We start from the raw sequence: 56,038 nt of genomic DNA, 5'->3' as shown, positions 1-56,038 counted from the left end.
TCAATGGCGTGCGCGTGCTCAATAAGACCAAGGTCATGGGCCAAACGGCGTACCGCGCGGTGGCCAAGTACGCGTATCACGCGCCAAAGCTCCCGTTGATGCTGCAAGACCATGGCAGTCCGGTCGAGTTTCGCAACATCTGGGTTGTGCCCAAGTAAGGTCGCCGCATCACGCGGGCGGAAAATGGAGTAGAACCCTCTGACATGATGCCCCCGTTTGATTGGCACGAGACGATCAGCACACGATCGAGCTTTATCGAAGAACGCCTGAGCGGTGGCACCCCTGTGATCGCGGTCGCCACCAAAGAAGGCACGCTCCTCTTCGCGGTTCGACGGCAGGCACCCAAGATTTACGAAATCTACGATCGCCTTGCGCTGGGACTGATCGGTCAACAAAGCGACGTCGAAAATCTGCGCATGGCCGCGCTCGACTTCGCCCATCAGGAAGGCTTTAACCGGAGCGAGCAAGACGTAACCATCAAGCGCGTCGTGAGCGCGATGAGCCAACCCCTCAAGCGCGCGTTTGCCGATCTCAACACGGCTCCCTTTGTCGCCCGAGGGTTGTTCGCCGACGTGGCCGAGCGTCCCGAGGACACTCGCTTTTACGTGATGGACTATGACGGCGACTACTCCGTGCGGAGCAAAGCCGCGTTCATTACCGGCAATCAAGATGGCGCGACGACTCTCCGCGAAGAGCTGGACGACACCGATTGGACCAAGCTGAAACCGGAGGCCGCGATGAAGAAACTGCAAGACCTCTGGGCGCTCGCCGTGGACCCGAGTGGCGAAAAGCAATTCGCCGCCCTCACGGAGAATCTCAGCGTGGAGGCGGCGATCTTGCGCTCCGATCAACCGGAGCAGGCGTTTGTTCGGCTCACGTCGATCGACTAAAAGCGAAGGAACTGCCAGGTGACACCGGCGCGTAAACCGCCGAGGTCAAACCCGTCTTTCTCCGAGAACTTGTCGTAGCGAACGCTCACACGGATCTTGTCGGTGAGGAACAAGCCGGCTTCGACGTTGCCATTCCAACCGAACCCGCGGTCCTTAAAGCGCGTGTTGTTGCGCAAAATCGAATAATCCGCGTAGTACGGTCCGACGCGCGCCGCGAAGTACGGGCGGAAGGTGGACTGGCTGTCTTCGTTTTGCGGCGAGTAGATCACGCCGAAAGTCGGCGCCACAGTGAAGTACCGCGAGCCCGCGCGGCTGTCGCCGTTGAGACCGATGTCCCAGATAAAGTGCGTGCCGGGGCGGAAATTGATGTTCGTGGGCGAGAGGCCGATTCCGTAGTTCGCCGCCGCGAACGCGCGGACGATGTCGCGATCCGAAGGGAAGAACGCGCTGACGTCGAGACCGATCCCAAAGCCCTTTTTCTTCTTTTTGGCTTGCGGTTCCAACGTCAACTCGGGGTTGGCCACCGCCATCAGCGGCAACAATGCGCATGCGAATACGAGTCCTCGTAGCATGTGGCTACCTTACCCGAAAGCCTGCGCTCGGCAAACCTCAAGTAGATTGCGAACTCCGCGCCCTAAGGCCCGCTCTTAGCGAACCAATAACCTAAGCAGGATGAATAGAGGTGTTTATGGCGCAGCAGCCGGAATGATGGCCGCGCAGAGCAAACTCGACACGATTACGCACAACTTGGCGAACGTGAATACGACCGGCTTTAAGTCGGAGCGAGTCGAGTTCAGCGAGGCCCTTGAGCGGCTCTTGCGAGGCGAAGGCGGGATGGGCGATGTGCTCGGCACGCTCGGCACCGGCCCCGTCGAAAGCCAACGCTATCTCGTCCGGTCCGCGGGCTCCGCGATCAACACGTCCAACCCGCTCGATGTCGCCATTCTCGGCGAAGACGGCGCGTTTGGCGTGATGGCCAACGGCCAGATGCACTACACCCGCAACGGCAGCTTTACAATCAACAGCAAGCGCGAGTTGGTGACCCAAATGGGCCATCCCGTGCTCGACAAAAACGGCACGCCCATCACCATGAAAGGTGAAGGCACCATCAAGGTGGACGACAACGGCCAGATTAGCCAGGGCGGACAAGTGATCGCCTCGCTGGGAATCTGGAATGCCGACACCTGGCAACGAGTGGGCGATGGCCTGCTCACCGCCCCCAACGCCCAACCCTTTGAGACTCGGGTCGCCAGCGGCATGCTGGAGGCCTCCAACGTGAACGCCGTCGAAGCCATGGTCGACATGATCAAGGCCAGCCGCGTGTTCGAGATGGCTCAAAAAGTGATTTCAACGGAGGACGAAGCGAGCCAAAAGCTCATTCAAGCCCTGCAACAAGGCTAGATCTAGCTGGACCTGAGCCGCTTGCGGCCAGGAGGCGGACCTAGCATCAAAGGACAACAACTAAAACTATGATGCGCGCACTGAACACGGCCGGCACGGGGATGCTCTCGCAGCAGCTCAACCTGGACGTTATCTCTAACAACCTCGCCAACGTTAACACGACCGCTTTTAAGCAGCAGCGAGCCGAGTTTCAAGACCTGATGGTGCAGACCTTCCGGGCCTCGGGTGCCTCCACCGGCGGCGCCGTGAACCTGCCTTCGCCGGTGCAAATCGGTCTTGGTAGCAAGTTCTCCGCGACGGCAACCAACTTTGCCGGTGGACCCATGCAAGCCACGGGCAACCCCTTGGACCTCGCGATTAACGGCGACGGATTCTTCAGCGTACAAAAAGCCGATGGCGGCTTGGCCTACACTCGCGACGGCAGCTTTAAGCTCGATGCCACCGGCCTCGTCGTGACCAACGACGGCTACCCGCTGGTGCCCAACATCACGGTTCCCGCCGGAGCCAAGGCCATCACGGTCTCGGGCAACGGTACGGTTTCGGCGATTTTGCCCGGCACCAACGAGCCGACGTCGCTGGGACAAATCTCGACCACGGTGTTTGCGAACCCGAGCGGCCTTACCCGCGCCGGACAGAACCTGTATCTTGCCGGCGGCGCGAGCGGCGACGCTCAGACCGCGACGCCCGGCCAAAACGGTGCCGGTGAACTCACCTCCTCGTTCGTTGAGGGCTCCAACGTACAGGTCGTCGAAGAAATGGTCCGCATGATCCTGGCTCAGCGTGCCTACGAAATCAATTCTAAGGCGATTCAAACCGCCGACGATATGCTCAGCATCCTCAACAACCTCAAGCGCTAATGAAAACCCTGCTCCTTTCTCTCTTGGTGGTGCCCGCCCTCGCGGTGAGCCAACAAAGTAAGCCGACGTCGTTCGCCACCGTCAAAGTTGATGGTCCGGGCTACTTCCGGCTTGGCTTCGATGGCGATACCGTATACACGCGCACCATGGACCTCGTGATCGACGCGAAGGGTCGCCTGGCCGATAAGAACGGCGGCTACCTGATCCCCGCGATTCAGATGCCCAAGATTGAAGGGACCTTTGACATGACCCGCGATGGCTGGATCAAGGTGGGCGACCAGCAAGTCGGCCGCGTGGTGCTGGCCGTATTCGATTCGGAGGGGCTGCTCGAAAAGTCGGGCAACTACTGGATCAGCCCGCGCCGCCCCAAGCTGATCAACCCCGCGCCCAACGCGGACGGCACGGTCATGGTGATCGTCAACCGCATGAACGACAAATTTGCGCTCCAAGAAAAGGAGCGACCGCGCGAGGTGCTTGGCGAGACCGAAGACCGCAAGGGCGAAACCTCCCGTCCGGTCAAGCCGACCACCTTCCCCAAGGAAGTCGAATCGTATTCCGCCGCCCGGACAACCAGCAAGGGATATCCGACCACGCCGCTGCTGACGATCCGCCCGCTCAACGAAGTCGAAGGCGATTCGTTCCTGCTCCGCGACATCGCCGACATCGCGGCCGATCCGACCGTCGCCAAGAAACTGGCCGAGGTGCGCATCGGCAACACGCCGTACTTCGGGGTCGAGCGCAAGCTGGACCTGCCCTACCTGCGCACGATGCTCAAGGCCGCCGGATTCGATCCGACGAAGGTTGATATCGAGCTCGCCGCCGAGGCCAAGGTCGTCCGCGCCGGGCAAACCATCCGCACCCAGCAAGTGGTCGAGGCCGCGATTCTCGAAGCCGAAGCCAAGTTCGGCAGCAACGGCAAGTTGCTCGCCACGAGCAAACCCGCCGATCTGCGGGTGCCCAAAGGCAGCTTGAGCCTGCGCTGCACGCAGTGCCTCGAAGGCGCTGATGGCATTCGCGTGACGTTTGACATCTTCGTCAACGACCGCCGATTTAACTCGACCAGCGTTCAGCTACGCCGCGATGGCGGCGTCCCCAAACTCACGGTTGGAACCACTGTGCGCATCATCGCCAATGCGGGTGCTCTAAGTGTTGAGACCACCGGTCGAGTGACCAAAGTTTTGCGAAACGGCCTGGAGGTCGAAGTTCGCACCAGCGAAGGCACGCTCCTTGTCGGGCGCGTCCTCAGCGACGGATCCGTGGAGGTCCAGTAAATCCTATGCAATGCCGATTCCTTTGCCTCGCCATCAGCGCCATTCAGTTGGCCAACGCCCAAGTCATCGAAAAGAATACGAACCCCGGTTCGTTGTGGACCAACGGTCGCAACTACCTGATCGATCGCGTCGCCCGCCTCAAGGGTGATGTCCTCACCGTTGTCATCAGCGAGTCGTCGGTGGCGCAGTTCAGCGCGAGCACCAACACGAGCAAAAAGGACAACAGCGAGGTTGGCGCGAAGTTTCCCGTCAAGTTTCTCGACCAGTTGCTCAAGCCGTTTTCGACCAACAGCAACAGCTCGACCGATGGCAAGGGTAGCACCAGCCAAAACGGCCGCTTGCAGGCCAAGATCACCGGCGTCATTACCGAAGTCCGTCCGAACGGCACGATGGTGGTGGAAGCCACACGCACGCTGATGATCAACAAGGAGCTGCAGAGCTTTAAGCTGCGCGGCGTGCTGCGCCCCGACGATATCGCCCCCGACAACTCGGTGATGAGCGAGAGCCTCGCCGAAGCCGACATCCGGTTTGAGGGCAAGGGCGCGATTCAAGACCGGCAGCGCCGCGGCCTGCTGACCAAGGTTCTCGACTGGCTGTTCTAATGTCAACCTCCCGCCGCCACCTTTTGAAACTTATCCGTCCGCGTCCGGTGATCGTCGTTGTTCCCGGCAAAGACCAACCCGCCCCGAAGCCCAATGAAATTAACCGTCAAACTTCTGACCGCTAGCCTGCTCACCGCGAGCGCCGCCGTGGCGGTGCCGCAAGGCGCGCCCGCGACCAAAACCGGCCAAGCCCAAAAGGCTGGCGCCAAAAATGGTGCCAAGCCGCAGGTGCAAATGATTGGCCCCGAGGATCGTGTCAATGCCGAGATCAAACGCGTGAACGAGGAAGGTCTCGACGTGCGCATCAAGGACATTGCCCGATTCCGCGGCGTCCGAAGCAACCAGCTCATGGGCTACGGGCTCGTGGTGGGTCTCAACGGCTCGGGCGACACCCAAAAAACGCCGTTCACGGCGACGCTGATGGCCAACGCCATGCGCAAGTTCGGCACCCTGGTGGATCCGCAGGCCATGAACCTGAAGAACGTGGCCACGGTGAGCATCATCGCCGAGCTTCCGCCGTTTGCTTCGCCCGGCAACTCCATTGATGTGACCGTGCAAAGCATCGGCGACGCCAAGAGTTTGGAAGGCGGCATCCTGCTGCAAGCGGGACTCTTCGGCGCGAATGACGAAGCCAACGCGATTGCCGTCGCGCAGGGCCCCATCACGGTTGGCGGATTCAACGCCTCGGGTGGTGGCAGCAGCGTGCAAAAGAACCACGTCACGGTGGGCCGCGTGAGTTCGGGCGCGATCGTCGAGCGCTCGGTTCCCTACCAAATGCTCTTTGAAGGCAACACGATGTACCTGGAGCTCGATCAGGGCGACATCACCACCGCCGAGCGCATTGCTCAAAAGCTTCAGCAACGGTTCGCCACCTACCGCATCAAGGCGGTGGATGGAGGTACTGTCGCGATCCAACTTCCGATCAAGGAAAACCCGTTGCGGGCCATGGCCAGCATCGAAACCACGGTCGTGAAGGCCGACATCCCTGCCGTTGTGACCATCAACGAGCGCACCGGCACCATCACGATTAGCGGCAACGTCAAGCTCGGGCCGGCCATCGTGGCTCGCGGCAGCCTCAAAGTCATCATCCGCGAAACCACCGCGGTGGGCGAGCAAGCGCCGTTCACCAACAATCCGCCGAACCCGGTGACGAACACCGAAGTCTCGGCGAAGGAATCCGAGGTGCAGATTGGCGTGCTCAGCCCGAACACGACCCTGACCGACCTCGCCAAGTTGTTCCAAAAGCTCAAGGTGAGTGCTGCCGACATGATCGCGATTCTCGACCAGCTCAAGGCGCAAGGGGCGCTGAAGGCCAAGGTGAAGGTGCTCTAATGGACGTTCTGAAAATCGCCCCGCGCGAGCAACGAGCGGTGGACGCCCTGCTCAAGCAGTACGCCAACAAGACCGGCAGCACCGACTTTAAGGATCCGGAGGCCACCGTCTTTCAGGTGAAGTTTGGTGAAAAGGTCATGGCGTTGCGGCAAAAGGACCTCGACGGCCCGGCCAAGCTCGCCCTCGGCAAGCTCAAGGAATCCACCGAGCAGCTCGAAGGCGTGCTCGTCAAGCAGATGCTCGCGGTGATGGCGAAGTCCAAACCCAAGGGCGAACTCGAAGGCCCCATGAGCGACATGGCGCAGGACATGATGCACCAATCCATGGCCGACCAAGTCGGTCGCACGGGGCAGTTCGGCATGGGCCAGGTCATGTACCAACAACTCGCGAAGCCGATTCTCAACCAGCGGCTCGCTCAGGTTTATCTCAACAACAATCAGGTGAAACAATGATCACACGTGAACTCCAAATCCTCTGGTGGGATTGGCTAAGCTCGGCCGAACGCCTTGTGCGCTCGCTGGGTGAGCAAACCACCGCCCTTGCCCGCCGCGAACCGGATCGCCTTGATCAGGTTCAACCGGAAATTGAACGACTGCTCGCCCACTTGCGAAAGCTGGACGAAGAAGCTGTGGTCTCGGCAACAAAGCTGGCCGGAGAACTGGGAGTTGATCCGAGTTTCCGAAGCATTGTCGGGGCGCTTAAAGAAGCCGAAGCACAGCAAGTCGGTCAGCTCGCCACGCGAGTCCGGTCGGCCTCGGCGAACATCAAAACGATTCTCGCCAAAAATCGCAAGCTCATCGAAAGTGAACTCGCCTACGTCAATGGCACGCTCGCCATTGTCGCGCAAGCGATTCAGGATGACAGCGCGAGCTATGTGACCAAGGCCAAGCGCACGCCGGCGCTGGTCAACCAGGTGGCCTAACCGGAGGATCTCGTGCCGAGTTTTTTCCACGGAATTGACCTGGCGACGCGGGCCCTTCGCGGGTTTCAGCGCGCCATGGACGTCACTGGTCACAACATTTCGAACGTCAACACGCGGGGCTACTCGCGCCAGACCGTCGAATTCAGCACCACGGACCCGCTCAACTACTACCAAATGGGCTGGCGAAGCCTGGGTAACGGCGCGCAAATGGACGCCGTCACTCGCGTTCGCGACGGCTTTTTGGATCAGCGCATGTGGGACGCACAGGGCGGAGACGGCAAAAACCGAACCATGGCCGATGGTCTGGGCTCGATTTTGGGCACCTTCAACGAGCCGAACGACGGCAGCATCAGCAAGGAGATGGGCAACTTCTTCAACTCGTGGTCGGCGCTGGCCTCCAACCCGAACGAGTCGGCCTATCGCACGCAAACGCGCCTCGCCGGGCAGCGGCTGGCGACCTCCATTCGCACCGCTCACCGCGACCTTTCCTCGCAGCAGGAGAACGTCACCGCCGAAATTAACAGCACCGTGCAGCGCATCAACGAGTTAGGGCAAAACCTGGCCTCGCTCAACCGCAGCATCCGCGAGGCTTCGGTGGCGGGCACGGAACCCAGTGACCTGCTCGATCAGCGCGACAACATGATCGAGGAGCTCTCGAACCTCACCAACGTGACGGTGTCGCGGCAACAGGACGGCACAACGAGTGTGTTTATCAGCAACTTCACGCTGGTGGATGGCATCGGCTCGCACAACATGGCGAACAACGTGGACCTGACCGCCGGAACGGTCGGCGGAACCCAGATTCGCACTGGCAAACTGGCCGGACTGCTGGGCAACGGCAGCGCGCTGGATAAGCAACTGACGAACCTCGATACGCTCGCCAACACCTTGCGCACCGAGATCAACAATCTGCACAAGAGCGGGATTAACCAAAACGCGACGACGAACATCAACTTCTTCGGTGATGTAACGACCGGGCCGCAGACCGGCGCGATCGACTTTGACATCTCCGCCGAAGTGCAAGCCGACGTGCGCAACATTGCGATTGGCGTAACAGGTAAGGACGGCGACACCGGCCTGGCCCTGCAGATGAGCCAATTGCGTAGCCTTAAGCTGGCCGGATTAGGCAACCGCAGCGTGCTGGATTATCACAAGGACAACATTTCGAACATCGGCAGCGAGCACGCTTACTTCCTGAATGCGGCGGAAACCAATGCCGCGATTATGGATCAAGTCACTCAACAACGCGAGAGCGTGAGCGGCGTGAGTCTGGACGACGAAATGGCGAACATGCTTAAGTATCAGCGGAGCTACCAAGCCGCCGCGCGACTGATTAGCGTTTACGACGAAGTGGCGCAAGATCTGATCAATTTGATCCGATAATCAAAGTAGCGGAGGTGAACTCGAATGAGAGTCAGCACGAACCAACAATACAACACCTATTCGTCGCGCATTCATAAGGCGCAGGCGGATTACTTCCGTGCGCAACAGGAAGTGATGACGGGCAAGCGGGCCGACCTCTTTACGACCGACCCCGCGGGCGCGGCGTTTGTGGTGCGTTCCAAAGACCTCCACAGCGCGCTGACCCAATATCGCACGAACTTGCGTTCGGCGAAGGACTACTCCGGCGCCACGGAAACCGCGCTGGGCAACCTCCACGACATCATCAAGCAGGCCAAGGTCATTGGCCTGCAAGGTGCCAATAGCAGCACCGACCAAGCCGCCCGCGATTCGCTAGCCAAGCAAATCACCGAGTTGCAAACGCGATTTTTGCAGGAAGTGAACACGACCGGCGGCGCCGGGCAGTACATTTTCGCCGGGCAAGACACCGGCAACAAGCCGTTTGCGCTCAACACGACGCTAAACGGGCTGGACTACAGCGGCGACGCGAACCCGATTTTGGTGGAAGTGGGGCCGGGCGAAACAATCCAGGTCAACCAAAACCTTTCGGCGCAGTTTCAGCAGGCGTACACCCACCTGGAGAACCTCCGCCAGAACCTGGCGACAGGGAACGTGACCGGGATTTCCGACATCAACCTGGCCGAGCTCGACCGTAGCATGGAGATTGTTCGGCAGCAGCGCGGCGAGGCGGGCGCGAAGATGACTCTGGTGACGGACATGGAGAACCATGGCCAGCGCAGGATTGACGAGCTCACGCAGCGGATTTCGGATGTGGAAGAAGTGGATTTGAGCGAAGCGATCACGCGCATGCAGCTCGCCGAAACGGCGTACCAAGCGTCGTTGCAGGTCACCAGCCAGGCTCAGCGCTTGAGCCTGATGGATTACCTGCGGTAATTGGTTGCCAAGTTTTGGGTCTTGGCTGGATTACGCGCGGCCCAAGCTCTCTCACTGACGAGAGTCTTAGCCGTGGGGGCGGGAGGGCGACGCGAGCCTTGCGAGCGAGTCCGGCTTGTGATCTCTCGCTTTACCCTCTGCCTCCTTCTTCAGGGGCGAGTTCAGCCGCGTCGGGGCGGGAGGACGACGCGAGCCTTGCGAGCGAGTCCGGCTTGCGCTCTCTCACCAGCCACCAGGCTCCCTTTCTCAAGGTCTGCTCAGCCGCGTCGGGGCGGGAGGACGATGCGAGCCCCGCGAGCAAGTCCGGTACATCCCTGACTTTCGCAAATGACCTCACTCCTCTATAGCGCCAGTCTCAGCCGCGTCGGGGCGGGAGGACGATGCGAGCCCCGCGAGCGAGTCCGGGGGAGTGGCCGTGGGCCGACGCGGCGAAAGGTGGGTTCAGAACGCTTTGCGCGGGGTTGAGTCGCAGGCGACTTACCGGCGACGGCGAATCAATATGCCGAGTCCAGCGAGCAAGCCCACCATCCCCCCCGGCTCTGGCACAGGCGCAGCCCCGATGAGGGTGTACTTTGCGCCGATATGTTGCCAAAGCTCTGGATGCATGTTCGAGTTCCGGTAGTAACCAAGATTGTTGGGATACCCGGTCTGTTCGCCGTTCGAAGTGTGAAGTTGCAACCCTGTTTCTCCCGACGCAAAGCCGTAGGACTCTCCAACTGCTAAAGCGTTTGCATAACTCAAATTGCAAATCCTTAATCTTTCATCCGGTAACATCTTAAACCAACCCGAAGCAATCATCCCGTTCGCCAAAGGGTACAACGGATCAAGAGAATGAGATACTCCAACCGGTCGCACTTGATATGCATCGTCATTCCCAGCGACATAGGCTCCAAATCCGAGTGCATTGGGTCCCCCATATTCAGCCAAGTCGGGAACACCGTCAAGGTTCTCGTCAACCGTGTTCCTCTGTCGGTTGTAAACGACTCTCTTACCGAAATCACTAGCATTTAGCTGCAGCTCGTCAACTCCAGTGAAAACGGGCGCAACCTTCCGAAATGAAAAGGTATCTAGTGGCGGTGCAGATAAGAATGCCACGTTTCGATGAAATGCTCGATCATAGGCGACGTAACCAGAAATATTTTTCACGAAAACTTCACCGAATCCTTGGGCAATATGCTGAACACACAGATTCACCTTAAATGATCCCATTGATGGCACTCGCAAAGCAATGCCAGTAGGAATCTCGCTACCTAAGGCCGCATTCAAGTCCGCGCCCGACGACCGCGCCAAATCTACCAATTGCTGATCGCCATACGACAGGTAGTACCGAAACTGACGCGCCTGCGCCAGTGCAAACCCCGGCAGTAGCGCTGCCGCGACAAACCCCAAACCAGCAATCTTCCTCATGTGAAACACAACTCCAGGCGAATTCCGCCTGAGCACACAGTATAAGCCACATTCGGTGAAAATCGATGGCGAAGTTTCCGCCGCGTCGGGGCGCTCGGGGCGGGAGGACGACGCGAACCCGCGAGCGAAACCGGTACATCCCTGACCTCCGCAAACGTCCTCACTCCTCGATAGCGCCAGCCTTAGCCGCGTCGGGGCGGGAGGACGACGCGAGCCCCGCGAGCGAGTCCGGGGGAGTGGCCTTGGGCCGACGCGGCGGATGGCGGGTTTAGAACGCTTTGCGCGGGGTTGAGTCGCAGGCGACTTACCGGCGACGACGAATCAACATCCCCAGTCCAGCAAGCAAGCCCACCATCACCCCTGGCTCAGGCACAGGCGCAGCCCCGATGAGGGTGTACTTGGCACCAATATTCTGCCAGGGTTCGGGATGCAGGCTTGAAGTTCGATAAAATCCCAAGTTATTCCCCGAGCCTGTTTGCTCGGCATCTGTCGTGTGCAGAAGTAGCCCAGTTTCGCCGGTCGCATTCCCATAGGACTCGCCAACTTGTAGTCCATTCTCGTAGGACAAGGTACAAATGAGGTGTCTAGTCCCGGGGGCGAGCCTAAACCATCCGAATCCAAAGTTTCCGTTCGCAAGCCGGTATCGAGGGTTTAGAAGATGAGATGTGCCCATAGGACGAACCTGCACGCTCGAGTCAGAACCAGAGACGAAGGCTCCGACTCCACGGTCCACAAGGTCCGCATATACAGCTCGATCAGGGAGACCATCATTATCCTCATCAATCGTGTTTCTGTGCAGGTCGTAGACAATTCCTGATCCAAAATCGTTGACATTCTGGGCAAGCATATCTGCAGCAGTGTGCGTTGGCGAAATCTTCCTGAAAGAAAAATTGTCTGTTGGGGGTGCAGAAAAAAAAGCAGCATTTGATAAGCGTGCACGATCATAGGCTACAAAGCTTCGCAAATGCTTTACAAATGCTTCACCATTACCATTATCCAGATGCTCAACTCCTAAAAAGACCTTGAATGACTGCATTGCAGGAACTCTTACAGGATTACCATTGGGGATTTCGGCCCCGAGCGTGGCATGGATGTCAGCACCAGAAGTCCTTGCCAGGTCAACTAGTTGCTGATCGCCATACGACAGGTAGTAGCGAAACTGACGCACCTGCGCGAGCGCAAGCCCCGGCAGCAGCGCCGCCGCGACAAATCCCAAACCAGCAATCTTCCTCATGTGAACACAACTCCACGCGAAATCCGCCTGAGCACACAGTATAAGCCACATTCGCCCAAAACCACACGAAATAGGTTCAAGCGGCTAAACTAAACCCGTGGCTAGCCGACTGGACGACGTTCGTGATTTACGCAACGCCACCACCGACGGCGCGCTCTTCAACGCCTTCGCCACGCTCACCGGCGGGGCGATTGTCACCTCCCTGATCAAGCACATCGCGACTACCGACCGCGACGCTGACTACTGGATCGCGCTCGTCACCTCGGTCCCCAGCATGCTCGGGCTGCTCGGCATCGCCGGAGCCATCTATGGGCGGCAGTTCCCGGTGTTCCGCCGCGTCATCGTGCCCTTCGGCTGGATTATCCGGCTGGCGCTGTTCCCTCTTCTCGGGCTCGCCATTTGGCAGGGACCACCCGAGGTAAGGTTGCCGCTCCTCTTTCTCTGCGTCGTCGTGTCCGGCGCGGCGGGGCAGTTTGTCGGGCCCATTTACAACGACTGGATGGCCGAGCTTGTGCCAACCAACAGCCGCGGGTGGTATTTCAGTCGCCGCAACTCCATTTCCAGCCTCGTCGGCGCGAGCACCGGCTTGCTCGGCGGCTTCCTTATCGACCGGTTCCGCGCGCAAAACCAAATGGAGCTCGGCTACGGATTGGTGCTGGGGCTGGGCATTGTGTTCGCCCTGCTCAGCCAGTACTTTTTCCTGCAAATGAAGGAGCACGTACGGCCCAACCCGGTGAAATCCAGCTTCCGCGAGGGCGTGCGCTCCATCCGCGCGCCGTTCCGCGACAAGCACTTCCGCAAGGTGCTGGGCTTCCTCGCGTTTTTCGTTTTCGCGCAGGCATTCCCCGGCTCGATCCTGTCGCCCTACGCGCTCGAAAGCCTCAAACTTCCACTCGCGACGATTCAGTTTTTCGGTTTGGTGCAGGCGGCGACCATTGTTCTGTTCGCCAAAACGTGGGGATTTTTGGCCGACAAATACGGGAACAAACCGATCCTCTCCGTGCTGAGCGTGGGGCTCGGGTTCACGCTCTTGGGCTGGGTGTTTGCCGGGCCAGATAACCCCTACAACTTCCCCATTCTCTTCGCCAGTCACGTGGTCGGCGGCATCGTGTGGGCCGGAATCGGCACCTGCCAATTCAATCTTCTGCTCGCCACGGCCTCCCCCGAAGATCGCGCCAATTACATGGGGAGCGCGCTCGCCATTCAAGCGGTGCTCGGCGGGGTCGCCCCGTTTTTGGGCATGCTTTTGTTCCGCCAGTTCGTGGGCGGCGGCGATGTCGCGGGGTCTTATCAAACCGTGCTCTGGATCGCCATCGGCATCCGGTTTAGCAGCGTCTTTCTGTTGCTGCCGGTTCGCGAGGAAGGCTCCACCACGATCGGGCAAACCCTTTCTCAGCTCAAAAACATCTCGCCGACGGGCTACCGTGCGCTGCGTGATCTTTCGACCAGCACCGACGTGAGCAAGCGCGAGCACGCCATGGAACAGCTGGCCGACAAGCAGTTTGGCGTGGCCACCGACGAGCTCATCAAGGCGCTGCACGACCCATCGCCGCGGGTCCGTCGCAAGGCCGCGCAAGCGCTTGCCTCGTTGGGCGACGAAAAGGCGGTGCGCGCGCTCATCCACCAGCTTGAAGATCACGCCGACCTGGTTGAGGACGAAACGATCGAGGCGCTCGGCAAGATTGGGCACCCCGAAGCCGCGTCAATCCTCATCCGATTCTTGGATAGTCCGCGCTCGCAGCTGCGCCGCGCGGCGGCCAAAGCGCTCGGCGAACTCGGCTTGCCCGAAGTGATCCCCGCCCTCATTCGCGCCGCGCGCGACCCCCACGATCCCGACCTTCGCCGCGCCGCTCTGCAAGGGTTGCGCTGGAATATGGGGCCGGAAGCCGTGGAGGTTGTCGCCGAGAGCGCTCTCGACCCGCGACCCAGCGTGCGCATTGCCGCCGCCGAAGCCATCTCCGAACACGAACTGCGCGAATGCGCGGTCGCGCTGCGACAATCGGCCGGCATGCACCGCGACGAAGCCTGCAGCGAAATCGCCTATGCCCTTGGCGCGGTCGGCAACCCGCAAGACGTGCCGCTCATCCTTAGCGTCGCGCAAAGCTGCGAGTCCGTGATCACGCGTCGGCGCTGCCTGCTGGGCGTAGCCCGGCAATGGGGCATCGAGTCGCCGGTGTACCGCCTCTTTTTGCTCAGCGGAATGTCGCGCGACAGCATGCTGCTCGATCGCGTGCGGCCGGTGTTGCGGCGTAGTAAGAAGCTGCAAACGGCGCTGGCCCGGTATTCGGCGGGCAACGAAATCGGCGCGCTCGAGATCCTCAGCGAAAGCAAAGTCGATCCGCGGCTCGCGGTTTTCGCCGAGTTCCCCATCGAGGACGGCTTCCTGCTGGCCGCCGAAGCCTATGTGCAAGCCAGCGCGCAGCCTACCCGTCGCGGAAAACCGCCCTTGCCGAACGGGCCCTAATCCGGCTAACCTAGGCGCAATGGCCTCAACTGCACCAACTTCGCCAGCCGAGCTTCGCCGCGTCATCGTGGCCAGTTCCGTGGGCACGGTCATCGAGTGGTACGACTTCTATCTGTTCGCCGCGCTTTCGGCGGAGATCGGCAAGATATTCTTTGTCGGCGACGACCCGACGGTACAGCTCCTCAAGTCGCTGGCGATCTTCGCCACCGGGTTTGTCGTGCGACCATTTGGCGCGCTCGTGTTCGGTCGGCTCGGCGACATTGTCGGACGCAAGGCCACGTTCATTCTCACGCTGGGGCTGATGGGCGGCTCCACATTTCTGGTCGGCGTGTTGCCCACGTACGCGCAAGTGGGCATGCTCGCGCCAGTGCTGCTGCTCATTCTTCGCATGCTGCAGGGGCTCGCGTTGGGCGGCGAATATGGCGGGGCCGCGACCTATGTCGCCGAGCACGCGCCCGCCAATCAGCGCGGCTACTACACGAGCTTCATCCAAATCACCGCGACCGCCGGGCTGATTCTTTCGCTCATCGTGATTCAGCTTTGCCGCAAGAGCTTTGGCGCCGACTTCGAGGTGTGGGGCTGGCGGATTCCGTTCCTCATCAGCGCCGTGCTCATCGCCGTGAGCTTCTCGATTCGCCTTCGCATGCACGAGTCACCGCTGTTCAATCGCGTGAAGGAAAGCGGGCAGGTGAGCAAGAATCCGCTGCGCGACAGCTTCGTCAACCCCGAAAATCGCCGCCTCGTTCTCATCGCGCTGTTTGGTGCGGCGGCCGGGCAAGGCGTCATTTGGTACACGGCGCAGTTCTACGTCAAGACGTTTATGGAGACCACGCTCAAGCTCAACAAGGACATGGTCTCCAACCTGCTGATCGTCACGTTGTTGCTGGCCACGCCGCTTTTTGTGTACTTCGGCGCGCTCAGCGATCGCATCGGCCGCAAAAAGCTGATGATGGCGAGTTGCGCGGCCTCGGTGGTCGCCTTCCCTGCCCTGTTTTGGCTGATTACCAACGCCGCTAAGGACCCGGCGAACCCGAATCAACTGCTCATCGGGCTGAGCGTCTTCCTGCTCGTCGTACCGGTGACCATGATCTACGGCCCCATCGCCGCGTTCTTGGTGGAGCTGTTCCCCGTCCGAGTACGCTACACGTCAATGTCGCTGCCGTATCACATCGGGAATGGCGTGTTCGGCGGATTCGTGCCGCTCATCGCCACATGGCTCCCAGCTTCAACCGGGAATCCGTTGGCGGGCCTCATCTATCCGTGCGCGATCGCGCTTGTCACGCTGTTTATCGGGCTGAAATACCTTCCTGCGAACACCCACCAAAACCAAGACATGGTTGAGGGGCCGGCGGCGTGAAGTTCCTTCGCGAAAACGGAGCGCTGGTCGCGCTGATCTTGCTGGTCGTTATCAACGGGATCCTCAACCCCGGCATTTTCTTGCAGCCCGAGAACCTGCGCAATATCCTCAACCAAAATGTTGCGCCCGGCATTCTCGCGCTGGGCATGACATGGGTCATCATCACCGGCGGTATTGATCTTTCGGTCGGCTCGGCGCTCGCCTTCATCGGCGTCGTGGCGGTGGATACGATGAACCGGTTTGGCCCGGCGGGTGGCACAGGCGTGCTCATCGCGATTGCCGTTTCGGTGTTGCTCGGGTTGGTCGCCGGATGGATCAACGGCGTCGTGAGCGTATTCGGGCGCGTGACGCCGTTTGTCGTGACGCTGGTCGGGCTGCTTGCCTACCGGTCGGCGGCGCAAGCCTACGCGCAAGGCGGCGAGGTCGGGGCGCAAAACCCGCTGTTCCAAAACCTCGGCACCGGCGGCATTCCGATTCCGTTTATCCGCAGCAACGACCAGCCGCTCGTGATCTACTGGAGCATTCTGGTGTTCTTCGCGCTGGCAATTCTCTTCGCCGTGCTTCTGCGCAAAACCGCCTTCGGCCGCAAGGTCGTGGCGATTGGCAGCAACGAGCGCGCGGCGCACTACTCGGGCGTCGCCGTGAACCGCACGCGCATCGGCGTTTACGCGCTCATGGGCTTTTGCACCGGCCTGGCGGCCCTGCTGTTGGCGAGCCGCATGAACGGCATCGCCACGAGCACGGTTGGGCTCTACTACGAACTCGATGCCATCGCCGCAGTCGTGGTCGGCGGGACAGTACTGCGCGGTGGTCGCGGAACCATTGGCGGCACCGTCATCGGCGTGTTGCTGTTGGGCGTCATTCAGAACGTCCTGGTGATCCTCGGCGTGAACAACTATCTGCAAGGAATTGTTAAGGGCGGCATCATTCTGGCGGCGGTCTTGCTCCAACGCGGGCAATCGGACTAAACTGAGACCATGCGCGAAATCCTGATCGCCGGCACCGTATGCTGGGATCGCCTGATTCGTGTCCCCGAGTTTCCTCGCCCCGGCCAGTACATCGACGCCCTTGAGGTGCGCGAGGGGCCGGGCGGCGAGGCCTACAACACCGCGTTTGGCCTATTGCAACTTGGCATGAGCGCGCTGGTCTATGGCAACCCGATCGGCTCGGGTTTGGCCGCCGACCGTCTGCGGCAAGGCGTGGAGAAAGTCGGGCTCCGGCGTGTGGTTCTCCCCGGTGGCCGAAACCGCGTGCCGCAATGCGACATCCTCGTGACTCCCGACGGGCAGCGCACCATGCTCGGCGACGGGTTCACCGAGCTGGCCGAACTCACCGCCAACCTGCACGTTTCGCCGTTGCGCGGCGGAATCATCTCCGGCGATATGAACCTCGGCGAGAGCATTTGGCGCATCTACGATTTGGGCCGCGCGGCGGGCATGATGATCTACGCGATGGACAGCCCACCCCGCGCGCTGGGCCCGACGAGCTACTACCAGACCAGCACCGACTGGGTCGGCAAGCCGGGAATCGAATCGGACAACTGCGCCGCCGCCCACCAGATGGCGACCATCACCGAAGGCACAGTGATCCTCACGGACGGCAACCGCGGCTTTTATGTCGGCAACCCGCGCGGCGCGGTGCGTCTGCCGGCCTTCCCCATTTCCGGTGTGGTGGACACGACCGGGGCGGGCGATGCCTTCCGGGCGGGAATGCTGTTCTCGCTGGCGCACAGTTGGCCGCTCGGGCAATCGCTCGCGTTCGCCTCGTTGGTGGGCGGGCTCGCTTGCCGCGACTTGGGCGCAACCGGATCGTGCGCGACTCGCGCCGAAGTGGAGCAACAAGTAGCCCAGCACCGACCCATTTACGACGAGATTCTGCGGCTGACGGCCTTGCTGAACTAGCGCTCGCGGTACTGAACCGCCTCGGCCAAGTGAACCTTGGTCACCTGCTCGCTCCCCGCCAAGTCGGCGATGGTGCGACCCACCTTGAGCAGCCGATCGAACACGCGCCCCGAGATATTGAGCTTGGCGCTGACCGCGCGCATGAACGCCTCGCTCTCGGCATCGAGCGTGACGATCTCCCGCAGTTGCCGCGGAGCCATCTTGGCGTTCAGCATCGCCGCGCCAAATCGCTCACGCTGTCGCGCCCGCGCCGACTTGACCCGCGCCCGGATCTGCGCCGAGGTTTCGCCGGGTTTCATGTCGAGCAATTCGTCGGGCTTAAGCCGCGGGACGGTGATGTGCAAATCAATCCGATCCAGGAGCGGGCCGCTCAGCTTGGCGCCGTAGCGTTCGCAGAGACTTGCGCCAACGCACTGGGCCTCGGGATAGCCCTTGAACCCGCAAGGGCACGGGTTCATCGCCCCGATGAGCATGGCCTCAGCAGGAAAGGTCATCTGCATTTGGACTCGCGAAACGGTGACGATGCCATCTTCCAGCGGTTGCCGGAGCGATTCCAATACGTCGCGATCGAACTCGGGCATTTCGTCCATGAACAGCACGCCCAGGTGCGCGAGCGAGATTTCGCCTGGTTTGGGAATCTTGCCGCCGCCGACAATGGCCGCGTAGCTGGCGGTGTGGTGCGGCGACCGAAACGGACGGACCTTCATGAGGCCGCGCTGGCTTCCGCGCGAGCCGCTGGCGCTGTGCACGCGGGTGACGGCGACGCTTTCCTCGAGGGTGAGCGGCGGCATGATGGTGGGGATGCGGCGAGCCAGCATGGTTTTGCCGGAACCCGGCGGCCCGACCATGAGCAGGTTGTGACCGCCGGCGGCGGCGATCTCTAGCGCGCGGATAGCGTGTGTCTGCCCCTTTACGTCGGAGAAGTCAATCTCGAACTCGGGCTCCTCGTCGTCGGTAAAACTGCGCTGCGACATGGGCGCTTGCAGGTCGCCGTTGATGAGGCTGACGACATCTTCCAGCGTGCGACAACCGTACACTTCGAGGTCGGGGAAGATCGCCGCTTCTTCGGCGTTGGCCTCAGGGACGATGAGGCGGCGGAAGCCCTTTTCGTGGGCGAGAAGGGCGGCGCTCACCGCGCCATCAATCGGCCGCAGTTTGCCATCTAAGCCGAGCTCGCCGAGAAAAAGGCAGTCGGCCAACTCGGGGATGGGCACCGCCTTGTTCATCGCGAGAATCGCCATGGCGATCGGCAGATCGAGGGCGGGGGCATCCTTGCGCACGTCGGCCGGCGCGAGATTGCAAATGATCATGGCGCTCGGCCAGTTCAAACCCGAGGTGATGATGGCGTTTTTGACGCGGACGCGGCTTTCGTCTACGGCCTTATCAGCGAGTCCGACGAGCACGAAATGGCGGTCGGCCTTGGTCCAAGACATATCGACCTCCACCTCTATGGGGAGGGCATCGATCCCGGAGAGCGTCGCTCCCCACGCCTTGGCAATCACTCTGGAATTGTAGCCGCATTGGTTGGTTGAGATTCTCTGTGGGATCGCCCCCGTCTGCCCACTTGCCAGGCCCGCGCGACCACGCTCCGCTCGTCGCTTTGCCCAGACGGGGGCGAGGCCGCCGCGTTGGATCGGGGTGACGTCCGATTTTAGCGGTCTTGTGGCCTTAAGCCGTTTCAATGCCGGAAGAAGGAGCATGTCGTGGAGTTTCTTCACTTCCACCAGTTCCCTCCCCATTATTCGCATATGCAACCAGTAACTTTTCGTCGGGCCAACCAATCCGTTTATGTTCATCCCTCTTTAACATGCAAGATTTAAGAGTATCCTCGTCCTCGTCCTCGTCCTCGTCCTCTCTAACCTTGCAGCCAAACAGTTTGTTATCGCAGAGGTTGCTCTTAATGTCTTCATTATCGTTCATGTGGAATGTGCCGTTGCTCTAGTTCTCGGGCCGGTCTTGACCATTGGACTTAGTTCTAACGCTCGTAGGGTAAGGGGTGAAGCTGATCGTGGCGGGGGAAGAGGCCGTACCAGACTCGTTGACCCTTCGTGCCTCTGAGAAGGAATGGCATGTTGTTGTTCGAATTGCGGGAAAGCACCGTCATGCATCCCATTTTTTTGTGACCTAGAGGGGTCTTACTGTGTAGTTCAAGTGCGTAAGACGAGAGAATTGCAAAGTCCTCGTCAGTGAAGATACTCTTAAACCTCTCGGTATCCGGGTGTAGCACAGAGTAGATAGCCTCGGCTCCGGCCTCCCGCACGACAGGGATTGCCTCCGGGCACATTACTATTGTCGTAAACAGCGGGACGACGGTGGTGGAGAATGCCCCGCTCCACACCCCAATTGAGTCCTTAAACGTTTGGCCGGAACCTGCAAAGTCGTCCAGAAATGCCAAGATCGAAGCACTCTGGCTTTTTAGCATTTGCTGCAATTCTATGGCGTTCCCTCTGAAGATAGTTAGGTTAAGGTTCTCGTGTGTATTCAGCTGATCTGCTAGTTCCAGAATGGCATGACCGCTTTCTCCGTCGCCAGGGCCCGCCAGTACCGTAACACAATCTCGTGGAATTCCATCAGTATCCGCTCTTTGGCATAGCTTTAGAAGCAAGCCTCTGAGATGAGATTCTACTTCGCTGGGCGGAAAGTACCGCACTTGGGCAAGCATCCGAAAGACGGCTCCCCTGTCACGAGGCCGGGATTGGTGGACATACTTCCAAACAACCTTCCAGTTGATTGGGCGTGGTTCATAGCCAGGGAATCTCTTAGATATCCGGTGGCAATCGAGCAGGTGCCGCACCACCTAGAGATCAACCTCGTCAAACAATTCTGGCTGCGGCATGTCTTCCCCAGATAGCTTATCAAGAAGTTTGTCCACAAATTCGCGGATACTCTTCAAAGATGCCTGGAGGTCTTCTCTGTCGGAGGCAAACTCAAGCTTAAGTCGTTGCATGTCCTTCGTGAACGAGTCGCAAAGATCAACAGCTTTTTTGATTCTACGCTTATCGTGGACAAGTTCATCAAATGCTTCTCGGGTGTCATAAGGCACGTTTTGTAACCACTCCCTCAGTCTTTCAATTGCTGACTGTAGACTCGCTTCGTAGCCGTCATCGTCCTCATCAAGCAACGTAAAAGCCTCCATGACTCTTCGGAAATGAATCACGCTCTTAATTGACTTTGCCTGGTACTTTTCCACCAACCTTCGCCATATCCCGTCTCTACCGCCAAGTTCTTTAACGACTTGTGGCATGTGAGTTTCGATTTTCTTAACGACCTGCTCTGCTTCAGTCCAAAAATTTGAGGGTATCCGCTTTCGCGGGTTGGGTTCCAGAGAAAGCAATTGGAACTCTTCGGGTAGGACCATCAGCGTTTTACACCGCTCAATCTGCGGTTCACTCAGTCCGGTTAGCTCATGCAGGCGCTTCGTGTCTGCGTCCATTTCGTCAAGTTCATTCATGACCTCTTTCAGGCTAAGTGCGGTAGGCATAAGTTCCCAACCCTCTCGGAAGTTGTGGATTGAGAACATGGCAAGCAAACCCGATAATCGGTCTGGCGTATCCACGATATTTGCCTTTATCGTCAATATCGGTGTTCCTTCCGCTGTGAGCTCGGCGCAACATCGGTATCGTCGCTCGCCATCAAGTATCCGGTATAGCTTTGTGCCCTTTTGCTTATGAACAGTAATGGGCACAAGCACACCGTGTTTCTTAATGCTCGCCTTGAGTGAAGCTAAAGGCTCGGGATCAAATAGCAGTCGAGGGTTATTCGTGTCGGGCACGATGTCTTCAAGCGGAATCTCTTTGAGAGATCCTGCAGGTAGTGTTTGGGGCGATAGGTGGGGTCCGCTGCTTGGATTACTCATTGACTTATCTCGATGTTGCTAATCAGAAGTTCTTCTACTCTCGTGCGGCTTGAGGCTGAACCTGCCACTAAGCGCCGGACCGGTGTACTCACCGTCTGGAATCCATCTCCAAGCGTTCGCGCCTCAGCGGAGTCTGCATAGCTGAGCACGAACTTCGCCCCTGACTCGTGTATCCTGATGATTGCGGTCCGAAGTCGGTGAAGATCGTCTACGGCGAACCCTGCCGGTAAATACTCCCGGAAGGTGCGCTTCGAAGTCACGCGGTATGGGGGATCCAGATACACAAATGTTTTTGCAGAGACCCTTTGAAGGCACATGGCAAAATCGCCCGACACAAGCTTTACTCCTTTGAGTGCTTCGCTGAATGAAACTAACTCTTCCAAGCTTAGCATCGCCCTAAATTTTGTAGCCCCCCATGGAACGTTGAACTTACCACTCAGGTTCGTACGGTAAATTCCATTGAAACAGAGTCTATTGAGATATAGAAATCTTGCCGCCTTGCTGATGGGATCCGTGTGGACACCTTCTCCGGCCCTGACCTTATAGTAGGTTTCGGCGTCGAGGCCCCAACCCTGCATTGCTTGGTGAACATCTGACGGGTTGGACCGAACTGTTTCGTACGTCCCGATAAGGTCACTGTTCATATCTCCGAGTACAGCCCGTTTCGGGTTCAGGCGTAGGAACAAGCATGCCGATCCACAAAATGGTTCGATGTATTTATACTTTGGATCTTGATAGTACGATGCTAACTTTGTAAGTATTTGTGTTTTCGCTCCAGCCCACCTTAAAATCGGTCGCACGGTCACGGGTTCCAGACCATGTTCAGGCAACTTGGATGTCACTTATTTCCACTTCCTGTCGCTCTTTGGTTGCTTCCTGACCTTTTGAGCTGTTGTGACTGTGATGGAGATTCAGTCACACGTTTCGGTTCAAGGTATCGGGAGACTGGTAATCGCTTCGGAGGCGGCACTGCTTTCATCGCTTATGAACATACCTTGTCTTGGCAACGGTTTCCTGTGGCCTGAGCCGCATAAGGGATTTTCGCACACCACCCCGTATTCGCGACATGTTTTTCACCTTGCGAGGGCGAATTAACAAACCAAGATTGTCTCGTGGGGTTAACCGACGAATGCGGTATAGAAGCACATACCCAATCCGCCAGCAGAAAAGCGCCTACGCGCGCGGAAACTCGTGCGGATCGCCTGTCAGGCGGACCCGGCTCGCGAGCTCGAGTGGCAGCGAATCGCGACGCTTATCGCGAGTAAGAATCAGCTCCATGTCCGCCAGATCAGGCAACCAGGTCGCGAGCGAGGCCATCACGTCGGCCCGATCGACCCACAGCACCGCCGGCGGCTCGTGCAGACACGCCTGCAAAAGCTGATTGTAACTGTGGAAGCACTGACACGTCAGTTGCTGAGAACGAACCGTGGTGTCGAACCACTCCTGAAGATCAAGAGCCTGGAAATAGACATAGACCACCCCGACCGGCGTATTGTCGGCCGGGAAGCCAAATGCGGTGCCAATCGGTGGAGGTGGACCCACGCGCGATCCACCTGTTTTCGTGGGGATCAAGCAAGACATCACCGTAATTGTATCGGATTAGTGCGGAAAATCGATGAAGTTTTCCACAAAAAGTTATAAAAAATGCCCGACTCAGACGAGTCGGGCATTTCAGTGAACAACGGCTCTTAGGCCTTCTTCAGACGATCCACCGTGGTTTCCAAGAACTTCTTGAAGTCGGCTTCATCCTTCATATCGCTGGTCGGGAAAACGTCCAGCGCGGTTTGCGCCGCCTTCAGCGCGGCGGCTTTGTCACCAATTCGCTCGAAGATCGTGAGGGCGTACCACAGGGTCTTCATTTCCTTTTCCTTGGTCGCGGCCAGGCTAAGTTGCACAGCCTCGCGAACCTGCGGAATGAGCTTCGACGTCGGGCTTGCGTTCGCCATGGCGAAGCTCAGCAACTGGTCGCGATCATCTTCTTTGCGGGCCATGCCCTTGGCCTTCTTCGAAAACTCGGCCGGATTTTCTTCGGCGATCCAGGCCAGTTGCATCGGCTTGGCGTTGGCTTCGGCTTCCGGATACTTCTTCACCAGGTCGGCAAGCTTGGCTTTTGCTTCGGCCTTCTGACCAGCGGCAAACTGCTTCTTAATCGCGCCGAGTTCCTTGTTGATTTCCATGGCGCGGCGATTCGCGGCGACTGCCTCGTCCATCTTGGTCTTGGCCTTGGCCATGTCGTAGGTGCCCGCCTTAATCTCTTCCAGCGGCTTGTCCATGCTCATGGGGTGACCAATCCAGACGATGGTTCGGTCCTTCACGATGAAGGCGCTCGGGATGCCGTTTTGGCCGGCCGCCGTCATCCAGCTTTCCGACATGCCGGTTTTGTTGCCGCTGTAAGCGACGGTGTAATCCATCTTGGCGCCCATTTCGGTGACAAACTTTTCGACGCGCTGGTCGTCGTTGTCTTCCCAAATGCTCACCCCGATAAAGGTGATGTCGGAATTCTTCTTCGCCAGCTCAGTTAGGTGAGGAATGGAGGTTTTGCACGGACCGCACCAGGTGGCCCAGAACTCGACCACGTAGGTCTTGCCCGCTTCAAAGCCGTTGACGGGCGTACCCTTAACCCACGTCTTGATATCGAGTTTGGGAGCCGGGCTGCCGATGCTGATTTCGCCGGCGGCGGAGGCGCACGCCGAGGCGGCGAGCAGGAGAATGCCTAAGACACTTTTCTTGGTGACCATAACTTCAAGACGTCGGCGCGGGGGCTCGAAGTTCCCGCAAAGTTGCCTAACCATTCTTGCGCAAATGATATCAATTGCCCCAAAAATTTGCGGTGGCTCTCTATACTCGCTCCGAGAGGGATCAAATGAAACTCATTTCGATTACGTCAATTGTCGTTCTCGCGAGTGTTGTGGCGCAAGCCCAAACTCTGCGCGTGACTAAGTTCAATTGGAGCAATGCTCAGGGAGGTGTGAATATCCAGGCCGAATTCGACCAAGGCCCCAATCCCTGGTGCCCGGCGGCAGATGTCCGATGGCTTCAGAACGTGAAGATCAAGGATGCGGCGGGCAACATTCGCAACAACGTGCCGGGCTATCCGAACGGCGACTTTACCGACCCCCTGCCGAACGGGCCGGGCGGACCGTGGGATAACGATCCTTGGTACGACGTGACCTACAACTCGGCCGCCGACCGCAACACGGATACGAATCGGCAAGGGGGCAAGGGCCGGTTCTTCAACGATTCGCCCGGAGGCTGGGGGCCGTTCGGACCGTTGTACTTCTGCGCGACCACGGCGATTGTTTGCATCGATCGCAACAACTTTAAGGCGAACATGATGGGCGTTTTCTCGTGGGGATTCTGCGTGAGCGCCACGGGCGGCATCACGCCGATTCAGCCGATGGCGCTGGGCAACACCGCCGCGACAAGCGGCCTGTTCAACAGCGGCGCGGGGCTCGCGCCTTGGACGGTTCAGCCGGGCGACAACGATTGCCAACTCACGGTGACCACGGTGCCCGAACCGGCGTCCTTCGCCGCGTTCGCGGTCGGGGTGCTGCTACTGCGCCGAAAATCGCGGCAGCACGGTCGCCTGAGCTAGCTCGGGCGCGGCGGCATCGCGGGCCGAAATCACCGGATCCGCGGTTCGCCAAGGAATCCCAATGGCCGGGTCATCCCAGCGGATGGCCCGGTCGTTTTCGGGAATGAATCGCTCGGTGACCATATACCCGATGGTCGCCGACTCGCTGAGCACCTCGAAGCCGTGGGCAAACCCGGGCGGAATGCAGAGCTGGCGATGGTTGTCGCCCGAGAGCTCGGCTTGCCAAAACTCGCCGAAGGTCGGCGATCCGACGCGGATGTCCACCGCCACATCAATAATGGTGCCGCTGACCACAAAGACGAGCTTCGTCATAGGGTGCGGCTCTTGGTAGTGCAGGCCACGCACCACGCCGCCGCGCGAGTGCGACATGTTCATCTGCACAAAGTTCAGCCCCGGGAAAGCGTCATCGCGCCACGCTTCCTTAAACCAGCCGCGCTCGTCGCCGAGCAGCTTCGGGATGACGAGTTGCAATCCCGCCGGGCCGAGCGGTTCCAGGGTCATGGTTGGCCCGCCGCCACGCGCCGCAGCTCCGCTCCATACTCGCTGCTTCCGTAGCCGTCAGCCAATCCCAACAGGTGCTCCCGCGAGATCCAGCCGTTGCGGAAAGAGATTTCCTCGGGCGAGGAGATGAGGAGCCCTTGGCGACGCTCCACCGCCTCGACGAAGTTGCTCGCCTCCAACATGCTCTGCGGAGTGCCGGTATCCAGCCAAGCCGCGCCGCGCCCCAAAAGCTCCACCTTCAGTTCGCCGTCGTTGAGATAAGCCTCGTTCAAGGTGGTGATTTCTAGTTCGCCGCGCGCCGATGGCCGAATCGCTTTTGCTCGCTCCACCACGGTGTGGTCGTAGAAATAGAGCCCGGTGACCGCATAGTTGCTGCGGGGCGACGTGGGCTTCTCCACCAAGCTAATCGGCTGGCCGGCGGCATCAAATTCAACCACGCCGTACCGTTCGGGATCGCTGACGTGGTACGCAAATACGGTTGCCCCGGCTTCTTGCCGCACCGCGTTGGCGAGTTGCGTGGTCAGGCCTTGACCATAGAAAATGTTGTCGCCAAGCACCATGGCGCAGGGCTGCCCTTCGATCCAGCGCTCGCCAATAAGAAAGGCTTGGGCCAGGCCCTCGGGGTTCGGCTGCACGGCGTAGTCAATGCTCACGCCCCATGCCGCGCCATCGCCCAGCAGTCGGCGGAACATTTCCTGCTCGTGCGGAGTGGTGATCAGCAAGATGTCCCGGATTCCGGCGAGCATCAACACACTCAGCGGGTAGTAGATCAGCGGCTTATTGTAAATCGGCAGCAACTGCTTGCTCACACTCCGCGTGATCGGCCACAGCCGCGAGCCCGTACCGCCCGCCAAAATGATTCCTTTGCTGATCATGCGTCCCCCCCATATTGTCGGCGCATCCACTCGCGATATTCGCCACTTTGCACGTCGCGCACCCAATCGGTTTCCGCCAGGTACCACGCGACGGTTTTTCGCAGGCCCGTGGAAAAGGTCTCGCGCGGTGTCCAGCCGAGTTCCTCGCGAATCTTGGTCGGGTTGATCGCATAGCGAAAATCGTGGCCGGGGCGATCGGGGACGTAGGTGATGAGCGCCTCCAGTTCAGCGGGTTCGGCGCCGGTTTGCGAGGCCACTTCGGCGATAATCGTGCGGACGATCTCAAGGTTCGTCACCTCGTGGCCGCCGCCGATAAGGTACGTCTCGCCGAGCTTGCCGTCGGTCGCCACGCGCAAAATCGCGTCCACGTGGTCATCCACGTAGAGCCAATCGCGAATCTGCTGTCCCTCGCCGTACACCGGCAACGGCTTGCGCGCAAGGCAATTGAGAATCATCAGCGGGATTAGCTTCTCGGGAAACTGCCGCGGACCATAGTTGTTGCTGCAATTCGTGATGACTGCGGGCAGCCCATAGGTGTGGGAGTACGCTCGCACCAGGTGGTCGCTCGCCGCCTTGGAGGCAGAATACGGACTGCGCGGATCGTAGGCCGTGGTTTCATCGAACGAGCCGCTCGGGCCAAGTGCCCCAAAAACCTCGTCGGTACTGATGTGGTGAAATCGCTTGCCCGCAGGATCGCGCCACACCGCCCGGCAGGCCTCGAGCAGGTTCAGTGTGCCGACCACATTGGAATCCACAAAGGCGCGCGGCGCGCTAATGCTGCGATCAACGTGGCTTTCGGCGGCGAAGTGAACCACGAGATCGGGTTCGAACTCCGCCACCGTGGTCGCGATCAGCGACGCGTCGGTGAGGTCCACCCGTCGAAACGAGTAGTTCGGCGCTTGGTCAACCCCGGCCAGGTTGCGCAAATTCGCGGCGTAGCCGAGCTTATCCACGTTCAAAAACGTGTGTTGCGGCTGCTCCGCTACTGCTCGTTGCAAAAAAGCGGAGCCGATGAAACCGGCTCCGCCTGTGACAAGAATCCGCATCCTTGTCGCTAGTTTAGCATTCTTAGCGGAAGCGCCAAATGACCTTGCCGTACTGGTTCAGCGAGTTCGCCGAGTACATCTTGGCGTGGCCATCAGCAAAGATCACCGGGGTTTGCCCATCGCCTTGACCGTTGCCGCCGTAGCGAGCAAAGATCGGCTTGAGCGCGCCAGCCGAGAGCGTCGTGTAGTTCACGCCCTTGTACGGGGTGGTCACGATGTTCACGTCGGCGATCAGCGGGAGGCCGTACTTGTAGTTTTCCTCAGCCGTCGAGTAGGTCGTCGGCGTCGGACCGTTGTACGGGTTGAACACGTAGCCGCGTTCCTTGCCCGAGCCAGCGTTGGCTCCGTTCGGGGTTACCGCGAAGAGACCAATTGAGGCCGATTCCTCGGCTTGGCTGAAGTTGGCCGCGTTGGTGAAGCCTTCCGTTCCCGGGAGAGCCGCGCCTTCAACGGCGGTGCTCAGCGGGTCCACGCCCGAAGCGTCGGTGTAGCCCACGCTTTGGTTCTTGCGATTCACCCAGACGTCGGCAAAAGTACCGCGCGAATCCGGAGCTTGGAAGATGTCCTTGTTCTTCGCGTACACGTTGACCAGACCCGGCCAGATGATCGGGTCGCCCACGCCGGTGCGGTTGCTCGCCGGAGCCATGTAGTCATCGTTGTCCGTGCTGTACATAAACACAGCCAGACTCAGTTGCTTCATTTGCGAGAGGGCGGCGGTCTTCTTGGCGGCCAGTTTGGCTTGGGTGAAAACCGGGAACAGGATGGCAGCGAGAATTGCAATGATGGCGATAACCACGAGCAATTCGATGAGAGTAAAAGCTTTTTTCATAATAGCAATTGCGTTGTAGCACAAGAGAGAGCAAGTCACACGCCATTTCGTTCGCGAATGCAATAATTTGTGGGTGGCCAAGAGGGTCAACTTTCATCTCCTGGTTACCGTGGTCCTTTGGGCGGGCAATTTCGCCGCCATCAAGGCGCTGCATCAGCAGCTCTCGACCGAGGCCGTGGCCCTGTTGCGCACCATTCCGACCGCCATTTTCTTTGTGATCGTGGCCAAATGGCAAGGCGAAAGTCTGCGCTTCACCAGCCCCGAACACGCCTGGCGTAGCATCCTTCAGGGGTTCCTGAGCATGGGAATCTACATGATTCTCTTTCTGGCCGGGCTGCACCGCACCAACGAGAACGCGGGCGCGATCATCATGGCCACCTCCCCGCTCATGACGGGCCTTCTCAGCGTCGTGTTTAAACAGGACAAATTCCGCTGGGACGTGCTGATTGGGGCGGCGATTGCGCTCGGCGGCATCGGCGTGATCTTCGGCCACGGCAGCGAAAAACCAGGCGAATTGCTGGGCAATTTCTTGGTCTTCGCCGGTGCGCTCGTGTGGGCGCTCAGCGTCATCGTGATTCGCCCACTGCTACGCGACCACTCGCCCGCCAAACTCACCGCACAAGCCATGATCGGTGGTTGCCTGGTCATGATCCCGTTTGGCTGGTCCGCGACGATGCAAGTCGAGTGGGCGAGCATTCTTCCCCTCACCTGGGCCGCGCTGCTCTACACCAGCATTCTCTCCGGCGGCGTCGCGTTCATCACCTACTACCAGGGCATCTCCGAGATTGGCGCGGCCCGAGCCACGCTGTATCAATATCTCATTCCGCCGACCGCCATTCTCATCGGCCACTTCCTGCTCGGCACCCCGATCCTCACGACGCAGATCGTCGGGCTCGTCATTGTTCTCGCCGGAGTGATGCTGGGCAACCGAGTCCAAGCCACCAGTAAACTGGCGACATGATCAACGTTGGCATTGTCGGCACCGGGGGAATGGGGCGCGTCCACGCAAACCACTATCGCCGCATGCCAAACGTGCAGCTGTTTGCCTTCGACGCCAACCCCGACGCGCTCAAAGCGTACGGAGAGCAGTTCCCCACCGTCCAGACATGCGCTTCGTTTGAAGAACTCCTGAGCAAATCCGATAGTGTGGACGTGTGCCTCCCGACCGACCTCCACCAGGAAATCGGCCTCAAGGTCATTGCCGCCGGGCGGCACGTGATGATCGAGAAGCCGCTCGCCCGCACGACCGCCGAGTGCCGAACGCTCATCGAGGCTGCGTCCAAGGCGGGCGTCCAATTGGCCGCGGGCCAGGTTGTTCGCTACTTTGCCGAGTATCGCCGCGCGCACGAGTTAGTCGCCGCCAGCCGAGTCGGGCGAGTCACCGCCGCGCGATTGCGCCGAGGCGGCAAAGCTCCGACTGGCGCTGGGGGCTGGTTCCGCGACTTCGAGCGCTCCGGCGGGGTGCTCTTTGACCTGGCGATTCACGATTTTGATTGGCTCAGTTGGACGCTCGGCGAGGTGGTCAGCGTTAATGCCCGCGCCGTCGCCTTTAGCAAGCAGCCGTTCGCCGATGGCGATTACGGCCTGGCCACGCTCTGCCATGCCAGCGGCGCGGTCTCCCACGTCGAGGCAACTTGGATGGATCCGGCGGGATTCCGCGTGACCATGGAAGTGTGCGGCACCGACGGCATGATTCAGTTCGACTCGCGGACCACTGCCGCCGTGCGCGCCACCAACTTAGCCGGAACGACCTTCACCGACAACAGCCTTACGCCCGACCAGGACCCTTACTTCCGTCAGTTTTCAAGTTGGATTGCGGCGCTGGAAACCGGCACGCCGTACGAGATCACGCCCGCCGAAGCATTCAGCGCGGTGGCGATTGCCGAAGCCGCGATTGAAAGCGCAAAAAAGGGCACCAGTGTGGTGCCCGAGAAGCTTTAGGGGAGCACGCCGTGCTCGCTACAATCGGGATGCGTCCCGATGACGTTCGTGGTGTACGTGCCCGCGCTCGGGCAAGTCGGAAAAATGCCCTTGATGAACTGCGGCGCAATCTGCGCGTTCGTCACCGCGTCGCCGGTTGAAAGTCGATTCTCCATGGCGTAGATATCCTTCGCCTCCTCGATCTTTTTCATGTTCTCGAGGCAGGCGTTGCGACGCGTTACCTCACGAGAACGAACCCACGAGGGAACTGCGACGGCCAGCAGGACGCCGATGATCATGACCACGATCATGATTTCGATGAGAGTAAATGCGCGACGCATAGCAAAGCTTCCCCACTCTAATCTTCGGACCCCACCCGAAAATATGCAGGCTATGCCTAGTTACTTCCACATTTACAGGAAGATTTCTCACCGACTTTGCCAATTTCAAAGCCCGGCATCGCTTTGGCCTCATCAATGTGCATCAAGCTAATGTAACCCGGGACCAGTTCATCCTGAGTCACGGCGGTTCCGCTGGGTTGGCGGTGCTCCAACGCCCACTGTTCCTTGGCAAAGTTCACGCGGTCCAGTTTGAATGCGCACTGCTTGGCGGCTTCGGCTTTCTGATTGGCCAAAATTTCCGGCACACCGATGGCGGCGGCGGTCATGACAATGGCGATGACGGCGATCAATTCGAACTTGGAGAATCCACGATTGCGCATGCCTTGGGATGGCGGCAAGAATTGGGCCACAATGACACTTACCGATGGCAAACGCGGAACGAGCGGTGGAACAAGGGGCCCAGCTTTCGCTCGGCCTCACCACTCTCAATGTGCTCGGTAAGGTCATCGCGGGCACCCTCTCGGGGAGCGTCAGCGTTCTCGCCGAAGGTTTGCAATCCGCCGTGGACGTGCTGATTTCCTACGGCGTGCTCCAGGCGATTCGAGTCTCCGCCCGACCGCCCGACCCGGAACATCCCTATGGACACGGCAAGGCCGAGGTGCTGCTCGCTGCCGGGCAGATGATCGTCATCTCGATCACGGCGATCATCGTGGCCGCCCAGGCGACCCGCCGCCTCATTCATCCTGAGCCGATTACGGTGGACTACGGCCTCATCGCGATGGCCGCCAGCACCTTGATCAATCTCGCGCTCAGTCTGCACCTGGCCCGCGTCGCGCGGCAACATGGTTCCAGCGCGCTCAGCAGCGAGGTCACCCACCTGCGCGGCGACATGTTCGCCTCGCTCGGAATCCTGCTCGGGCTCATCGCCGTGAAACTCACCGGCTGGAAGCAACTCGACCCGCTCATCGCCATCGCGTTTATGGCGTTCGTCATCGTCTCGGCGTTGCTCCAACTCCGCAAATTGCTGCACCCGCTCATGGACGGCGCGCTACCCCGCCACGAGGTGACGCTCATTGAAGATGTGCTGCACTCGCACCCCGATGCGCGCGGATTTCACGCGCTCAAAACGCGGGCCGTCGGCTCGGAACGTTACGTGGACCTGCACCTGCTGCTCGACGATCACTTGAGCTTCGTTGAGGCGCACGATCTGGCCGAAGCCATTGAAGACCAGATTTCGCACGCGCTCGGCGGCGCGATCGTCAATGCCCACTACGAGCCCTACCACGCCGAAATGCGGCACCAGGCCGAAGCGCATGCCGAACAAAACGAAGCCGCTCCTCAGTAACCTGAGAAGCGGCCAGTTGGTTCGTCAGAAAAATTCTTACTTGTAGCCCGGGAGCTTGCGACCCTTGTAGTATCCGTCGGGAGTCGCGTGGTGGCGCAGGTGTACGCCGAAGTCCGAACCGACCTGTCGAGCTACGCTCACTTCCGGCATTTCGGTGCCGTAGTTGGTGCGTCGCTTCGCGGTTCGTTGGTGGCTGTGTCTTCGCTTGGGGTTTGGCATGATCGTTCCTTACTTCTTCTCGCGGTGAAGGGTCATCTTGCGGAGGTTGGGGTTGTACTTCATCAGCTCCAACTTATCCTTGGTGTTCACTTTGTTCTTTGATGTGCTGTAATAATTCTTCCCGTCTTCAGTACAGACAAGTCGAATAATTTCCCGCTTTTCGCCCTTTTTTGCCATGGCTGGTCCTTTGAATGTCGGCCTTTGAGGCCAATCGCAAGAAAAGAGTATGGCACAGGCGATTGACGGATCGCAAGTGGGGGGCGTCAGTCAATCGGCAGATAGCAGCCCTTCGCCTGGACTTCGGGTTGACTGATCGGCCGGCCAGCGAGCAACTCGTCAATTGCCTCCGCAAGGTCGTGCCGAAAATTTGTGGTCTCCTTGCCGTGCTCGATGTTGCGCCCATCAATCCGCCCGCGGTACACCACGTTGCGCGACCGATCCAGGAGCACCGCTTCCGGACTCACCTTGACCCCGAGCGCGCGAGCAAACGCGAGCTTGGGATCCAGCACAAACGGCGATGTCTGTTTGTACTCGCGCGAGACCTCGCGAATGATCTTGCGCTCACTCACCTCGTTGGGGAAGCTCCGAATCAAGGTCAACTGCTTGCGATACTTAAGGTGCAGTTTCTCGATCACCGGCGCGTAGCGGTTCGCAATCGGGCACTCGGCGGTCAGATAAATAATCACCACCGGTTGATCCGCGGCGACCTTGGCTGCGTTGCCGTTCACCAACTGAGCGGCAGGCAGCTTCACATTTTTTGGCAAATCCGTCACCGCCGGGGCCGCAAGAGCGAGTATTGCGGCGAGTAAACACGTCATATTCGTACAAGACGCTTGCGCGGCGAGCAGAGTTTGATATGAACCCGAAGTTGTTTCTGATTCTGGGGGCGGGCACCACGCTGGGCCTCGCCTGGCAAGCCGCGCCGCAACCGGACGAAGACGTCAATCGGCAGGTGCAAGAACTCATCACCCGCGAATGCGTGTCGTGCCACGGCGCTAACGGAATCGGCGGCGTGAGGCTCGACAGTTCCGAGCGCATCGTCTTCCACCAAAAGCTGATCTACCGCCAAATCCTCAGCCAAGCGATGCCGCCCCACCTTTACGAATCGAACGTCAAGTTCGTCGGCCACTCACGGCAACTCAACGACGACGATCGGCTGCTCATTCAGAAATGGCGAAAGGCGAGCGAAATCAAACTCCCCGCCGTCGTGCCACTGGAACCCATCCGCGCCGACCAAGTTGTTGAGCTTACAAACCCCGAACCGATCCCCGCAATCGGCGATGACCAACGCCGGGTCTACGCGTTCAAGATTGACGCGACCGACCAGGGCTTATCGGCCATCCAGATTCGGCCCGACGCCGCCAACAGCTTGCGCTACACGTCGGTTGCCATCGTCGCGGCCAAGGATGTCGAGGCGGCCAAGCGAGTCGGATTGACTTCGGGCACGTTCACAGGAATCAAGCCCTACTTCGCGACCACAATCGCCCCCGGTTCCGGCGCGCTACGGCTGCCCGCCGCGATTTCGCTGGTGGATGACGACACCATGGTCGTGCTGGTTCACCACTATAAGGCGACCGGCAAGCCCGAGCGCGACCGAAGCACCGTCACCCTGAGCTACGGCAAGGCGCAGCCGGTCGCGACCGTCCAAATGGAGCAGCTCAACTTTCTGATCCCGGCCAACAAAGTGTTGGAGCAAACGCTTACTCACGAGTTCACCGACGGCAATTCCATGCTCAGCCTGATGCCCGAGGCGCGCAACTACTGCGCCGAAATCGAGATCACGCTCATCAAACCGAAGGGCGAACCGGAAACGCTCTACCACACCCGGCGATGGGACTACAGTTTCGCTCCGGCCCTCCAATTCGCCGAACCCGTTCGCGTTGAAAAGGGAAGCAAAATCACTGCCCGATTCTTCTATCGCAACGACGAAAAATGCCGCATGAACGAGAACCGCGAACCGGCGGATGTGAAGTACGGAAAAGGCCCCGACGACGAAGTGTGTCGTCTGGGCCTGGCCATGGTTCCCGATTCGGCGGACTAGCGCAGAACGCGAGCGCGGAACTGGTTGACGCGAACGGCGGGAAGGCCGCGACCCGTGGTGGACATGGTCCACTTGACCTTCGCCGTCACTTCGTTCGTGGTTTGGTTGACAAAACGCTTCGGCAACACGGTCACCGGCATGGATGCGAGCGATTCGCCTTCACCCAAGTTGCGCGTGTTGATCACCTCGTAGCGCTTCGTTTGCACGTTCAGCAGACTCACGGTCTCCAGCGCCGAACCGCCCTGCGCGCCCGACTGCAGGTCAATCGTAAAATTCTGAGGCTCCGTGTCAAAGGTCTTGAACTTCATCAGCGCTTCCGCCGACTTGCGCAGTGGGCTCACGCTCTTGGGGAATCGCACCGAGATGACATTTGAATCCACCGCGGTCAGCGAGCTCAGCGAGCCGCCGCCGAGTGCGCCAGTCACCAGTTGGAAGGTCGTCGCCGCTTCCGTGCGAGTCAGCGCCGCGCTTGCGTTCAGCACGAACAAGCCGCGATTGATGTCGCTGACGATGACGGTGCCGCTGGGGAAGAACGGATACGTGCTCCACGCGCCCGAGAACTGAGCCGAGTTGCTGCTGGGATACGTGTCGTAGTTGCCCACTTGCACCGGCGCGGTCGGATTCTTGGCGTCGAAAATGCGCAGACCCGAGCGATAGTTAGCTTGGAAGAGGAACCCGTCGTCCCAATACTGGTTGTGATCAATCGAGCTCAGCCCGCTGGAGAACGTGCCTACCAGCACCGGCGCGTTAATGTTCTCCACGTTGAACACCAGCGAGCGGGTGGTGCCGCCGAAGTTCTGCTCGTCGAGTTCATCATCAACAAAAAGATACTTACGGTCGGCGCTCAGCCAACCCTGGTGGCAATAGCCGATGTTGGTGTAGGTCGCCCGCGCCAGAAATACCGGCACACTCTTGTTGGTCACGTCGTACAGGTCCACGCCTCGACTCTCGCTAAAGCCGTAGAGAATCTGTCGCCCCGCGTACGGGCCGCTGGTAAACGTGTTCACCTGCACGTCGTGCATGTAGTTGGTGGTCAGCGAGTTGGCCCCCACGCGCACCGGATTCCCCGGATTGCTCAGGTCGAAGCACATGGTGGTGCCGGTTCCGGTTCGACTGCCGCAAGTATAAAGGAACCCGCTGGTTTCGTCGATATGGATGTTGTGCGAGCTGCCCGGGCTGGCGATGGTGCGCACCAAAGTGACGATCCCCTGATCCACCTGCGAGAGATTGATGACCATGATGCCCGAGCCGGCGGCTTCGGTCACCACATAAGCATGGTCGCGGTAGACCTTGATATCCGACCACGTGCTGGTGAGGTGCGGGAACGCCTGAATGATCACCGGCGCGGCGGGGTTTGTTACCTCGACCACAGTCATTTGGTCCACTTGGCCCATGAGCGCGTACTCGCGGCCAGACGGTGAAACATATCCCCAGCAGTCATTCCCATCGCCGCCCGCAAGCGCGGCGTTCGAAAGCCAGGCCGACTGCGTGACGTTGGAAGATGTGAATTGCGCCAGAGAAATGGCGCATGCGCACAGCGCAGCAAGAATCGCGAGAGGTTTCATAAAAGTGCCCACCGAACCACGGATATTGTACGACAGGTTTGACCGTTTCCAAAGTTCGCTGTCAAGCTTTGGGTTATGTCATTTGATTTTTGGCCGCCGGAACTCGACGCCGTACTTGCCGCGCGCGAGCATCACCGCGTGCTGCTGGAGAACGAGCACGTGCGCGTGCTGGAGACCCGCATCCGCCCCGGCGAGACCACCGCCCTGCACACCCACCAGCATCCGGCGGCGACGACGATTCTTTCGTGGGCGGATATGGTTCGGCGCGACGAGCACGGCGCGGTTCTGCTGGACACGCGCGGCGCCGCGGGTCCGGATGCGCTGCCCGCGACCACCTGGACGCCGCCTCTCGGGCCGCATACTCTGACGAACGTCGGCGCGGAGGACATCCACGTGATCGTGGTGGAGCTGAAGGGTAGGTAAGCCTTCGGCCAGGCGGGCAGGTACTTTCTCAATCCTTACTCTCTGCACCGCGCCAGCCCGCCCCCGTCTGGGCAAAGCGACGAGCGTAGCGTGGTCGCGCGGGCGTGGCATGTGGGCAGACGGGGGCAAATGTCTCCAACCTACCCACCGAAAAACCTCCCTCCACCGCAGCGACAAGCTCCCACCCACCTCACCTCCCTCCACCGCGACAGCCCGCCCCCGTCTGGGCAAAGCGACAAGCGCCAGCGTGGTCGCGCGGGCGTGGCATGTGGGCAGACGGGGGCGACTCACGCCAAATTTCGCCCCCCTCCTGAACCCATGGTGAACGTTACATGACGGTTCTCTGAACACGCGCCCGCCACAAAAATTCCCGCGTTACCTTAGGTGAGCCTTGCTCATGAATTGAAGCAAGACGAAGGAAATTCACATGAGCATTACTCGAGAATTATCACTGGCCCGAGAAGAAATGGCGGAAAAGCGCTTCGAACGCAGAACCCTTCTTAAGGGCATGTTGGCCGGCGGCGCGGCTCTCTTCGGCGGCGGCGTGTTGGCCGGTTGCGGAGGCGATGGCGCCGACACCATCGGCGTCGGCAACGCCACCGATATCAACGTCCTCAACTTCGCGCTCAACCTCGAATACCTCGAGGCCGAGTACTACCTGCGCGCCGTGTTCGGCGTCGGCCTTTCGCAAAACGATGCCGGCGGAGCCACCGCCGGCGCGGTCACCGGCGGTAGCGCGGTCACCTTCTCCACCCCCGCCTTCGAGCAGTACGCCCGCGAAATCGCGGCCGACGAGCTCGCCCACGTTCGGTTCCTGCGCGCCGCTCTCGGCACGCAAGCCGTCGTCCGCCCAGAAATCAACCTGCGCGAAAGCTTCAACGCGGCCGCCGCGGCGGCAGGACTCGGCCCGACGTTCGACCCGTTCGCTAACGAGGTCAACTTCCTCATCGGCGCGTTCGTGTTCGAGGATGTTGGCGTGACGGCCTACAAGGGCGGCGCCCGGCTGATCACCAACAAGGATTACCTTGAGGCCGCGGCGGGCATCCTCGGCGTGGAAGCGTATCACGCCGGAATGGTGCGCACCGTGCTGTATAACATCGGCGGTTCGGCGGTCACTACGGCGCAAGCCATCTCCGACCTTCGCGACGGCGCCGATGGTGCGGGCGATAAGGACCAAGGCATCGTGGTGGGCGGCAACGCCAACATCGTGCCGACCGACGACAACGGCATCGTTTACACCCGCTCGACGGCGGAAGTCCTGAGCATCGTTTACCTGGGTGGTAGCGGCAGCGGCGGCTTCTTCCCCGCCGGCCTCAACGGCAACATCCGCTAAAGCTTGTTGCCTCGCCCGCCTCGAGCGTTCGAGGCGGGCGTTTTTGCGCCCGAGCTTGGTGGATACTCAAGTCATATGGCAGATAGCTCTCCCTTGCGAATGCACAATACCGGCATCGTGGTCGAATCACTCGATCGCGCGATTGAGTTCTTTGAGGTGCTGGGTATGTCTCTCGAAGGTCGTTGGATCGTCGAGGGCGATTGGGCCGGAAGGGTCACCGGTCTGCGCGACCAACGGGTGGAAGTTGCGATGCTCGCCACTCCCGATGGCGTAAGCCGACTCGAAGTCAGCCAGTTCCTTGCCCCCGCCACTGTTGCTGACCATCGTCTTGCGCCCGTCAATGCGCTCGGCTATTTGCGAGTGATGTTCAGCGTGGCCAACCTTGAGGAAACCCTTACTCGCCTGCGGCCACTCGGCGCGACCGTGGTGGATGAGGTTGTGGAATACCAGGGCGTGTATCGGCTGTGCTACATCCGCGGCCCGGAGGGCATCCTCATCGGCCTCGCTCAGGAACTCAAGTAATCCGTAGACGGGCGAAGGTAGGCCCGGGTAAAAAATAGAAGTGAGATACCGGTCACCCTCAATTGCTGTAGCCATCTCCATTACTCTCCTTGGGTGCGGCGCAAGAATGAGCAATAAGGTAGAGCCCGCTCCAAACTACAAAACACAAACTAGTCCATCAAAGAAAGTCCTGGTCTTGGAGCAGATTCAAGCGATCAGCAGCATGGATGACAATGCATTTGTGTACGACAGCTTGGGGAGTACCTTTGCGATCGGTCATGATGCAAAGGTCGTTCGCATCTATGAGTATCTTCCCGCTAAGTCACCCGCACCAACTCTGAAAGCTACGCTGAAGCACACAGTGAGCGTGACACGAGCGTTGCTAACAAGTGACTTAAACTACTGCCTTACCTCGGACAAGTTTTCTATATATCTGTGGGACATAAAAAACGCTCGGATGCTAAACCACATGAAAGCACCTGAGCTCTGGAACAACTCATTTGAAGATATGATCGAGCATCTCGTCAGGTCGGGCCCAGATGCGTTTACGATAGTAAGTATGCTCGGAAGAAAGAGTGACATCAGTATTACGGCTGGCGTTCCTGGTTCGCCAACGATATCGAAACTTGACTACAAGTCACTAACATTTGTCGTCAGTGGAAATGGACAACCGCAGATCGCCCTTATTGGTTATGGTGGACTTGCCCCGCGGCTTGAAGGTTGGCAGGGCAGCAACAAAAATTTCGTTCTGGAGGCTCCTCCCGACATGGCTAACGCAGGTCAGTTTGATTCCGGCAACATCGTTGTTGTCTCAGAAAGCGGTCAGTGTAGAATCGAGACCAAGGCTGGAGAACTACTTCATGACATTCAAATTCCCGTTCTTAAATCCAGCTATATCAGTCTAGAAGTTAGAGGAGGAAACGCCATCGTTTCTGACGGGGCAAGCGATTGGATCGTTTCTGAGGAAGGCTCTTTGGGCAAAGTTGCGCAACAGCATAATTTTGGGCGCACCTGCAACCCTCTGGTTAAAGACATCATACTTCAAGTATCTGATCGTACTATTTCTTTATTGCGGGTGAAGAGCGTCGAAAGGCCATGACTTGTTCGAAGACAATATTCAGTATGATGGACTAAGTCAGTCTTCAAGGCGTCGAAAAAAGTGGTGGATTGCTTGCTCATTCCTGGTCCAGAATGTGCTACACGACATCCGGAAACCGGGTAAACACAAACCAAAGCGATGAAACTCCCGAGTTTTCTTCAACGTAAGAGCAGCCCCGAGCAGTTTTGGCAGTGGTTTGCCGCCAATGCCAACACGCTGCGCAGCGGCGACATGAACGCCAACGTCACCAAAATCGCGGAACAACTCGCGCGCATCCACCCCGACCTGTGCCCCGGAATCTCGATGCAGACCGACACCTATCAGCTGGAGATCAGCCCCGGCGGATTGCAAGGTGTGGCGCCGATCGCCGTGCAAGTAGCCCGCGCCGCGCCCCAGATTCGCGGCTGGAACGTGGTGGCATTTCGGCAACGCACCGAGCCGCCGGTCATCCAAATGGCCGGGCAGGAACTCGACCTGAACCTCACCAAATTTATCTCGGCGCGCAATTCCGAAAACTACCTCGACGTCACGCTCTATCTGCCGCTCCCGGTGCAAGTCGACGAGCAGGTCCTCGGGCAGCTCGGCTTCCTCACGCTCGACCACTTGCTGGGCGAAGAGGTGGTGATGACACGGCTCGGCGAACTGGCGTTTGAAAACATGGTCAGCGCGCCCCGGCACGCCCGCCCGCTGCCCGAACTGCTCACGGAAATGGGGCTACAGTAACTCCCAAAGTTGGCGGCCCCGGAGGGAATCGAACCCCCGACGCCCTCCTTAGGACTGAAAAAACTTGGCTGAAAAATTTCTGATTTGAGTCTACAGGGGTCTCACGACGACTGCCAAAATCCAGTGGCTAAGAGAGACCTTTTGAGAGACCAGCGGGAAAGGTCTCCCACTTCCCTCCATTTGGTCTCTCAATTTTGTCCAGTGCGTTGCGACGTCGCAATGTTCAGCTTAGCTGAACAGGCGCAGAAAAACAGTGCTGCTAAAACTGCTGGCCAAAGTGTGAGGGCCAGAAGTGCGCCATGCGCCCATGCTCCTAGGATCGCGCCAGAGACCAATCCGAGCCAATGTAAAGCATACGGCCACCAAGTATCTTTCGATCCGCCAAACATTATTGCCGCAATCTGCTGTCCTAGTTTTACCAACGTACCTGTCATATAAGTTAGCCCGATGCTCACCTCGCCATCCCGTTGAAATACGGCGTTTTCCGCACCCATTGCCAACACCATGAACGCGGTGCTCGCATAAGTCTGTCCAATGGTGTGACAGATTGCGGCAATGAAGAGGAGGATGGTGACGATCATGAGCACCCAAGTTTTCCTCCTATCACCAGCTTGCCGAGAAACTACAGTCCCGACAATCACTCCCACCACGAATAGAAAGATTACACCGAAAACCAGGTAGGCATATTGATAACGATTGTTTACTAAGGCGACGCTCAACCTCGTGGAATTTCCACTCATAAAAGAAACAAATACACCGCCAGTCGCTAGGAATCCAGACGCATCAACGTAGCCAGCGAGGCAAGAAAGACCCACAGCCAGCGCAATAGCGTTTCGGTCGTAACTAGTCATCTTCGACGTTTCTGTATACATGCATTATGATCACAAATAAGCGGTTCACAGAGTGTGAACCGCTGAGGTCAGTAGTCCTCCGGCAGGAGAACTGTTGTAGCTGATCGATCCCACTCAGTGATGATCCAGAAGCAAATCTTATCCGAACTGTCGTAGGCCGAGAGAATTCTGCTTGCTTCCAATACGGCTCGGTCGTTGGCTTCTCGGTCATTTTGATCCAACTCTCCCCAGTCACCAACCCATGTGACGGTTGAGACCGTTCTGAATATCGCGGTTGTTCACGACTGCAAGAACGCGAGAAATGGCTACAATTCGACCAAGTGGGAAGAGAGGTTGAGTATTTGACATGATCCGGCCCCAAAGGGACGCGGGCTGGCTCCACTCAGAACTATCAAGGGTGCCTTGAGTGCCCGCGCCCCATCCGATGCCAGTGGAAATTTGCCGGCAAGAACCTTCTCCGTGATCGGCGCGAGTGGACATGGTCTCTCAAGTCTACACTCAACGCGAGCCAAGGATTGAGAGACTTTTGGAGAGACCAAAAGGTGAAGTCGCTCTAATCCCTCCAAGTTGTCTCTCTATGTTAGGTTCAAATTAGTGGCGGCCCCGGAGGGAATCGAACCCCCGACGCCCTCCTTAGGACTGACATTTTCTAGGTTCAACGAAGCAGGCCGTTCGTCCGCCGTCGAACCTAAATGACCGCCCTTGTCCAACGCGTTGGAGAGACCTTGGAGAGACAAGATATGAGCTCAATGGCGGCAATTTGGTCTGAATATGCGCTTGACTAATCTGCCAAACTCATTCCATGTCTGAGCAAGCAGAAGCACCGTCGCGCCGGGAGGTCTTCTTGAGCAGCACGCTGCTGGGAGGCCTCACAGATGATCAGGTCGGCGAGCTTGTGGTGAATTCTCGCATGGCGCATGCCGAAAAGGGCGAGACGATTTGGCTTAGCGGTAGCAGCGTCTCTTTTTTTGGTGTGGTGGGAACCGGGTTCATCAAGATGACTACACTAGGACCAAGCCATCAGGAGATCACGACGGAAATCATGGGGCCTGGGCACGTGTTCGGTTTGTTAGGGGCCATCGATGGCACAGGGTGCCCGCAGTCAGCCAAAGCGATCACCGGAACCTGGTATCTCAAAGTGCCGAAGGCAGGCTTTTTGCCGGTCTATGAGAAGAACGTCGTTTTGAAAGAACAGGTTTTCAGGCGCACTGCGCACCGGCTAAGACAGTCATTTGATCTGATTGCGCACCTCTCGGTAGGGACGGTTGAGCAACGTGTGGCAGCCGTGCTTCTCGTGCTCACACGGTCGTTTGGGCGAGAGCTCCCAGAGGGGCTTTTGTTGGACGTTCCCCTCACGAGGCAAGAAATCGCTGAGCTCGCAGGTACGACCGTGGAGTCCACGATCCGCATCATGAGCCGTTGGCAGAAGCAGGAGTGGATTGAAACCCAGGCGCGGCATATCCTCGTAAAGGATCTGGACAAATTGCTTCAGGCCGTCCGATAGGATTAGAATTTCCAACCGAGCATGAAGTAGCCGAAGGTCTGATTTCCCGATCTGCCTCCACCGAAGGACTTCACAAATCGGCCCGGAAGAAAAACGCCAGCGCCAGAACTCAAGGTTAAACCATTGGCCATCGTCGAAGAGTAATCCAGGCTGAACTCTTGCCCAATATCGCGACCGGAGTTGCCGGTTGGATCTCTGTAAAGCGTTGTGCCAAAGGAATTGATCGCTCCGCCTACTCCGTACCAAGCATCATGCTTATCGTAAAGCTGCAACCAGGTGTAGCTGAGCCGCAGCGACGAATTTGCGCTTGGCTTGAACTTCAGCCCAGCGGCCGCAGAAACGATGTTCTTCCACCCAGTTGTGTCCATTAATCCAAGTCGATCATGTCCGCTGGGGTACAGCTGATCAAAAGTGGCATTGACTCGGTTGCTACTGCCGCCGCTGGCAACGTTAAGTTCGCTGTACGCCTCTACCTTTGGCGTGATTTCCTTCCCGTACCTTCCATTTGCCGCCCAAGCATGCACGCTTTTCCCATCCTGATGACCCGCCTGGAAGGCGATTTGATAATTCAGGGTCGATTTCGTATTCGGCTTAATCGTTCCCTCATTCGAAAGCGTATACCGAGTTTGATCTACCCCCTTCGCATCATCAACCTTGATGATGAAGGCCGTAGTGTTGGACGCCCTCTTGAAGGTGACTCCCGACAAAACTAAGTTCTTCGAGGGAGCTGGCAATACGCCCGCACGCATCAGGAAGAAGGTCCAAGATCGATCCTCAACCTTAAGGCCCTCTAAAGCGTTGGCGACATTGTTCCACTCGAGTTCGCCGATGAGCCTTCGATTGCCCAACCCGAAACGTTGCCGCCCAACAGTGTAGGTAGTCGCTCCATTCTTGAAGCTGACGTTGGCCTCAAGAAGATCGCTCCGGATCGCGATACCGTTTCCAGCGGGAAGCCAGTTGAGTGAGCTTGCGTGCTGGTACACGATTCTGCCCGTGACACCGTCTTTGCTCAATTGCAGACCGACTCGACCTCGGAGCAACAGGTTGCTTCGATTATCACGCCGGTCAGGCTGAAAGTCCGCATCCATGCGCCGCTCGTACCTGGCTCGAAACTCCAGAATCGGCTTTATATGAAGGTCGCTATTGTCCATGTGGTCAGGAAGAATCGGCATAAGTCAATCTTTGCTGATCACTCCCCAGAATCCTATGACATCGGTCATATTTGACATGATCCGGTGCGCTAGCTTCGACCAAGTGCAGACAGCTGTATGATGGATATCATGGTGTGCGGTTGGTTGGCGTGCAACCATTGTCGTTGTGAGTGAGCGGCAGTTCTACATAGACCCAAGCCGGTGCATCGGTTGCAATGCCTGCGTTCAGGCGTGTGCCGAGTGCGACACCCACCCGGGCGTCTCGATGATTCACTTGGAGCAAGTTCAGCGAGCAGACACCGTGCAGACAACGCCAATCATCTGCATGCATTGCGACGAGCCAGCGTGCGCGATGGTTTGCCCGGCGGATGCAATCAAGAAAACCCCTGATGGCGTGGTGCAAAGCTCGTTGAAGCCACGATGTATCGGGTGCACAAATTGTCTGTTCGCTTGTCCATTCGGAGTGCCCAAGTACGACGTTGAGGTGGACCAGATGATGAAGTGCGACATGTGCTACGACCGTACTTCCATCGGACTGAAACCCATGTGCGCTACCGTGTGCCCATCCGGCGCTCTGTTCTACGGGACGCCCGAAGAACTCGCCGCCGAACGCTCAGGAACCCCGATCAACGAGTTCATATTTGGCAACAAGAAGATCACAACCAAGGTTCACCTGATGATGCCCCAAGGAACAAAACAACTCACGGTTAAACCCGATGCGGTCGTTCGTCGATCTGACCTTTTGACCGCCGTGCGACAAGTGGAGAGTTAATCCAACATGAACGACAAGCTGAAAGAAGATTTTCCGATTGAGTGGGAAGACGACCACTTTGTGACCCGCCGTGAGTTCTTCAAGTTTCTCACGTTAGCAAGTGGTGGTGTAGCCGTTGGCACGGCAGCACTGGCGGCTTACGCCCAAATTCCGAGGGAGGAAATCAAGTTTGAGGCCGCAAAGATATGCTCGACTGAAGATTTGAAGCCCGGTTCCGCCCTGGCTTTCAGCTGCCCGCGACCTGGTGATCTGTGCATTCTAGTCAGGAAGCAGGACGGCGAATTTGTTGCCTTCAAACGGCGGTGCACTCACCTTTCTTGCCCCGTGGAGTACGAAGTCAAGAACGAGCGTGAGCTCCTCTACTGCCCATGCCACAACGGTGCTTTTTCCTTGGACGACGGTAGCGTGGTTCAAGGTCCGCCGCCGCACCCCCTTCCCCAAGTTAAGATCGAAGTTCGCGGTAGCGAAATCTGGGCGACTGGTGCAATCAAAGGTGACCACTAGTGAATACGCCGCAATTCCATCGCCGCCGCCAAAAGGCAGTCGTCTTCGTCGGATTCCTGCTGTTTGCAATGATCCTGTTTCTCATTCAGCTATGGCTGTTTGTGATGGTGCTTGAAAATATCTTGACCGGAAAGACCGGCATGGTGATTCAAGCTTCGGCGTTCAGCTTCTTGCTTCTGGGCATCAACATCTGGATGCTCGCCGGGGTAAAGCGGCTGATGAAGATGCAGTAGTGGTTAGGCTTCGGGATGAAGGCGGTCAAGTCGGCGTTGCACGATTTCGGCCCGGCTTGGGCAGGTTTCCCACCGGCGATGCTCCATTTTGAGAGCTTCTTGAGCCAAGGTGGCCTCCTCGTCGGGGGTCATGCGGGATTCAATGGCGGGAAACATCACCCGTTCTTCCCAGCGAATGTGATCTTCGAGAGCTTGCCCAAGCGATACGCACGAAGTCGGCAATTCGCTGATGAGCTGTTCGATCTGCCGGTGTTCTTTATATAAGCGAGCAGAATCTGCACCGGCGAGCGGGCCGAGGAGCCGCTCCTCCTCGGCAAAGTGGTCGGCAATCTCCCGCTCCCAAGTCGCACGAGCCAGTGCAGGAGCGTCCAGACGCTCCTCTCTTAGCGCCCGAGCGAGGTGCAGGCCGTCATTATGATCCCGAGAGAATGGCTCCAGCGCAAAGGCCCGTTTCATTGCGGTGTCTCAGACTTCTCGATCTTCACGCAGGCTCGTTTGTATTCAGGGATGCCACTGACGGGATCGTAGGAACGGATGGTGAGATTATTTGCCGCCTTACGCCCGGGCCAGTGGTACGGGATGAAAACGGTGTCGGGGCGAATCGTGGTGACCACTTTCGCCTGAAGGACGACTTCGCCGCGCCGACTCGTGACGCGCATCCAATCCTTATCGGCAATGCCATATTGTTCGGCCAACGTCGGGTGGATCTCCACGTAGGGATCGGAACAGAGATCAACCAACCCTCCGATCCGGCGAGTTTGTGTTCCGCTCAAGTAGTGCGACACAACTCGCCCGGTCGTCAGAACCACCGGGTACTCGTCATCCGGTTCTTCCAGCGGCGGACGGTACTTCACAGCATTGAACTGGGCTTTGCCGTCTGGGGTCTTAAACTTCAGGTCCTCCCACAGGCGGGGGGTGCCTGGGTGGCCAATTTCGGGGCAGGGCCAAAAGACGCCGAGCTCATTCTCGATTCGCTCGTAGGTGATTCCGTAATAATCAGCGGTCCCGCCCTTGCTCGCCACTCGCAACTCGTTGAAAATGTCCTCCGACGTCTTGAAGTGGTCAAAAAACTTGCCTCGTCCAAGCCGCCGAGCAAGTTCCAAGACGATGTCGGTGTCGGCCTTGGCGTTTCCAGGAGGATTGACCGCCTTTTTGATTCGGATTACCCGCCCTTCGGCGCTCGTGCTGGTTCCTTCCTCCTCTTCATGAAGCGATCCCGCCATCACGATGTCGGCATGGTGAGCTGTCTCATTCAAGAAGAAGTCGATGGCCGTGTAGTGCTCTAGTTTGTTGAGTGCCTCGCGGGTGAAGTTAGAGTCTGGCAGCGAGACCAGCGGGTTGAAGCAAATGGAGATAAGGGCTTTGATCTCACCGGCGTGGATCATTTCCATGATCTCGGGAGCGGTGTGGCCTTTGCCGGGGAGTTCTTCGTCGGTGCAGCCCCAAACCGAGCAGATGTACTCGCGGTGAGCCGGGTTTGAGATATCTCGATTGCCGGGGAGCTGGTCGCACTTGTGGCCGTGTTCGCGCCCTCCTTGTCCGTTGCCTTGCCCCGTGATGGTTCCATATCCGCAACCTTTTCGCCCGATCCGCCCAGTTGCGAGAACGAGGTTAATGCAGCTCACCACGTTGTCCACGCCTTTGGAACTGTGCTCGATACCCCGCGCGTGCATCAGGAAGCTGGTCTTAGCTTCACCCCACATTTTTCCGGCTCGAACGATGTCCTCAACCTTGATCCCGCTGATTCGGCTCGCCTCTTCCAGGGGAAGCGCAAGAGCCGCTGCTTTCGTTTCTTCCCAACCCGAAGTGAATTCCGCGATGAACTCTTCGTTGGTCAGTCCCTCTTCGATCAGCACCCGTAGAATTCCAAGCAACAACGCCGAATCCGTTCCCGGGAGCACCGGGAGGTGAAGATCGCAAGTGCGAGCGATGGGCGTCACGCGGGGATCGATCACGATCAGTTTCGCGCCGCGATCCCGGGCTCGCCAAATGTAGTCGGTCGTAATGGGGGAACACTCGGCCACGTTCGTTCCGGCAAGGAGAATCACTTCGGCGTGAACGATGTCCTCCCAGTAGTTTGAAGCTCGGTCAAGCCCGAATGCCTTCTTGTTACCCGCCCCTGCGCTCACCATGCATAGGCGACCGTTGTAGTCTAGGTTGGCGGTCTGCAATCCGAGTCGTGCAAATTTTCCAATCAGATAACTCTTTTCATTGGTGAGAGAAACGCCGGAGAGAAAGGCTACGGAGTCATTGCCGTATTTAGCCTGAACGTCTTGGATAGCCTTGATGGTGGTGCTGAACGCTTCCTCCCATGAGATGGAAATGAACCCTTGTCCCGGCACGTTCTTCATCGGGTTAAGCAATCGGTCTGGGTGGCCTCCCTGCAGGTATCGCTTCACTCCTTTGGGGCACAACTTACCTCGATTGAAGGGGAACTCCTCCCAAGGCTCGAACCCGATCACTTGGTCTTTTTTGACCTTTAACTGGATCCCGCATTGCATTCCGCAGAAGCAACAGTGCGTCTTCACCAACTTGTCGGGATCATCCCTGCCCACCCAACCGCCAGGAGGCATGTAGGCGGGGTGCGGACCGAATTCTTCGATCAGCTTCTCGATTGAGACAGGGGGCTTAGCCATATCTGAAGTTTAGTCTCGCTGGGAGAATGCCGCTATGACAGGCATCATAGCCCCAATCCCTTCTGGAGCAGCTTAGCCACGGCAAGTAGCAAAACCAATCCTAACGCACGCCGAAGGGCAAGACTTGATACTCGATGGGCTCCGAAGTAGCTGCCACCGACTGCGCCAAGAATGCCTACTGTGATTAGAGGCCATTGGCTCAGGCTTTCTCTCAGGAGATCAAAAGGTCGAGCCGAGAGACCGGCCAGCGAGTTCGCGAAAATGAACACCGCCGAGAGGGCTGCCACTTTGTGCGGCTGCGCCCACCGATTGAGGATCAGCAGCGGAGACAAAAAAATCCCTCCTCCGACCCCTACGAGCCCGCTCAAGAAGCCAATGCCAGCCCCCGACCCCACGAGAATAGGACGAACCGGTGGTTGGCTCTCGCCGTCTTTAGCCGGAACGCTCAAAATCAGCACTCCAGCGGCATAAAGAAGCACCGCGGCAAGAACGAGGTCTTGGACTTGGTTTTCGAACTTGAGGCGTCCGCCTAGAAACGCGAAAGGTACAGACCCCAGCAGCAGCGGCCACGCGAGATTCCAATCAAAATGCTTCGCTCGTCCAAATACCACCAGGGTGATACCCGCGACAAAGACGTTGAGAACGAGCGCTGTGGTGGCCCCAACCGCGCTCGGAATCGCGGTGAATGCAAGTAAAGCGAGGTATCCCGAGGCTCCGCCGTGACCGACCATGCTGTAGCCAAGGGCCACGGCGAAGACTCCAAAATAAAGCCACGGCTCAATCACGTTCAAGGCACTCGACTCCTCCCTGAAGCGAGAAGACGCCGCGAACACCCCGTGCTCTGAGGTCGGCGACTAGGCGGTAACTACGCCTTCCGGAGGCGCAAACGAACAAGGTAGGACGTTGCCATTCGACTTCGTAGCATTCCGCCATAGGCACCTTATGATGGGGCCGGGTGAGCTCGGGAGTTTCGTTAGGCTCCCGAATATCCACCAACTCAAAGCTTTCAAGATTGATGGAGGTTGCATCTACGTCCCAATTGCTGCTCCCGGAACTGAGTTCGCCGGAGGATTTGCGACGGATCGTGGTAGCTTCTAAGGTGCGGAAATCAAACAAAAGCAACTTGTCATCCAAGACCGGTAATCCAAGGATGCCTTTGATGACTTCGTTCGCTTGGAGAACCCCCATCAGCGAGGGCACAACGCCAAGCACTCCGGATTGGGCGCATGTTCCAACGCAGTGTTCGGGAGGCGGTTCGGGAAAAAGATCGGCAAGGCACGGTCCTCCGGGCCGGATCGTCATCAGTTGCCCCTCAAATTGGTGGACACTGGCGGTGACCAAGGGGCGGCCGAGTTGCTGGCAAACTCGGTCGAGCAGAAGCTTTGTATTTAGGGAATCGGTTCCGTCTATGATCCAGTCGTAGCCGGAGACGAGTTGTTCGGCATTACCTTCAGCGAGGCGCACAGGAAATGTCTGAACCGTCAGCTCGGGCCGGAGGCGACGCGCGAATACGGCAGCTCGCTCGACTTTCAAACGGCCCACATCCGAAGCGGCAAATAGGGTTTGACGATGAAGATTCGAGAGTTCAACCAGGTCGGCGTCTACCAGGCCCAGCGTCCCGATGCCTGATCCCACCAGTGAAGGCAGGCTCCCAGCCGCCAGGCCCCCAACCCCGACAAGTAAGACTCTGGCTCCGGCGAGCGCGGCTTGACCCTCGGGTCCGACTTCGGGAAGTCGCATTTGCCGGGCGAACATCTCGTCGTCAACCGGGCTAGACGCGGCTTCACCGGGGACAACCCACTCGGCGACTCCGCTAGAGTAGGTTTCGCGCTTCCAAATGGGAATCCGCCACTTGAGTTGGTCCATGATCCACTCGCATGCTTCAAAGGCTTCTCGCCGGTGGGGGGAGGCCGTTTGCACGACGACTGCCGTGTCGCCGATGGTAAGTTGCCCGACCCGATGGATCACCCTGGCTTCCGAGAGCCCAAAACGCTCGATGGCATCTCGAACAAGCGCTTCCCCCTGGGAAAGGGCCATTTCGGGGAATGCCTCATACTCGAGCCCAACAACGGACCGCCCCTCGGCGTGATTGCGTACTTTGCCCTCGAAGACGACAAATCCGCCCGCCGCATCATGGGTTATCTGCTCAGCGGCAATCGGGGCATCGCTTAGGGAGAACTTCATCCGCCCGCCACCGGAGGAATCAGGACAAGTTCACTTCCTTCTTGCAGTGGGTCAGCTGGATCGACAAATTCACCTTCGATGGCAACCCGAATTAGTGCGGGCGGAAGTCCGAGCCGGTGCTCTGCGATGAGCGTTTCGACGAAGTCTCCAACGGTCTCGCATGAGGTCGTTTTCTGCTCAACGGCGAGTCCACGGCGCTCTCGCAGGACGGCAAAATAGCGGATTGTCACGGTCTTCATGGGTTTCGATTCCATGGGAAAGGCAAGAAATCGATGTGCTCGCCTTGGACCAACGTGATCACATCGGGGTTGATCCTCACAAGTCCGTCGCTCTCCAAAAGGCCAAAGTTCGCGTGGGAGCCAATGAGGTTGCGGATCGTAACCTCACCGCTGGGTAATCGCTGCGCCGGCAGAAACTCTTCGCGTCCCGGCTTCCTATCCATCTTTCTCGCGACTCGCCTGGGTTCACGGGGCAACTCATCCTCCAGCCAAGTACTGACGAAAACCAGATAACCCACCCATGTCGAGAGAGGATTGCCAGGGAGGCCAAACCATGCTTTTCCATCTTCTCGCACCCCGAAAGCAATTGGCTTGCCTGGTTTCACGGCGACGCCGTGGAACCTCACGTGGAAACCCGCCTCCTCCATGGCCGCTCGAACGAGGTCATGAGCCCCGACGGAAACCCCGCCGGTCGTGATCAGGAGCTCGGAACTTTGAATCGACTCGTGGATCTGGGCGCGTAGCTCTTCTTGGGAATCTGGAGCGTGTCGCACTTGTGCGCGGATGCCTCTGAGGGCCAAGGCTGACGAGAGAGCGGTCGCATTGGAATTGAAGATCTGACCGTATTGGAGTGACTGGCCAGGAGGCACGACTTCATTTCCGGTGCTAAGAATGGTGACATTTGGCAGACCGCGGACTTCAACTGTGGCAAGTCCGCAACTCGCGAACGCGGCGAGATGGGGTGGTGTCAACATCGCTCCCTTTTGCGCGACGAGATGCCCCGCCGGTGCTTCTTCAGCCTGAAACCGCACATGTCCGCCCTTTCGAACTTCTCCCACGACCAAGCCTTCTTGTTCCGAAGCGTCTTCTTGTGCGATGATGCCGTATGTTCTACTTGGCACGGGGGCTCCAGTGAAGATCCGCACGGCCTGACACGGTTGGATGCCCATTGGAGCCGTCGCCCCCGCCGCAACCTCGTCAACGATCTCCCAGGGCCCCTCTGGACTCCCGACGGCGAAGCCGTCCATGGCGGAGTTATCAAAGAGCGGAAGATCAAATGGGGAAACGACATCTTTCGCCAAAACCCGGCCCAGGGCGTGAATCAGCTCCACTCCTTCCGTTGGTATGGTCCGGCGATGATCGCGAATGATTGAAAGCGCCTCATCGACCGTGATCACGGGTGGCCCTCCCCAGCGAGCATGGAATGAACATGCAACAGGCTCGGCATCAAGCAGGCCATGGCATCCTCGCACGCTCCCGGGCTGCCCGGAATTGCCAGCACAACCGTCTCTCCAATGATCCCAGCAATCGGCCTGGCAAACATCGCGGTCGGTAGCCTTGAATGGCTGTAGGATTGAAAGGCAGCGACCACACCAGGGAGGCTTTTTTCGAGGAGCGGTGCGATGGTATCAGAAGTGATATCCCTAGGACCAACGCCCGTACCTCCGCTGATCACGAGCAACGAAACACCTCTGTCAGCGGCAGCGCGAACCTCATTACCCAGTAATTCCGATTCATCGGGCAGAACTTTCACCGAGACGGAGCCCGCGCCGTGGCCCTTTAGTGCCTGTTCAAGGGTTGGGCCGCTTCGGTCGTCGTAATCGCCGCGATGCGCTCGATCTGACATCACCAGAACTTGTGCGTTCCAGTCGCTGCGCTGGGGAAGATCGCTCTTCCCACCCGTTTTGGAAAGGAGGCGAACGCCGACGATTTCCATGCCGTCGTCGATCATTTTGAGCATGTCGTAGAGGGTGAGCACGGCAGCAGCGGCCCCGGTCATAGCTTCCATCTCGACCCCGGTCTTGGCGACGGAAACAACAAAGACCTCGACCGCGATGCGGTCTGCCAAGAATTCAAAGTCCACCCTTACATGCTCAATCGGGATGTTATGGCAGTAAGGAATCCACTCGGTTGTTTTTTTCGTCGCCTGAATCGCCGCAACCTTAGCAACGGGAACCGGGTCTCCTTTGGGAGTATCGCCATTCTGGACGCGCCGAATCGTCTCGGCGCTCGCCGTAAGTTCAGCGCGAGCGAGGGCCGTTCGCTTGGTTGTGTTCTTAAAAGAAACGTCTCTCATCCGCCTATTTGCACCATGGTTAAGTTATCTCGTTGAGCCCAGTTCCGCATCGGTGGATGGGCGCTCCACTTGCCATCGAGGCACCATTGGACAGCTGTCTCCAGTTCTTCGTCGGGAGCTCCCCCTCGAATCAAGTCCCGTAACGAGACGCTCGGCGGTAGGAATAGACACGATTTGAGCTGACCGTCTGCCGTCAAGCGAAGGCGGTTGCAGCCTGAACAGAAGCTCTCGGTGACGCTTGAGACAAAGGCGACCCGGCCCTCGGAGCCATCGATTGCATACTCCCGGGCAACATCCGAGGCGCCAGATTCCAGGGGTCGAAGCTCAAATCGCTCGGAGAGCCGGGTTCGAATCTCTGCGGAAGAGACGACCCGGTCTGCGTTCCAACCGTTGTCGAGAAAAGGCATGAACTCAATGAACCGGACGGTCAGATTGTGCTCGCTGGCAAACTCGCCGAAGTGGATGATCTCATCCTCATTCACTCCCGGAAGAACCACCACGTTGATCTTGGTCTCTAGCCCCGCCGCACGGGCGGTCTCAATTCCTTGGAGAACCCTAGGTAACTCGTTTCGCCGCGTGATCTCAACGAAGCGATCCAGCCGCAGTGTATCCAAACTAACATTGACGCTTGCCAGCCCAGCCGCCTTGAGCGCCCCTGCGTCTTGGGCCAAGCGGGTTCCGTTGGTTGTGAGAGCAAGTTGCCTCAAACCCGGGATGGCGGCAATTGCTTCAACGAGGTGAAGGTAGCCCTTGCGTAGGGTTGGTTCGCCGCCGGTAAGCCGAATCTTCCGCACGCCACGCTCCACGAAGAACCGAGCAAGACGCTCAATCTCCTCAAATCTCAAAATTTCTTCGCGCGGTTGCCAGACTACGCCTTCTTCGGGCATGCAGTAGACGCACCGGAAATTGCATCGATCCGTGATCGACACCCGAAGGTAGTCGTGGAATCGACCAAACCGATCCGCCAGCACATCCGCATGGGTCACGACTCAATTGTGCCGTAAGCCGCCGCGTGGAACCATGATATCCATCATAAACCTCGCCGAGAGTGCGGGCCATAACAGAGGCATGCCAGATCGAGCCTTTGCCAACCGCATGCTCATCCTCAACACCATCGCCTTCACGGTGTGCTTCGCCGTCTGGACGATGTACGGTGTGCTGGGGGCTTTTTTGGTCGATAAGCAGGTCATTCCGATCTCCAAAGAGGAGCTCGGTTGGCTCCTTGGTGTACCCATTCTCACCGGGTCGATCATGCGGTTGCCGGTCGGGCTACTCACGGACCGTTTTGGGGGCAAGCCGGTCTACATCGGCGTGATGCTCCTTGCAACCGCCGGAGTTGCATCCGTTAGCTTCGCAACTACTTTCGCCCATCTCGTGATCTCGGGGCTCATTTTTGGGATGAGCGGCGCGGCTTTCGCGGTCGGCATCGCCTACACATCCGTGTTTTTTCCCAAGGAAAAGCAAGGAACCGCGCTAGGGATATTCGGTGTTGGAAACGCAGGCTCGGCGTTGACTACCCTGCTGGCTCCCCTCGCGTTGCAAAGACTCACTCAAGAAGGTAGTCAATTGGAAGGGTGGCGGACTTTGCCTCTGATTTACGCGGCATGCCTTTTTGGAATGACGATCCTGTTTGCGGTCTTTACGAAGAATCGGGTCACGGAAGGAGCGAGCCAAAAGACACTTCGCACCATGCTTGCCCCTCTCAAGTCCGTTCGAGTGTGGCGATTCGGCGCGTACTACTTTCTTGTGTTTGGGGCGTTCGTAGCCCTAGCTCAATGGCTCGTGCCGTACTATCTCAGCGTCTACGGAATGAGCCTCGCGATGGCGGGGCTGATGGCGAGCATCTTTAGCCTTCCGAGCGGGCTGGTTCGTGCGCTTGGAGGGTGGATGAGCGATAAGTTCGGAGCCCGATCCACGATGTACTGGGTGCTGGCAAGCTGCGTGGTTTTGTTCGCGCTCGTCATCGCGCCACGCATGGACATCATGTCTCCCGGGGAAGGAGTTCTGGCGGATCGAGCTGGAACCGTGACTCTGGTCAGTCAAGATCGGGTTCAAATTGATGACAAGTCGTATGCTTTGAAGACGGCCAGTGGCTCGACCCAAACCCTATCGAGCAAGGGTTCGAGCCTTTCTGAGGGCACGATCATCCTTCCCCGAAGTCAGTCCTGGCAAGAACCGGTGGTACAAGTGGGCCAGAAGGTGAAGAAGCGCGAGCTACTTGCCCGTGGTGTGACTCACGTTTACTTCCAGGCCAACGTGTGGGTGTTTACGACTATCGTTTTCTTGGCGGGAATCATGATGGGGATCGGGAAAGCCGCCGTGTATCGTCACATCCCCGACTATTTTCCGAATGACGTCGGCGTTGTGGGTGGAATCGTTGGGGTCATCGGCGGACTGGGCGGCTTCTTTTGCCCGATTCTGTTTGGCTACCTGCTAAAACTGACCGGACTCTGGACCTCTTGCTGGCTGCTCCTCGCTCTCATTAGCATTGTTTGCCTTGTTTGGATGCACGTCACGATCCTAAAGATGGCGAAACAGGCTCCGGCGACGGAGTAGAGCAGCGCGCTTCCCAGAGCCCCACGGACGAAGAGGTCTGAGCCATTTGAGATTCTATGACAGGCATCATAGCGCGCCGTGAGCGGATCATCGAAAATAGGGAAAGACAAAGAGTCCGACTCATGAATACAGCAACCGACGCTCAGAAAGTTCAAGAATGGCAACCTAACGACCCAACCTTTTGGGAGTCCACCGCGAAGCCGGTGGCATGGCGGACATTATGGATTACCACGTTCTGCCTGCTCCTGAGCTTCTCCACCTGGTTCATGGTGAGCGCTCTGGTCGTAAAACTCTCTGGCATCGGTTTCAAGTTCACGCCCCAGGAACTGTTCTGGCTGACGGCCATGCCCGGCCTCGCGGCTGGGACCTTGCGGATCATTCACACTTTTCTCGTCCCCATTTTTGGAACGCGCAAGACCGTGAGTGTATCGACGCTTCTCTTGGCGATCCCCTGCGTGGGCTGGGGGTTCGCGGTCATGAACCCTCAGACTCCGCTGTCAACCTTTTTGGTTCTGGCGTTTCTCGCGGGTTTGGGTGGGGGCAACTTCAGTTCATTCATGCCGAGCACATCGTTGTTCTTCCCAAAATCCAAGCTGGGGACGGCGCTCGGGATTCAAGCGGGAATCGGAAACTTTGGCGTGAGTGTTGCCCAATTTCTTATTCCCGCCATCATCGGGATCGTCCTGGTTGGTAGTTCGCAAACTTTAACCAACTCAAAGACCGGGGCGACCAGCAACATCTATCTTCAGAACGGGGCACTGATTTGGGTGCCTCTTGTGCTCTTAGGTGCTGTGGTCGCTTGGTTTGGGCTTCGGGACGTGCCGGTTCAGGCCAGCTTTAGGGAGCAACTCGATATCTTCAAGGAAAAGCACACGTGGGTCATGACCTCGCTCTACATCATGACCTTCGGGTCGTTTAGTGGCCTAGCAGCTGCTTTTCCGTTAATGATCAAGCAACTTTACGGCGGATTCGATGGCGCACCGGATCCACTGGCTTTTGCATTTCTGGGGCCGCTGGTTGGGGCAGGAGTCCGCGCTGCCGCAGGGCCAGTCGCAGACAAAGTTGGCGGGGCAAAGGTGACGATGGTCAGCGGGATCGGAATGCTGGCGTGCAGTATTGCAATCCTGCCATTTGCGAATCCAGGCTCAATGGCCAGTTGGAGCGGCTTCCTGTGGCTGATGCTCGGCATCTTTTTCTTTAGCGGCAT

Annotated in this window: 61 protein-coding genes (1 of these 61 cut by a window edge); 31 read left to right on the top strand and 30 right to left on the bottom strand. The window is 58.5% G+C overall.

What is annotated here, in order from left to right; all coding sequences use genetic code 11:
* Both JNJ45_02120 and JNJ45_02115 read left to right on the top strand, forming a co-directional pair.
* A protein-coding gene (locus JNJ45_02120; GenBank protein ID MBL8047456.1) for a DUF1080 domain-containing protein crosses the window boundary here: on the top strand, positions 1-158 show its 3' end. It extends 559 nt beyond the left edge of the window; only the last 158 of its 717 coding nucleotides appear in the window; the start codon falls outside the window, past its left edge; it ends in the stop codon at positions 156-158.
* A gap of 45 nt (positions 159-203) precedes the next feature.
* Complete coding sequence (locus tag JNJ45_02115) at positions 204-890, top strand: hypothetical protein (protein ID MBL8047455.1); 687 nt, start codon at positions 204-206, stop codon at positions 888-890.
* Here the strand turns inward: JNJ45_02115 and JNJ45_02110 are convergent.
* On the bottom strand, positions 887-1,462 hold the full coding sequence (locus JNJ45_02110; protein ID MBL8047454.1) for an outer membrane beta-barrel protein: 576 nt from the start codon (positions 1,460-1,462) through the stop codon (positions 887-889). The genes JNJ45_02115 and JNJ45_02110 overlap by 4 nt on opposite strands.
* A 100-nt stretch (positions 1,463-1,562) precedes the next feature.
* Here JNJ45_02110 and JNJ45_02105 point away from each other — a divergent pair, with 100 nt between their 5' ends.
* The 9 genes from JNJ45_02105 to JNJ45_02065 all read left to right on the top strand — a co-directional run bounded on the left by JNJ45_02105 (position 1,563) and on the right by JNJ45_02065 (position 9,570).
* On the top strand, positions 1,563-2,291 hold the full coding sequence (locus JNJ45_02105; protein MBL8047453.1) for a flagellar hook-basal body protein: 729 nt from the start codon (positions 1,563-1,565) through the stop codon (positions 2,289-2,291).
* A gap of 68 nt (positions 2,292-2,359) precedes the next feature.
* Positions 2,360-3,148: a flagellar basal-body rod protein FlgG gene (flgG, locus tag JNJ45_02100; protein ID MBL8047452.1), complete on the top strand. Its 789-nt coding sequence runs from the start codon at positions 2,360-2,362 to the stop codon at positions 3,146-3,148.
* Positions 3,148-4,419 carry a hypothetical protein gene (locus JNJ45_02095; protein MBL8047451.1) on the top strand — a complete coding sequence of 424 codons (1,272 nt, stop codon included), beginning with the start codon at positions 3,148-3,150 and terminating at the stop codon, positions 4,417-4,419. Before flgG ends, JNJ45_02095 begins: the two co-directional genes overlap by 1 nt.
* Before the next feature lie 5 nt (positions 4,420-4,424).
* A complete protein-coding gene (locus JNJ45_02090) occupies positions 4,425-5,021 on the top strand; it encodes a flagellar basal body L-ring protein FlgH (GenBank protein ID MBL8047450.1) in 597 nt (198 codons plus the stop codon).
* A gap of 93 nt (positions 5,022-5,114) precedes the next feature.
* Positions 5,115-6,353, top strand: coding sequence for a flagellar basal body P-ring protein FlgI (locus JNJ45_02085; protein MBL8047449.1), 1,239 nt, complete (start codon positions 5,115-5,117; stop codon positions 6,351-6,353).
* Positions 6,353-6,805: a hypothetical protein gene (locus tag JNJ45_02080; GenBank protein ID MBL8047448.1), complete on the top strand. Its 453-nt coding sequence runs from the start codon at positions 6,353-6,355 to the stop codon at positions 6,803-6,805. The genes JNJ45_02085 and JNJ45_02080 overlap by 1 nt, the downstream gene beginning before the upstream one ends.
* Complete coding sequence (flgN, locus tag JNJ45_02075) at positions 6,802-7,275, top strand: flagellar export chaperone FlgN (protein MBL8047447.1); 474 nt, start codon at positions 6,802-6,804, stop codon at positions 7,273-7,275. Before JNJ45_02080 ends, flgN begins: the two co-directional genes overlap by 4 nt.
* A 12-nt stretch (positions 7,276-7,287) precedes the next feature.
* Positions 7,288-8,658, top strand: a complete 1,371-nt coding sequence (gene flgK, locus JNJ45_02070; protein ID MBL8047446.1) for a flagellar hook-associated protein FlgK — start codon at positions 7,288-7,290, stop codon at positions 8,656-8,658.
* Between the two features lie 24 nt (positions 8,659-8,682).
* Entirely contained in the window at positions 8,683-9,570 is an 888-nt protein-coding gene (locus JNJ45_02065; GenBank protein ID MBL8047445.1) for a hypothetical protein, read from the top strand.
* 477 nt (positions 9,571-10,047) lie between these two features.
* Here JNJ45_02065 and JNJ45_02060 read toward each other — a convergent pair whose 3' ends face one another.
* Both JNJ45_02060 and JNJ45_02055 read right to left on the bottom strand, forming a co-directional pair.
* Positions 10,048-10,977: a PEP-CTERM sorting domain-containing protein gene (locus JNJ45_02060; protein MBL8047444.1), complete on the bottom strand. Its 930-nt coding sequence runs from the start codon at positions 10,975-10,977 to the stop codon at positions 10,048-10,050.
* A 304-nt stretch (positions 10,978-11,281) separates the two neighbouring features.
* Complete coding sequence (locus JNJ45_02055; GenBank protein MBL8047443.1) at positions 11,282-12,211, bottom strand: PEP-CTERM sorting domain-containing protein; 930 nt, start codon at positions 12,209-12,211, stop codon at positions 11,282-11,284.
* A 97-nt stretch (positions 12,212-12,308) separates the two neighbouring features.
* Between JNJ45_02055 and JNJ45_02050 the strand changes: the two genes are divergently transcribed.
* The 4 genes from JNJ45_02050 to JNJ45_02035 are packed head-to-tail and all read left to right on the top strand — an operon-like array spanning position 12,309 to position 17,933.
* Complete coding sequence (locus tag JNJ45_02050) at positions 12,309-14,675, top strand: HEAT repeat domain-containing protein (protein MBL8047442.1); 2,367 nt, start codon at positions 12,309-12,311, stop codon at positions 14,673-14,675.
* 19 nt (positions 14,676-14,694) lie between these two features.
* The gene (locus JNJ45_02045) at positions 14,695-16,032 is read left to right on the top strand and encodes an MHS family MFS transporter (GenBank protein MBL8047441.1); all 1,338 of its coding nucleotides are present in this window, start codon (positions 14,695-14,697) and stop codon (positions 16,030-16,032) included.
* Complete coding sequence (locus JNJ45_02040; GenBank protein MBL8047440.1) at positions 16,029-17,000, top strand: ABC transporter permease; 972 nt, start codon at positions 16,029-16,031, stop codon at positions 16,998-17,000. The genes JNJ45_02045 and JNJ45_02040 overlap by 4 nt, the downstream gene beginning before the upstream one ends.
* A 9-nt stretch (positions 17,001-17,009) precedes the next feature.
* Positions 17,010-17,933 carry a carbohydrate kinase family protein gene (locus JNJ45_02035; protein ID MBL8047439.1) on the top strand — a complete coding sequence of 308 codons (924 nt, stop codon included), beginning with the start codon at positions 17,010-17,012 and terminating at the stop codon, positions 17,931-17,933.
* On the opposite strand, the gene JNJ45_02030 is transcribed toward JNJ45_02035, so the two are convergent.
* The 7 genes from JNJ45_02030 to JNJ45_02000 form a co-directional block, all read right to left on the bottom strand.
* On the bottom strand, positions 17,930-19,435 hold the full coding sequence (locus JNJ45_02030) for a YifB family Mg chelatase-like AAA ATPase (protein ID MBL8047438.1): 1,506 nt from the start codon (positions 19,433-19,435) through the stop codon (positions 17,930-17,932). The two genes, JNJ45_02035 and JNJ45_02030, sit on opposite strands and share 4 nt — an antisense overlap.
* A gap of 166 nt (positions 19,436-19,601) precedes the next feature.
* Positions 19,602-19,853, bottom strand: coding sequence for a hypothetical protein (locus tag JNJ45_02025; GenBank protein ID MBL8047437.1), 252 nt, complete (start codon positions 19,851-19,853; stop codon positions 19,602-19,604).
* Between the two features lie 55 nt (positions 19,854-19,908).
* Entirely contained in the window at positions 19,909-20,355 is a 447-nt protein-coding gene (locus JNJ45_02020) for a hypothetical protein (GenBank protein ID MBL8047436.1), read from the bottom strand.
* 375 nt (positions 20,356-20,730) lie between these two features.
* Positions 20,731-21,789 carry a ParB/RepB/Spo0J family partition protein gene (locus JNJ45_02015; protein ID MBL8047435.1) on the bottom strand — a complete coding sequence of 353 codons (1,059 nt, stop codon included), beginning with the start codon at positions 21,787-21,789 and terminating at the stop codon, positions 20,731-20,733.
* A complete protein-coding gene (locus JNJ45_02010) occupies positions 21,786-22,589 on the bottom strand; it encodes a Dam family site-specific DNA-(adenine-N6)-methyltransferase (GenBank protein ID MBL8047434.1) in 804 nt (267 codons plus the stop codon). Before JNJ45_02010 ends, JNJ45_02015 begins: the two co-directional genes overlap by 4 nt.
* 373 nt (positions 22,590-22,962) lie before the next feature.
* On the bottom strand, positions 22,963-23,370 hold the full coding sequence (locus tag JNJ45_02005) for a hypothetical protein (GenBank protein MBL8047433.1): 408 nt from the start codon (positions 23,368-23,370) through the stop codon (positions 22,963-22,965).
* Between the two features lie 107 nt (positions 23,371-23,477).
* The gene (locus tag JNJ45_02000) at positions 23,478-24,527 is read right to left on the bottom strand and encodes a redoxin family protein (protein MBL8047432.1); all 1,050 of its coding nucleotides are present in this window, start codon (positions 24,525-24,527) and stop codon (positions 23,478-23,480) included.
* 125 nt (positions 24,528-24,652) lie between these two features.
* On the opposite strand from JNJ45_02000, the gene JNJ45_01995 reads away from it, so the two are divergent.
* Positions 24,653-25,384 (top strand): hypothetical protein, encoded by a 732-nt coding sequence (locus JNJ45_01995; GenBank protein ID MBL8047431.1) that lies wholly within the window; start codon positions 24,653-24,655, stop codon positions 25,382-25,384.
* Here the strand turns inward: JNJ45_01995 and rfbC are convergent.
* The 4 genes from rfbC to JNJ45_01975 are packed head-to-tail and all read right to left on the bottom strand — an operon-like array spanning position 25,343 to position 28,635.
* Positions 25,343-25,885 (bottom strand): dTDP-4-dehydrorhamnose 3,5-epimerase, encoded by a 543-nt coding sequence (gene rfbC, locus JNJ45_01990; GenBank protein MBL8047430.1) that lies wholly within the window; start codon positions 25,883-25,885, stop codon positions 25,343-25,345. The genes JNJ45_01995 and rfbC overlap by 42 nt on opposite strands.
* A complete protein-coding gene (gene rfbA, locus JNJ45_01985; protein MBL8047429.1) occupies positions 25,882-26,760 on the bottom strand; it encodes a glucose-1-phosphate thymidylyltransferase RfbA in 879 nt (292 codons plus the stop codon). Before rfbA ends, rfbC begins: the two co-directional genes overlap by 4 nt.
* Positions 26,757-27,806 (bottom strand): dTDP-glucose 4,6-dehydratase, encoded by a 1,050-nt coding sequence (gene rfbB / locus JNJ45_01980; protein ID MBL8047428.1) that lies wholly within the window; start codon positions 27,804-27,806, stop codon positions 26,757-26,759. Before rfbB ends, rfbA begins: the two co-directional genes overlap by 4 nt.
* 22 nt (positions 27,807-27,828) lie before the next feature.
* On the bottom strand, positions 27,829-28,635 hold the full coding sequence (locus tag JNJ45_01975) for a prepilin-type N-terminal cleavage/methylation domain-containing protein (protein MBL8047427.1): 807 nt from the start codon (positions 28,633-28,635) through the stop codon (positions 27,829-27,831).
* Between the two features lie 73 nt (positions 28,636-28,708).
* Here JNJ45_01975 and JNJ45_01970 point away from each other — a divergent pair, with 73 nt between their 5' ends.
* Entirely contained in the window at positions 28,709-29,596 is an 888-nt protein-coding gene (locus tag JNJ45_01970; GenBank protein ID MBL8047426.1) for an EamA family transporter, read from the top strand.
* Positions 29,593-30,576: a Gfo/Idh/MocA family oxidoreductase gene (locus JNJ45_01965; protein MBL8047425.1), complete on the top strand. Its 984-nt coding sequence runs from the start codon at positions 29,593-29,595 to the stop codon at positions 30,574-30,576. Before JNJ45_01970 ends, JNJ45_01965 begins: the two co-directional genes overlap by 4 nt.
* Here JNJ45_01965 and JNJ45_01960 read toward each other — a convergent pair.
* Both JNJ45_01960 and JNJ45_01955 read right to left on the bottom strand, forming a co-directional pair.
* Entirely contained in the window at positions 30,573-30,896 is a 324-nt protein-coding gene (locus JNJ45_01960; protein ID MBL8047424.1) for a prepilin-type N-terminal cleavage/methylation domain-containing protein, read from the bottom strand. The genes JNJ45_01965 and JNJ45_01960 overlap by 4 nt on opposite strands.
* Before the next feature lie 56 nt (positions 30,897-30,952).
* Positions 30,953-31,276 (bottom strand): hypothetical protein, encoded by a 324-nt coding sequence (locus tag JNJ45_01955; GenBank protein MBL8047423.1) that lies wholly within the window; start codon positions 31,274-31,276, stop codon positions 30,953-30,955.
* A gap of 44 nt (positions 31,277-31,320) precedes the next feature.
* On the opposite strand from JNJ45_01955, the gene JNJ45_01950 reads away from it, so the two are divergent.
* A complete protein-coding gene (locus JNJ45_01950) occupies positions 31,321-32,241 on the top strand; it encodes a cation transporter (GenBank protein MBL8047422.1) in 921 nt (306 codons plus the stop codon).
* Positions 32,242-32,277: 36 nt separating this feature from the next.
* On the opposite strand, the gene rpmF is transcribed toward JNJ45_01950, so the two are convergent.
* From rpmF to JNJ45_01935, 3 genes are all read right to left on the bottom strand, one after another.
* A complete protein-coding gene (gene rpmF, locus JNJ45_01945) occupies positions 32,278-32,460 on the bottom strand; it encodes a 50S ribosomal protein L32 (protein MBL8047421.1) in 183 nt (60 codons plus the stop codon).
* 9 nt (positions 32,461-32,469) lie between these two features.
* The gene (rpmG, locus tag JNJ45_01940; GenBank protein MBL8047420.1) at positions 32,470-32,637 is read right to left on the bottom strand and encodes a 50S ribosomal protein L33; all 168 of its coding nucleotides are present in this window, start codon (positions 32,635-32,637) and stop codon (positions 32,470-32,472) included.
* 86 nt (positions 32,638-32,723) lie between these two features.
* Entirely contained in the window at positions 32,724-33,212 is a 489-nt protein-coding gene (locus JNJ45_01935) for a redoxin family protein (protein ID MBL8047419.1), read from the bottom strand.
* Positions 33,213-33,316: 104 nt separating this feature from the next.
* On the opposite strand from JNJ45_01935, the gene JNJ45_01930 reads away from it, so the two are divergent.
* On the top strand, positions 33,317-34,501 hold the full coding sequence (locus tag JNJ45_01930) for a hypothetical protein (GenBank protein ID MBL8047418.1): 1,185 nt from the start codon (positions 33,317-33,319) through the stop codon (positions 34,499-34,501).
* Here the strand turns inward: JNJ45_01930 and JNJ45_01925 are convergent.
* Positions 34,498-36,066 (bottom strand): choice-of-anchor B family protein, encoded by a 1,569-nt coding sequence (locus JNJ45_01925; protein ID MBL8047417.1) that lies wholly within the window; start codon positions 36,064-36,066, stop codon positions 34,498-34,500. The genes JNJ45_01930 and JNJ45_01925 overlap by 4 nt on opposite strands.
* Before the next feature lie 75 nt (positions 36,067-36,141).
* On the opposite strand from JNJ45_01925, the gene JNJ45_01920 reads away from it, so the two are divergent.
* From JNJ45_01920 to JNJ45_01900, 5 genes are all read left to right on the top strand, one after another.
* Positions 36,142-36,489, top strand: a complete 348-nt coding sequence (locus JNJ45_01920; GenBank protein MBL8047416.1) for a hypothetical protein — start codon at positions 36,142-36,144, stop codon at positions 36,487-36,489.
* A 427-nt stretch (positions 36,490-36,916) separates the two neighbouring features.
* Positions 36,917-37,822: a ferritin-like domain-containing protein gene (locus tag JNJ45_01915; GenBank protein ID MBL8047415.1), complete on the top strand. Its 906-nt coding sequence runs from the start codon at positions 36,917-36,919 to the stop codon at positions 37,820-37,822.
* 75 nt (positions 37,823-37,897) lie between these two features.
* Positions 37,898-38,344 carry a VOC family protein gene (locus JNJ45_01910; protein ID MBL8047414.1) on the top strand — a complete coding sequence of 149 codons (447 nt, stop codon included), beginning with the start codon at positions 37,898-37,900 and terminating at the stop codon, positions 38,342-38,344.
* A gap of 175 nt (positions 38,345-38,519) precedes the next feature.
* Positions 38,520-39,422, top strand: a complete 903-nt coding sequence (locus tag JNJ45_01905; protein ID MBL8047413.1) for a hypothetical protein — start codon at positions 38,520-38,522, stop codon at positions 39,420-39,422.
* Between the two features lie 138 nt (positions 39,423-39,560).
* A complete protein-coding gene (locus tag JNJ45_01900) occupies positions 39,561-40,145 on the top strand; it encodes a hypothetical protein (GenBank protein MBL8047412.1) in 585 nt (194 codons plus the stop codon).
* 188 nt (positions 40,146-40,333) lie between these two features.
* Here JNJ45_01900 and JNJ45_01895 read toward each other — a convergent pair whose 3' ends face one another.
* The gene (locus JNJ45_01895; protein MBL8047411.1) at positions 40,334-40,996 is read right to left on the bottom strand and encodes a DUF1275 domain-containing protein; all 663 of its coding nucleotides are present in this window, start codon (positions 40,994-40,996) and stop codon (positions 40,334-40,336) included.
* Between the two features lie 802 nt (positions 40,997-41,798).
* Between JNJ45_01895 and JNJ45_01890 the strand changes: the two genes are divergently transcribed.
* Positions 41,799-42,500: a Crp/Fnr family transcriptional regulator gene (locus tag JNJ45_01890; protein MBL8047410.1), complete on the top strand. Its 702-nt coding sequence runs from the start codon at positions 41,799-41,801 to the stop codon at positions 42,498-42,500.
* A 2-nt stretch (positions 42,501-42,502) separates the two neighbouring features.
* On the opposite strand, the gene JNJ45_01885 is transcribed toward JNJ45_01890, so the two are convergent.
* Complete coding sequence (locus tag JNJ45_01885; protein MBL8047409.1) at positions 42,503-43,672, bottom strand: alginate export family protein; 1,170 nt, start codon at positions 43,670-43,672, stop codon at positions 42,503-42,505.
* 145 nt (positions 43,673-43,817) lie between these two features.
* Between JNJ45_01885 and JNJ45_01880 the strand changes: the two genes are divergently transcribed.
* From JNJ45_01880 to JNJ45_01870, 3 genes are read left to right on the top strand one after another with little or no spacing between them, the layout of a single operon-like run.
* Positions 43,818-44,423: a 4Fe-4S binding protein gene (locus tag JNJ45_01880; protein ID MBL8047408.1), complete on the top strand. Its 606-nt coding sequence runs from the start codon at positions 43,818-43,820 to the stop codon at positions 44,421-44,423.
* Positions 44,424-44,429: 6 nt separating this feature from the next.
* On the top strand, positions 44,430-44,927 hold the full coding sequence (locus JNJ45_01875) for a Rieske 2Fe-2S domain-containing protein (GenBank protein ID MBL8047407.1): 498 nt from the start codon (positions 44,430-44,432) through the stop codon (positions 44,925-44,927).
* Positions 44,927-45,160 (top strand): hypothetical protein, encoded by a 234-nt coding sequence (locus JNJ45_01870; protein MBL8047406.1) that lies wholly within the window; start codon positions 44,927-44,929, stop codon positions 45,158-45,160. Before JNJ45_01875 ends, JNJ45_01870 begins: the two co-directional genes overlap by 1 nt.
* Positions 45,161-45,163: 3 nt before the next feature.
* Here JNJ45_01870 and JNJ45_01865 read toward each other — a convergent pair whose 3' ends face one another.
* Genes JNJ45_01865 through moaA form a run of 8 tightly spaced genes read right to left on the bottom strand, consistent with a single transcriptional unit; the run spans position 45,164 to position 53,261 of the window.
* Positions 45,164-45,616, bottom strand: coding sequence for a hypothetical protein (locus JNJ45_01865; GenBank protein ID MBL8047405.1), 453 nt, complete (start codon positions 45,614-45,616; stop codon positions 45,164-45,166).
* Positions 45,613-47,796 carry a molybdopterin oxidoreductase family protein gene (locus tag JNJ45_01860; protein MBL8047404.1) on the bottom strand — a complete coding sequence of 728 codons (2,184 nt, stop codon included), beginning with the start codon at positions 47,794-47,796 and terminating at the stop codon, positions 45,613-45,615. Before JNJ45_01860 ends, JNJ45_01865 begins: the two co-directional genes overlap by 4 nt.
* A 44-nt stretch (positions 47,797-47,840) precedes the next feature.
* Complete coding sequence (locus JNJ45_01855) at positions 47,841-48,581, bottom strand: sulfite exporter TauE/SafE family protein (protein MBL8047403.1); 741 nt, start codon at positions 48,579-48,581, stop codon at positions 47,841-47,843.
* On the bottom strand, positions 48,574-49,980 hold the full coding sequence (locus tag JNJ45_01850; protein ID MBL8047402.1) for a ThiF family adenylyltransferase: 1,407 nt from the start codon (positions 49,978-49,980) through the stop codon (positions 48,574-48,576). The genes JNJ45_01855 and JNJ45_01850 overlap by 8 nt, the downstream gene beginning before the upstream one ends.
* Positions 49,977-50,219, bottom strand: a complete 243-nt coding sequence (locus tag JNJ45_01845; protein ID MBL8047401.1) for a MoaD/ThiS family protein — start codon at positions 50,217-50,219, stop codon at positions 49,977-49,979. Before JNJ45_01845 ends, JNJ45_01850 begins: the two co-directional genes overlap by 4 nt.
* Positions 50,216-51,376 (bottom strand): molybdopterin molybdotransferase MoeA, encoded by a 1,161-nt coding sequence (locus JNJ45_01840; protein MBL8047400.1) that lies wholly within the window; start codon positions 51,374-51,376, stop codon positions 50,216-50,218. The genes JNJ45_01845 and JNJ45_01840 overlap by 4 nt, the downstream gene beginning before the upstream one ends.
* Positions 51,373-52,275: a bifunctional molybdenum cofactor biosynthesis protein MoaC/MoaB gene (locus tag JNJ45_01835; GenBank protein MBL8047399.1), complete on the bottom strand. Its 903-nt coding sequence runs from the start codon at positions 52,273-52,275 to the stop codon at positions 51,373-51,375. The genes JNJ45_01840 and JNJ45_01835 overlap by 4 nt, the downstream gene beginning before the upstream one ends.
* The gene (moaA, locus tag JNJ45_01830) at positions 52,272-53,261 is read right to left on the bottom strand and encodes a GTP 3',8-cyclase MoaA (protein MBL8047398.1); all 990 of its coding nucleotides are present in this window, start codon (positions 53,259-53,261) and stop codon (positions 52,272-52,274) included. Before moaA ends, JNJ45_01835 begins: the two co-directional genes overlap by 4 nt.
* Positions 53,262-53,343: 82 nt before the next feature.
* On the opposite strand from moaA, the gene JNJ45_01825 reads away from it, so the two are divergent.
* Together JNJ45_01825 and JNJ45_01820 are read left to right on the top strand one after the other, a co-directional pair.
* Positions 53,344-54,831 carry an MFS transporter gene (locus tag JNJ45_01825; GenBank protein ID MBL8047397.1) on the top strand — a complete coding sequence of 496 codons (1,488 nt, stop codon included), beginning with the start codon at positions 53,344-53,346 and terminating at the stop codon, positions 54,829-54,831.
* A 122-nt stretch (positions 54,832-54,953) separates the two neighbouring features.
* A partial coding sequence (locus JNJ45_01820; GenBank protein MBL8047396.1) for an MFS transporter occupies positions 54,954-56,038 on the top strand: 1,085 nt, incomplete at its 3' end.

Source organism: Chthonomonas sp., from assembly GCA_016788425.1.
Classification (GTDB): domain Bacteria; phylum Armatimonadota; class Fimbriimonadia; order Fimbriimonadales; family Fimbriimonadaceae; genus JAEURQ01.
The sequence above is the reverse complement of the archived record's forward strand: the minus strand, read 5'-3'. Positions and strand labels throughout refer to the sequence as shown.

Coding starts and splice junctions, on each gene's coding strand:
- JNJ45_02110 (MBL8047454.1), bottom strand. CDS start 1,462: ATGCTACGAGGACTCGTATTCGCATGCGCATTGTTGCCGCTGATGGCG.
- JNJ45_02045 (MBL8047441.1), top strand. CDS start 14,695: ATGGCCTCAACTGCACCAACTTCGCCAGCCGAGCTTCGCCGCGTCATC.
- JNJ45_01900 (MBL8047412.1), top strand. CDS start 39,561: ATGAAACTCCCGAGTTTTCTTCAACGTAAGAGCAGCCCCGAGCAGTTT.
- rfbA (MBL8047429.1), bottom strand. CDS start 26,760: ATGATCAGCAAAGGAATCATTTTGGCGGGCGGTACGGGCTCGCGGCTG.
- JNJ45_01925 (MBL8047417.1), bottom strand. CDS start 36,066: ATGAAACCTCTCGCGATTCTTGCTGCGCTGTGCGCATGCGCCATTTCT.
- JNJ45_02005 (MBL8047433.1), bottom strand. CDS start 23,370: ATGTCTTGCTTGATCCCCACGAAAACAGGTGGATCGCGCGTGGGTCCA.
- flgN (MBL8047447.1), top strand. CDS start 6,802: ATGATCACACGTGAACTCCAAATCCTCTGGTGGGATTGGCTAAGCTCG.
- rpmF (MBL8047421.1), bottom strand. CDS start 32,460: ATGCCAAACCCCAAGCGAAGACACAGCCACCAACGAACCGCGAAGCGA.
- JNJ45_01960 (MBL8047424.1), bottom strand. CDS start 30,896: ATGCGTCGCGCATTTACTCTCATCGAAATCATGATCGTGGTCATGATC.
- JNJ45_01895 (MBL8047411.1), bottom strand. CDS start 40,996: ATGACTAGTTACGACCGAAACGCTATTGCGCTGGCTGTGGGTCTTTCT.
- JNJ45_02095 (MBL8047451.1), top strand. CDS start 3,148: ATGAAAACCCTGCTCCTTTCTCTCTTGGTGGTGCCCGCCCTCGCGGTG.
- JNJ45_01910 (MBL8047414.1), top strand. CDS start 37,898: ATGGCAGATAGCTCTCCCTTGCGAATGCACAATACCGGCATCGTGGTC.
- JNJ45_01955 (MBL8047423.1), bottom strand. CDS start 31,276: ATGCGCAATCGTGGATTCTCCAAGTTCGAATTGATCGCCGTCATCGCC.
- JNJ45_01835 (MBL8047399.1), bottom strand. CDS start 52,275: ATGAGAGACGTTTCTTTTAAGAACACAACCAAGCGAACGGCCCTCGCT.
- JNJ45_01825 (MBL8047397.1), top strand. CDS start 53,344: ATGCCAGATCGAGCCTTTGCCAACCGCATGCTCATCCTCAACACCATC.
- JNJ45_02080 (MBL8047448.1), top strand. CDS start 6,353: ATGGACGTTCTGAAAATCGCCCCGCGCGAGCAACGAGCGGTGGACGCC.
- JNJ45_02015 (MBL8047435.1), bottom strand. CDS start 21,789: ATGAGTAATCCAAGCAGCGGACCCCACCTATCGCCCCAAACACTACCT.
- JNJ45_02115 (MBL8047455.1), top strand. CDS start 204: ATGATGCCCCCGTTTGATTGGCACGAGACGATCAGCACACGATCGAGC.
- JNJ45_01995 (MBL8047431.1), top strand. CDS start 24,653: ATGAAACTCATTTCGATTACGTCAATTGTCGTTCTCGCGAGTGTTGTG.
- JNJ45_01850 (MBL8047402.1), bottom strand. CDS start 49,980: ATGAAGTTCTCCCTAAGCGATGCCCCGATTGCCGCTGAGCAGATAACC.
- JNJ45_02000 (MBL8047432.1), bottom strand. CDS start 24,527: ATGGTCACCAAGAAAAGTGTCTTAGGCATTCTCCTGCTCGCCGCCTCG.
- JNJ45_02090 (MBL8047450.1), top strand. CDS start 4,425: ATGCAATGCCGATTCCTTTGCCTCGCCATCAGCGCCATTCAGTTGGCC.
- JNJ45_01965 (MBL8047425.1), top strand. CDS start 29,593: ATGATCAACGTTGGCATTGTCGGCACCGGGGGAATGGGGCGCGTCCAC.
- JNJ45_01865 (MBL8047405.1), bottom strand. CDS start 45,616: ATGAAACGGGCCTTTGCGCTGGAGCCATTCTCTCGGGATCATAATGAC.
- JNJ45_02035 (MBL8047439.1), top strand. CDS start 17,010: ATGCGCGAAATCCTGATCGCCGGCACCGTATGCTGGGATCGCCTGATT.
- rpmG (MBL8047420.1), bottom strand. CDS start 32,637: ATGGCAAAAAAGGGCGAAAAGCGGGAAATTATTCGACTTGTCTGTACT.
- JNJ45_02025 (MBL8047437.1), bottom strand. CDS start 19,853: ATGAACGATAATGAAGACATTAAGAGCAACCTCTGCGATAACAAACTG.
- JNJ45_02065 (MBL8047445.1), top strand. CDS start 8,683: ATGAGAGTCAGCACGAACCAACAATACAACACCTATTCGTCGCGCATT.
- JNJ45_01845 (MBL8047401.1), bottom strand. CDS start 50,219: ATGAAGACCGTGACAATCCGCTATTTTGCCGTCCTGCGAGAGCGCCGT.
- JNJ45_02105 (MBL8047453.1), top strand. CDS start 1,563: ATGAATAGAGGTGTTTATGGCGCAGCAGCCGGAATGATGGCCGCGCAG.
- rfbB (MBL8047428.1), bottom strand. CDS start 27,806: ATGCGGATTCTTGTCACAGGCGGAGCCGGTTTCATCGGCTCCGCTTTT.
- JNJ45_02055 (MBL8047443.1), bottom strand. CDS start 12,211: ATGAGGAAGATTGCTGGTTTGGGATTTGTCGCGGCGGCGCTGCTGCCG.
- JNJ45_02085 (MBL8047449.1), top strand. CDS start 5,115: ATGAAATTAACCGTCAAACTTCTGACCGCTAGCCTGCTCACCGCGAGC.
- JNJ45_01975 (MBL8047427.1), bottom strand. CDS start 28,635: ATGAAAAAAGCTTTTACTCTCATCGAATTGCTCGTGGTTATCGCCATC.
- JNJ45_01860 (MBL8047404.1), bottom strand. CDS start 47,796: ATGGCTAAGCCCCCTGTCTCAATCGAGAAGCTGATCGAAGAATTCGGT.
- JNJ45_01885 (MBL8047409.1), bottom strand. CDS start 43,672: ATGCCGATTCTTCCTGACCACATGGACAATAGCGACCTTCATATAAAG.
- JNJ45_01950 (MBL8047422.1), top strand. CDS start 31,321: ATGGCAAACGCGGAACGAGCGGTGGAACAAGGGGCCCAGCTTTCGCTC.
- JNJ45_02060 (MBL8047444.1), bottom strand. CDS start 10,977: ATGAGGAAGATTGCTGGTTTGGGGTTTGTCGCGGCAGCGCTACTGCCG.
- rfbC (MBL8047430.1), bottom strand. CDS start 25,885: ATGACCCTGGAACCGCTCGGCCCGGCGGGATTGCAACTCGTCATCCCG.
- JNJ45_01930 (MBL8047418.1), top strand. CDS start 33,317: ATGAACCCGAAGTTGTTTCTGATTCTGGGGGCGGGCACCACGCTGGGC.
- JNJ45_01890 (MBL8047410.1), top strand. CDS start 41,799: ATGTCTGAGCAAGCAGAAGCACCGTCGCGCCGGGAGGTCTTCTTGAGC.
- JNJ45_01920 (MBL8047416.1), top strand. CDS start 36,142: ATGTCATTTGATTTTTGGCCGCCGGAACTCGACGCCGTACTTGCCGCG.
- JNJ45_01915 (MBL8047415.1), top strand. CDS start 36,917: ATGAGCATTACTCGAGAATTATCACTGGCCCGAGAAGAAATGGCGGAA.
- flgG (MBL8047452.1), top strand. CDS start 2,360: ATGATGCGCGCACTGAACACGGCCGGCACGGGGATGCTCTCGCAGCAG.
- JNJ45_01875 (MBL8047407.1), top strand. CDS start 44,430: ATGAACGACAAGCTGAAAGAAGATTTTCCGATTGAGTGGGAAGACGAC.
- JNJ45_02020 (MBL8047436.1), bottom strand. CDS start 20,355: ATGCTAAAAAGCCAGAGTGCTTCGATCTTGGCATTTCTGGACGACTTT.